Here is a 56,314-nt window from a genome sequence, read left to right on the forward strand (position 1 = left end):
CGACACCACGAGCACGGGGTTTGTTGTGCATATTTGGCATTGACTTTAAGCACGCTGTTGAGTTCTCAAGCTTCGGGCGCACACCACACGGACACTCACGTTTCCGTGTGGGGCAACTCGACTTACTTTAGTGAGGTCCGTGATTCGGTGTCAAAACCGGTCCCGATCCCCACTGTTGATTTGTCTTTACCCACACTGCTGTTCCCGAAACCTTGCCGCCCTGAAGAAGAGCGCAATGATCCGGGTCGATCATCGTGGGTGGTGTGCCCCCTTCTGGAGGCTTGGGCTACTCTACGCGCCCGACTCCGGAGGGTCAAGCTGTCTCGTACCCCTGCTCCCTCGAGGCTCCCGAGCCGGTCATCGCGGTGGGCCCGATCAAGGGCGCGCACCAACCGGATCTTCATCTCGGAGGAGTTCGGCCGGTGGCTCGCTTCGGTTTCCCTCCGCGTTCCGCCCCCCGGCTCGACATGTAGAAGATTACGAGGCTTCATCCGACAGGGTCAAATCGAGCGGCCGTGGCAGTCCTCACAGCGTGACACGCCCGAACCGGGTGGCCTGAGGTCACCGCCGGATGGTAACGGCGCCGACCGTCTTGCGGCCACGCCGCGCGATCACGTACTGCCCGTGCAGCAGTGCCGCAGCGGCGACCTTTGCGTCCGGGTCGGTGACCTTCTCGTTGTTCAGGTAGGCGCCGCCCTCGGCGATGGTGCGCCGGGCGGCGGACTTGCTCGCCACCACGCCGCTGGCCTCCAGGACGTCGACGACGCCCGGCAACTCCCCAGCCGGCGACGTCACCTCTCCCCCGCCGACCTCGGCGATCACCCCGGTCAGTGTCTCCTCGTCCAGGTCGGCCAGGGAGGCCCGGCCGAACAGCGCCGCGGCGGCGGCCTCGGCGGCTTCCCGCGCTCGGCGGGAGTGGACGAAGTCGGTCACGTCGTCGGCCAGGGCCCGTTGCGCCCGGCGCTCATGGGGACGTTCCTCGGTCGCCTTCGCCAGCTCGTCGATCTCCTCGGCCGAACGCGGCGAGAACACCTTGAGGTACTCGATCACCTTCGCGTCCTCCGCGTTCAGGAAGAACTGGTGGAACGCGTACGGGCTGGTCATCTGCGGATCGAGCCAGACGGTGCCCGATTCGGTCTTGCCGAACTTCGTGCCGTCCGCCTTCGTCAGCAACGGGGTGGCGAGAGCGTGCACCCGGTCGCCGGTCGACCGCCGGATCAGTTCGACGCCGGCGGTGATGTTGCCCCACTGGTCCGAGCCGCCGAACTGCAGCGTGCAGCCGTGCCGCCGGAACAGTTCCAGGTAGTCGAAGGACTGGAGCAGCACGTAGGAGAACTCCGTGTACGAGATCCCGGCCTCCAGCCGGTTCCGTACGACGTCCCGGGCCAGCATGCGGTTCACCGGGAAGTGCTTGCCGATGTCGCGGAGGAAGTCGAGCACCGGCACCGAACCGGTCCAGTCCAGGTTGTTCACCACCGTGGCGGCCGCGGGTCCCTCGAACTCGACGAACTTCGACACCTGGCTGCGGATCTTCTCCACCCAGCCGGCGACGACCTCCTTGGAGTTCAGCGTCCGTTCGCCGGAGTCCTTCGGGTCGCCGATCAGGCCGGTCGAGCCGCCGACCAGGATCAGCGGCCGATGGCCGGCCCGCTGCAGGTGGCCGGCGACGATCAGCTGGACCAGGTTGCCGAAGTGCAGGCTCGGCGCGGTCGGGTCGAACCCCACATAGAAGGTGACAGGCCCGGCGGCGAGGTGCTCGCGCAATGCGTCGCGATCGGTCGATTCGGCCACCAGGCCGCGCCAGCTGAGCTCATCGAGGATGTCAGTCACGCCGGTAAAACTAGTCCACGCCGATGGCGCTCGTGAGCCGGTCCACGGCCCGCATCTTGTTCGTCACGTCGAGGGCCGCGACCTTGTACGCCTCGGACAGGGTCGGGTAATTCAGCACCGTGTCCACCAGATAGTCGACCGTCCCGCCGCAGCCCATGATCGCCTGCCCGATGTGCACCAGCTCGGTGGCCGAAGTGCCGAAGACGTGCACCCCGAGGATGTGCCGGGTCTCGCTGTGCACGATCAGCTTGAGCATTCCGTACGGGTCGCCGACGATCTGGCCGCGGGCCAGCTCACGGTAGCGGGAGATGCCGACCTCGAACGGCACCGCCTCCGAGGTCAGGTCCTCCTCGGTCCGGCCGCAGTAGGACAGCTCCGGAATCGTGTAGATGCCGATCGGCTGCAGGTCGCGCAGTTCGTGCGCCGGTTCGCCGAACGCGTGCGAGGCGGCCAGCCGGCCCTGGTCCATCGACGTCGCGGCCAGCGCCGGGAAGCCGATCACGTCGCCGACGGCGTACACGTGCTCGACCGCGGTCCGGTAGTCCTCGTCGACCACGAGTCGGCCACGGTCGTCGGCCGTCAGACCGGCCTTCGGCAGGTCGAGCCGGGCCGTCGCGCCCTGCCGGCCGGCCGAGTACATGACCACCTCGGCGGCGATCTTCTTGCCCGACGCGAGCGTGGTGATGGTGCCGTGGCCGGAACTGGCCACCGACGCCACCTCCTCGCCGAACCGGAACGACATGCCCTGGTCGCGCAGGTGGAACTTGAGCGACTCGATCAGCTCCGGGTCGCAGAACTCGAGCATCCGCGGCCGCTTCTCGACCAGCGTGACCCGGGTGCCGAGGGCGGCGAAGATCGACGCGTACTCGACACCGATCACGCCGGCGCCGACCACCACCAGGGAGTCCGGTACGTGGTCCAGGGTGAGGATCTGGTCGGAGTCGAGGATCCGGGTGCCGTCGAACTCGATGTGCGGCGGCCGGGCCGGCGTGGTCCCGGTCGCGATGACGATCTTGGCCGCGGTCACGGTCCGGTGCTGCGTCCCGCCGTCGACCTCGATCGACAGGGTGTGCGGATCGGTGAAGGCCGCCATGCCGCCGATCAGTTCGATGTGGTTGCGCAGCAGCTGGGCCCGGACCACCTCGGTCTCCCGGCCGATCACGTGCTGCAGCCGGGCCAGCAGGTCGCCGATGGTGATGTCACTCTTGACCCGGTAGCTCGCCCCGTACAGGTCCCGCATCTGCATGCCGGTCAGGTAGACGACCGCCTCGCGCAGGGTCTTCGACGGGATGGTGCCGGTGTTGACGCAGACACCGCCGACCATGTGCAGCCGGTCGATCACGCAGACCCGATGGCCCAGCTTGGCGGCCATGATCGCCGCTTTCTGACCGCCCGGGCCGGAGCCGATCACCGCGAGGTCGAAGTCGTAGCCGTGGTCCATTTCCTCAGGGTGTCACGCAGAGATGACATCCGTAAGAGGTTCCGGAGTCTCACAAGCAGGCCAGGAGCTTAACGGTTCTCGGCCACAGCGCCACGTGCTCGGGGCTCCCGACATACGCACGCAGCCCGTCCGGCGAGAACCACAATCGATCACCGCCGAGGCGGAATCCCGAGTCGATCGCGTCGGCGGGTAGCGGCAGGTCCGCCCGGAAGGGCTCAGCGAAGTATTCGGCCAACTCCGGGATCGTGCCGGCCACATAGACCACGTCGCGGGACCCGTCCTGGTCGCGGTGGAGGAACGTCATCCCCTCCCAGCCACAGTGCTGGGGGCCGCGGACCGAATAGAGCTCCGTGGTCAGGACGCGTTCGCCCTTCGCGTCGGTCCAGATCTGCATGCCGGTCGGCCGGGTGATCGCGTCCGGGAACTCCGCCGGGTCGCACCGGGCGTCCGACTCGACGTACCAGCCGGTGTCGCCGCCGAGCGCGTCACCGAAGTGCGTCACCAGCGCGTGCTTCGCCACGCCGGCCGGTTCGTAGCGGTACAGGACTCGGTCGCCGGACTCGGCCGCCCTCCGGTACTCCGAGGGCTCACCCTTGAAGGCTCCGCTGCGCAGGGCGTCGCGAAGGGCGGCCTCGGGAGTCGGAAAGACCTCGCCGGCGTGCTCGGGGGTGAAGCGGTTGCGGCCGACCGGCTCACCGCGGCACTGCAACGCCAGTGCCGCGGCACCGCCCTGGTCCGGGTCGCCCTGGTCGGGCGGCACCGTCTGCTCGACCCGCAGCGGGCCGTGGTACGGCGTCGCAGCCGGGCTCGGCTCGCCACCCTGTTCGGCGCAGCCACCCGCCGCCAATACCGTCAGCAGCACTGCGGCGCCGACACCGGTCATCACGAAACTCCGGCCCATGATCATCTCGCCGCCCCTCGTCGCTCCCAGTATCCGTCCGCGGCGGCGAGTGCGTGGGTGTTACGAGTTCCGCAGATGTCGGTGCATGCCGCCGTACGGACTCGTCGGCGGCAGCAACGACTTGGCCAGCTTCAACGCCGAGCTGTAGTTCGCGTCGACCACGTTGGCGATCGGCGCCTTCGCCAGCTGCGACACGACCTGGTAGCCGTCCATCCGGTCCAGCCCGTACAGCTCACCGAGCCAGGTGATCATCTCGACCTGGGCGATCCGCCAGGCGTCCTCCAGCGGGCGACTTGAGCCGACGACGATCAGCCAGTCGTCCTGCTCGATCCGCGGCCAGAGCGGTGCGCCGCCCTTGATCAACTCGACGATCAGGGTCACGTTCATCGCACCCTCGACCGCGGTGCCGCAGGCCTCGCCCTCACCCTGGCGGTAGTGCCCGTCGCCGATCGAGAACAGGGCGCCCGGGACGTTCACGCCGAGGTAGCAGGTGGCGCCGGCCTTCAGCTCCGGGGTGTCCATGTTGCCGCCGAAGCGTTCCGGGACCAGCGAACTGCGCACCTCCCGGGCGGGCGGCGCGACGCCGACGGTGCCGAGCATCGGCTCGGCCGGCCAATCGACCCGGAAGTCGCTCCGGGCCGCCTCGAAGGTCACGGTCTGCCGGGCGCTGTCGTACTGGTAGATCCAGGTGATCTCCGGCAGCGCGTCCTGCAACAGCGCCGTACGATCCGTGCCGGTCAGGCCGCCGAAGAACGGGATCGTCGTCGAAACGCCCCAGTCGCGGGCGGGCTGCAGGTCGACGAAATGCAGCGCCAGCGTGTCTCCGGGCTCCGCACCCTCGACGTAGAACGGACCGGTCTGCGGATTCACCCGGTTGATGTCGATGCACTGGCTGGGCAGGTCGGCCGCCGACCGGAGCCGGCCGGAGTAGGCGTCCTCGCACCACAGCCGCATCAACGTCCCCGGCTTGACCTTCAGGATCGGCTCGACGCCCCCGAACGTCCAGGCGAGCTGCTCCGATGTCGGCGTGAACTCGACGGTGTCCATGCTCGCAAAGTCTCACCGCCGCGCCGGGCCGTCAACCGGTAGCGGCCGACCGGCTCAGCCGACGAACCGGGTGATCGCGTCGAAGGAGTCCAGCAGCTCGGTCAGCTGCCGCCGCACCTGCTCGGTCGCGGTGCCGCCGCGGCCGTTCCGGCTGTTCACCGAGCCTTCGACGGTGAGCACGGTCAGCACCTCAGGGGTCAGCCGGGGCGAGATCTCGGTCAGCTGGTCCGGGGTCAGGTCGGACAGTTCGATCCCCCGCTGCTCGCAATACCGCACGGCCGCGCCGGAGATCTCGTGCGCCTCGGCGAACGGCACCCGCTGCCGGACCAGCCAGTCGGCCACGTCGGTCGCCAGCGAGAAACCCCTCGGCGCCAGGGCCGCCATCCGCTCGGTGTCGAAGCGCAGCGTGCCGACCATCCCGGCCACCGCCGGCAGCAAGATCAACAACTGGTCGATCGAGTCGAAGATCGGCTCCTTGTCCTCCTGCAGATCCCGGTTGTACGCCAGCGGCAGGCCCTTCAGTGTGGCCAGCAGGCCGGACAGGTTGCCGATCAGCCGGCCGGCCTTGCCCCGGGCCAGTTCCGCGACGTCCGGGTTCTTCTTCTGCGGCATGATCGACGAGCCGGTCGACCAGGCGTCGTCGAGGATCGCGAAGCCGAACTCATGGGTGCACCAGATGATCACGTCCTCGCTCAGTCGGGACAGGTCGACCCCGAGCTGGGCACAGACGAAGGCCGCCTCGGCCGCAAGATCACGGGCGGCAGTGCCGTCGATGGAGTTCGGCACCGACGAGCCGAAGCCGAGGTCGCGGGCCACCGCCTCCGGGTCGAGGCCGAGCGAGGTGCCGGCCAGCGCCGCCGATCCGTACGGGCTGACGTCCAGCCGTCGATCAAGATCACGGATCCGTTCGGCGTCCCGGAGCAGCGGCCAGGCGTGCGCCAGCAGATGGTGCGAGAGCAGCACCGGTTGGGCCGACTGCAGGTGGGTCCGGCCGGGCATGATCGCGCCCAGGTGGGTCCTGGCCTGTTCGTGCAGCGCGCCGACCACCTGCTGGATCCCGACGGCGACCTCGCGCATCGCGTCGCGCAGGTAGAGCCGCAGCAGCGTCGCGATCTGGTCGTTCCGGGACCGGCCGGCCCGGAGCCGTCCGCCCAGCTCGGGCCCGGCGAGCTCGATCAGCCCCCGCTCCAAAGCGCCATGCACGTCCTCGTCGGTCGGCGCCGGCCGGAACTCACCGGCGCCGACCTGCTGGTCGAGCCGGTTCAGCGCGTCGACCAGGCCGGCGTGCTCGTCCTCGGTCAGCAGGCCGGCCGCGAGCAGCGCCGAGGCGTGGGCCCGGGAACCGGCGAGGTCGTACCGGGCCAGCCGCCAGTCGAACTGGGTCGACTGGCTCAGCGCGAACATGGCCTCGGCGGCGCCGCCGGCGAACCGGCCGCCCCAGAGCTGGCCCGAAGGGGTCGCGGGTGCGGTCATCAGTCCGTACCGGCTTCCAGGGCGGCCTCGTCCAGCGAGCTCTCCAGATCGCGACCGGCGGTCTCCTCGGCGGTCGCGATCCGGTCGAACCCGCCCTCCGGCAGCTCGCCGAAGAGCGTGCCGTGCTCGACCAGCACGGTGCCCTGCTCCAGCGGCTGGCCGGCGTAGGCCTCCAGCTTGGCCCGGGAGTCGGCGATGTCGAGGTTGCGCATGGTGAGCTGGCCGATCCGGTCGGTCGGGCCGAAGGCGGCGTTCTCGACCCGCTCCATCGACAGCCGGTCCGGGTGGTACGAGAAGCCCGGGCCGTCGGTGTCGAGGATCGTGTAGTCGTCGCCCCGCCGCAGCCGGAGCGTGACGGTGCCGGTCACCAGCGAGGCGATCCAGCGCTGGATCGACTCCCGGATCATCAGCGACTGCGGGTCCAGCCAGCGGCCCTCGTAGAGCAGCCGGCCGACCTTGCGGCCCTCGGCGTGGTAGTTGGCGACGGTGTCCTCGTTGTGGATCGCGTTGACCAGCCGCTCGTAGGCGATGAACAGCAACGCCATCCCGGGCGCCTCGTAGATGCCGCGCGACTTGGCCTCGATGATCCGGTTCTCGATCTGGTCCGACATGCCCAGCCCGTGCCGGCCGCCGATCGCGTTGGCCTGCTGGACCAGGGCGACCGGATCCGTGAACCGCTCACCGTTGATCGCCACCGGATAGCCGGACTCGAAGGTGACCGCGACGTCCTCGGACTCGATCGCGACCGCCGGATCCCAGAACTTCACGCCCATGATCGGGTCGATCGTCTCCAGCGACACGTCGAGGTGCTCCAGCGTCTTCGCCTCGTGGGTCGCGCCCCAGATGTTGGCGTCGGTGGAGTACGCCTTCTCCGCCGCGTCCCGGTAAGGCAGCCCGTGCGCCGTCAGCCAGCGGCTCATCTCCTGCCGGCCGCCCAGCTCGTGCACGAACTCCGCGTCCAGCCACGGCTTGTAGATCCGCAGTTCGGGGTTGGCCAGCAGCCCGTACCGGTAGAACCGCTCGATGTCGTTGCCCTTGAACGTCGAGCCGTCGCCCCAGATGTTGACGTCGTCGGACTGCATGGTCCGGACCAGCAGGGTTCCGGTGACGGCGCGGCCCAACGGCGTGGTGTTGAAGTACGTCCGCCCGCCGGACCGGATGTGGAACGCCCCGCAGGCCAGGGCCGCCAGCCCCTCCTGCACCAGCTGCGGCTTGATGTCGACGACGCGGGCGATCTCGGCGCCGTACTGTTTCGCGCGGCCGGGCACACCGGAGATGTCCTGCTCGTCGTACTGGCCGAGGTCGGCGGTGTAGGTGCACGGGATCCCGCCCTTGTCGCGCATCCAGGCGACCGCCACCGAGGTGTCGAGGCCGCCGGAGAAGGCGATGCCGATGCGCTCGCCCTTCGGGAGGGAGGTCAGGACCTTGCTCACGGGATGGATGCTCCTTCGTCAGAGTTCGCGCGGCCGGCCGCGGAGTTGTCGAGGCCCGCCGGTTTGCCGGTCCGGGCCATGATCAGAAACTGTTCGGCGATCGGGGCGCCGCCGTTCGGGTCGCGGGTGATCATCAGCACCGTGTCGTCGCCCGCGATGGTGCCGAGGATCGCCGACCAGCCGACGCGATCGATCGCCGAGGCGAAATACTGCGCCGCACCGGGCGGGGTGCGCAACACGACCAGGTTGGCCGACGCCTCGGCCGAGGTCAGCACCTCGTTGCAGAGCCGGGCCAGCCGGACCGCGAACGTCGCGTAGTCCGTCTGCGGGGTACGGTCGCCGCCGTCCGACGGCACCGCATAGATCAGGTGGCCGCCCTCGCCGCGGACCCGGAGCGCACCGATCTCCACCAGGTCCTTGGACAGCGTGCCCTGGGTGACGTTCACGCCCGCCCCCGCGAGCAGCTCGGCGAGCTCGGTCTGGGACCGCACCGGATGCTGCCCGAGCAGCTCGATGATCTTGGCCTGCCGGGCCGCCTTGCTGGGGGGTGCGGTGATCATCTCGAGGCCAACAGGTACGTGAGTAGGGCCTTCTGCGCGTGCCGCCGGTTCTCCGCCTGGTCCCAGACGACCGACTGTGGGCCGTCCAGCACGTCGGCGTCGATCTCCTTGCCCCGGTAGGCCGGCAGGCAGTGCAGCACGATGGCGTCCTGGGCCGCCCTGGCGAGGAGCGCACCGGTCAACCGGTACGGAGCGAAGATCGCCGGCCGGTCCAGGCCGTCGTTCTCCTGCCCCATCGAGACCCAGGTGTCGGTGGCCAGCACGTCGGCGTCGGCCGCCGCGCTCTCCGGGTCCTCGGTGATGATCACTTCGCCGCCGGTGGTCGCGGCGATCCCGCGGGCCCGGTCGACGATGTCGGTGCGCGGCTGGAAGCCGTCCGGGGAGGCGATGGTGATCTTCATCCCGGCCAGGGCGCCGCCGAGGACGTACGAGTGCGCCATGTTGTTCGCGCCGTCGCCCAGGTACGTCAGTGATTGCCCGGCCAGTGTGCCCCGGTGCTCGGCCACGGTCTGCAGATCGGCCAGGATCTGGCACGGGTGGTAGTCGTCGGTCAGCGCGTTGACCACCGGGACGCCGGCGTACTCGGCCATCTGGGCCAGATCGTCCTGGGCGAAGGTCCGCCAGACGATCGCCGAGCACTGCCGGCCGAGCACCCGGGCCACGTCCGGCACGGACTCGCGGGTGCCGATCCCGGCCAGCCGGCCGTCGACGATCATCGGGTTCCCGCCCAGCTCGGCGATGCCGGCGCTGAACGAGGACTGGGTCCGCAGCGTCGGCTTGTCGAACAGGACGGCGACGCTCTGCGGTCCGGCCAGCGGCCGCTCGGCGTACGGGTCGGCCTTGAGCTTCGCGGCCAGTGCCAGGACCTTGGCCTGGTCGTCCGGGGTCAGGTCGTCGTCGGCGAGGAAGTGGCGGGTCATGCGGCGGCCTCCAAGATCGCCGGCAGGGCACCGACGAAGCTGTCGAGTTGGTCGGCGGTGATGATCAACGGCGGGGCGATCCGGAGCACGTCCGGCCGCGGCGCGTTGATCACGAAGCCGGCCTCGAGGGCGGCGTCGGCGACCTGCTGCGCGACCGGCTCGGCGAGCAGGATCGCCTGCAGCAGTCCGCGACCCCGGGTGCCGGTGATCAGCGGATGATCAAGACCCTTGACAGCGGTGGCGAGGTGCTCCCCCATCGCGGTCGCGTTGGCCAGCAGGCCGTCCCGTTCGATCACCGCCATCACCGCGAGGCCGGCGATCGCCGCCACCGGATTGCCGCCGAAGGTGGAGCCGTGGCTGCCCGGGCCGAGCAGGGTCGCCGCGGCGCCGGTGGCCAGGCAGGCCCCGATCGGGAAGCCGTTGCCGAGGCCCTTGGCGACGGTGACGATGTCGGCCCGGACCCCCTGGTCGGTGTGCACCAGCCAGGAGCCGGTCCGGCCGATCCCGGTCTGCACCTCGTCGATCCAGAGCAGCGCACCGGTCGCGTCGCAGAGCTCGCGGGCCTTCGCCAGGTAGTCCGGCGGCGGCACCACGACCCCGTTCTCGCCCTGGATCGGCTCCAGGACGACGGCGGCCACGGTGTCGTCGATCGCCGCCGCGAGCGCGTCCGCGTCACCGTACGGGACGAAGATCACCTCACCGGGCAGCGGCTCGAACGGCTCCCGGTACTTCGGGCTGTGGGTCACCGCGAGCGCGCCGGTGGACCTTCCGTGGAACGCGCCCTCGGTGGAGATGATCTTGGTCCGGCCGGTCCGCCGGGTGATCTTGAAGGCGGCCTCGTTCGCTTCCGTACCGGAATTGGAGAAGAAGACCCTGGTCTCGACCTCACCGGGGATCAGCGCGGTCAGCCGCTCGGCCAGCGCGACCTGGGCCGGCGTGGCGAAGAAGTTCGACACGTGGCCGAGCGTGGACAGTTGGCTGGTGATCGCGGCCAGCACGGTCGGATGGGCGTGGCCGAGCGCGTTGACCGCCAGTCCGGACAGCAGGTCGAGGTGCTTGCGCCCCTCCACGTCCCAGACGTAGCAGCCTTCGCCACGGACGAACACCCGCTTCGGCGTACCGAACGTCGGCATCAGGGTCGCGGTGTAGCTCTCCAGCACGTCGGCACTCGTCCGCCCGTTCCCGCTGACCCGCGAGAGTCCCTGGGTGTCGATGGTGCTCACTGGTGATCCTTGCTGATCATGAATTCGCCGTTCTGCAGTTCGTGGTCCGGGATCGGCTGGCCGGCCGGGAAGACGCGGCTGCCCAGGCGGACCAGGCCGTCCTGGATGATCATGGTGCCGATCCCCTCGTTGGTGAAGATCTCCAGCAGCAGCGAGTGCGGGACCCGGCCGTCGGTGACCGTGGCGCGGGTCAGCCCGCCCTCGACGGCGCGCAAGCAGGCCTCCATCTTCGGCACCATCCCGGACTCCAGCGTCGGCATCAACTCTCGCAACTGGGAGGCGGAGATGTTGGTGACGACCTCGGTGCTGTTCGGCCAGTCGGCGTAGAGCCCTTCCACGTCGGTCAGGACGACGAGCCGTTCGGCCTGGAGCGCGACCGCGAGCGCCGCCGCGGCCGTGTCGGCGTTGACGTTGTGCACCACGCCGTTGACGTCCGGGGCGATGCTGGCCACCACCGGGATCCGACCGGCGCCGATCAGGCCCTCGATCGCCTCCGTATGGACGGCCGTCACGTCGCCGACCAGGCCGAGATCGACCTCCTCGCCGTCCACCGTGAGCGACTTGCGTTCGGCGGTGAACAGGCCGCCGTCCTCGCCCGACATGCCGACCGCGAGCGTGCTCTGCTGGTTGATCAGACCGACCAGGTCCCGGCCGACCTGGCCGACCAGGACCATCCGGACGACCTCCATCACCTCCGGGCTGGTCACCCGCAGGCCGTTCTTGAACTCGCTCGGGATGCCGAGTCGCTTCAGCATGGTGGAGATCTGCGGGCCGCCGCCGTGCACGACGACGGGGTGCACGCCGCACCGCTTCATGAACACGATGTCCGAGGCGAAGGCGCGCTTCAGGTCCTCGTCGATCATGGCGTTGCCGCCGTACTTGATCACAACCGTCTTGCCGGCGTACGTCTCCAGCCAGGGCAGCGCCTCGGTCAGGATCGACGCCTTCTCGATCAAGGTCAGCCGGTGCTCGTCCTTCGTGGTGTCCGTCATGACGAGTACTCCGCGTTCTCCTTGACGTAGTCGTACGTCAGGTCGTTGGTGAGGATCGTCGCCGTCTCCGCGCCGGCGTGCAGGTCGATCTCGACCCGGACCTTGCGGTCGGACAGGTCGACCAGTTCGCGGGGTTCACCGATGCCGCCGGCCCGGCAGACCTGGACGCCGTTGAACGAGACGTCGAGCTGGTCCGGCTCGAAGGTGGCGGAAGTGGTGCCGATCGCGGCGAGCACCCGGCCCCAGTTCGGATCGGCGCCGAAGATCGCGCACTTGAACAGGTTGTTCCGGGCCACCGACCGGCCGACCTCCACCGCCTCGGCCTCGGTCGCGGCGCCGGCCACGACGATCTCGATCTCGTGCGAGGCGCCCTCCGCGTCGGCGATCAGCTGCCCGGCCAGGTCGGCGCAGACCTCGGTCAGCGCGGCCTGGAACTCGGCGGCGTCGGGCATGATCCGGGAGGCGCCGTTGGCCAGCACGAACACGGTGTCGTTGGTGGACATGCAGCCGTCGCTGTCGGCCCGGTCGAAGGTGACCCGGCAGGCCTCGGCCAGTTGATCATGGAGCCGGTCGGCCGGGACGCTCGCATCGGTGGTGATCACGACGAGCATCGTGGCCAGACCGGGGGCGAGCATGCCGGCCCCCTTGGCCATGCCGCCGATGCTCCAACCGCCGCCCTGGTGGAGGGCCTGCTTGGACACCGTGTCCGTGGTCATGATCGCCTCGGCGGCTGCCGGACCGCCCTCGGCCGAGGCCTCCTCGACGAGCGTGGGCAGGGCGTCGATGATCTTGGCGACGTCGAGCTGGACGCCGATCAGGCCGGTCGAGCAGACGGCGACGTCGATCGCGCCGATGCCGAGTGCATCGGCGGTCCGCTCGGCGGTCCGGTGGGTGTTGCCGAAGCCCTCCGGCCCGGTGCAGGCGTTGGCGCCGCCGGAGTTCAGGATCACGGCCTTGATCGCGCCGTCCTTGATCACCTGCTGGGACCAGATCACCGGAGCGGCCTTGACGCGGTTGCTGGTGAAGACGCCGGCGGCCGCGTACTCGGGGCCGTTGTTGATCACCAGCGCGAGGTCGGCCTTGCCGGAGGCCTTGAGTCCGGCCGCGGTGCCCGCGGCCGTGAAGCCCTTGGGGTGGGTGACGCTCACGGTGCGACTCCTACGGTGCTCAGACCCGTCGTCTCGGCGAGGCCGAGGGCGAGGTTCATCGACTGGACCGCGCCACCGGCGGTGCCCTTGGTCAGGTTGTCGATCGCGGCGACCGCGACCAGCCGGCCGGCGGCCTGGTCGACCGTGACCTGGACGTGCGCGGCGTTGCTGCCGAGCACGGCCTGGGTCTGCGGCCACTGGCCCTCCGGCAGCAGGTGGACGAACGGCTCGTCCGCGTAGGCCTCCGCGTAGCTCGCGTACGCCTGCGCCGCGGTCGTCGCCGGATCGGCGAGCGGCGCGGTGCAGGTGGCCAGGATGCCGCGCGACATCGGGACCAGGACCGGGGTGAACGAGACCGTCGGGCCGGTTGCGCCACAGGCGGTGAAGTTCTGCAGCAGCTCCGGGGTGTGCCGGTGCACACCGCCGACCCCGTACGCGCTCGCGGAGCCGATCAGCTCCGAGCCGAGCAGGTGCGGCTTCAGCGACCGGCCGGCGCCGGACGGTCCGCTGGCGGCGACGATCACGACGTCCTGCGCGGTGATCAGTCCGGTCGCGATGGCCGGCAGCAGGGCGAGGGTGCCGGTCGTCGGATAGCAGCCAGGCACCGCGATCCGCTTCGCCCCGGCCAACTTGTCCCGCTGCCCGGGCAGTTCGGGCAGCCCGTACGGCCAGCTGCCGGCGTGTTCGCTGCCGTAGAACCGACGCCAGTCCTCCGGATCGGTGAGCCGGAAGTCGGCGCCACAGTCGACCACCAACCTGTCGGGACCGAGCTGCTCCGCGATCGGCGCGGACGTGCCGTGCGGCAGTGCGAGGAAGACGACGTCGTGCCCTGCGAGGGTCTCGGCGTCGGTGCTGCCGACCGTTCGATCCGCGAGCGGCACCAGGTGGGGCTGGTGGTCCCCCAGTCGCGACCCGGCGTTCCCGCCGGCCGTCACCGCTCCGATCTCGACCTGCGGGTGACCGAGCAGCAGCCGGAGCAACTCCCCGCCCGCGTACCCGGTAGCTCCCGCCACCGCCACACTCACCGTCATAGGAATAATCATGCCACAGGCGGAATACTCTTACCACTCGATCAGAGGCTCAGGCCGCGATGCGGAGGCGCTGTGCCGCCTGGTCATGGGTCCGCCGCAGCACCAAGCCGGCGTTCGGGGCCGCGAGCGAGGCCCGGTCGAACACGACGATCGTCCAGCCCCGGCGGCGCAGCCAGTCCCGGCGGCGCTCGTCGTACTTGCGCTGGGTGGCCGTGAAGTGGTGGTCCTGGCCGTCGTACTCCGCGGCGTACCTCGCGGCGGGGTCGGCCAGGTCGAGCCGATAGACCGGGAAGCCACGGTCGTCGCGGACCACGTACTGCGGCTGCGGCGTCGGCAGCCGGGCGTCGAGCCAGCGCAGCCTGAGGATCGACTCCTGCGGCGACTCGGCGCGCGGGTCGCACAACGGCACCAGGTAACGCAGTTGGACGATGCCGCGGTAGCCCTTGAACCGCGGCAACTCGGCCCGCAGATCGGCACGGGTGAACCGACCGAGGCGGAGCAGCCCGTCCAACGCGGCCAGGGCATGGCTGCGTTTCAGGAGGCGGCCGAGATCCAGCGCCGTGCGCAGCGGCGTGGTGACCCGGAGCCCATTGATCGTCTCGACGTCGCGGGCTTCGAGGGTGCGCAGCCCGCCGGTCGTGGCGGCTGTCCGTACCCGCGTCTTGTCGGGCACCTGGAACACCGAAACACGCGGCAGATCGTCACCCGACGGTTGGACCCGCGCCCCGTGCAGCCAAGCCGCCGAGAGGTCGGTGATCACACAGTCCGGATGGACAGCGAGGGCGACCGCCGCGGTGCGCAGCTCCGTGCTGTCGGGAGTAGAGGCGTCGACATAGACGGAGCGGAGCACGGCGCGGATCAGGCCCTGCTTGCGCAGCCGGGCGATGATGCTCCGGCTCACTCCGGCCGCCGCGGCCTGCTGCAGCGTGAACGGACGGTGCGTCGGCAACCGCGAGTCCGCGGTCGCCGGCGTCGGATCGAGAGTTGCCATGCCGAGATTCTGCGAGCCTCCGCACGCCCCGGCCCGGTTATCCACAGGCCAACTTTCCCGGCCCTCGCCGACCGGTCAGTTCTGCAGCGACACGCCGTCAGAACAGCTGCTTTTGTGACCGGTCGGCGGTTCTTCTGGGTCGGGTTCTCGGGTCGGGATCAGAGGGTGCGCTGGAGGGCGCCGAGGGACTCGGCTGCGGAGGCCACGGCGGCGTCGCGGGCCTCGGCGGACTCGGCGTCGGTCAGCGTTCGGTCGGGGGCGCGGAAACGGAGGGCGTACGCGAGCGACTTCTTGCCCTCGCCGATCTGCGGACCGGTGTAGCTGTCGAACAGCCGGACCGATTCGAGCAGGTCTCCGGCACCGGCGACCAGGGCCGCCTCGACCTCGGCCGAGGGTACGGCCTCGTCGACGATCAGGGCGACGTCCTCCTTGGCCACCGGGTGCGACGAGATCGCCGCCACCGTCCCGAGCTCCGGTGCCAGCTCGATCAGGGCGTCGCAGTCGAACTCGGCGGCGCAGGCGCGCTCGGGCAGGCCGGCGGCCTCGATCACCCGCGGGTGGAGTTCGCCCGCGTAGCCGATCACCCGGCCGGCGACGCTCAGCGCGGCGCACCGGCCCGGATGCCAGGGCGCCCGCTCGGCGGCCTTCACCTCGATCGTGGCCCCGACCGCCCGGGCGGCCGTCTCGGCGAACGCGATCGCGTGCCGCCAGTCGGCCGGAACCGCCGGACCGCTCCAGCCAGGCGGCTGCCAGTCCCCGGTCAGCAGGACGGCGGCGTGCCGCGGCTGGTGACCGATCGCGGCGTCCATCGCGGCCAGGTCCGCCGCGGAGGGGCGCTGCTCGACGCCGGGCCGGGGTGCCGGGACCGGCTGCTCCGGCGCGAAGAAGACGGAGCCGAGCTCGTACAGGGCAAGATCATCGAGACCGCGGCTGGTGTTGCGGTGCGCGGCCGCGATCAGGCCGGGCAGCACCGTGGTCCGGAGCAGCGGCTGGGTCTCCGACAGCGGGTTGGCGATCTCCATGGTGCGGCGCCGCTCGTCGTCGGCCCCGATCGCCAGCAGGTCGAGATCACCGGTGCCGAGGAACGGGAACGACAGCACCTCGACATAGCCGGCCTGGGCCAGCGCGGCGTTGATCAACCGGCGCGACCGCTGCGACCGGGTCAGACCGCGGCCGCTCGGCGCCGGCGGCAGCACCGGGGTGATCCGGTCGTAGCCGTACAGCCGGCCGACCTCCTCGACGAAGTCGTACGGATCCCGCAGGTCGGGCCGCCAGGTCGGCGGGGTCACGGCCAGCTCATGATCGTCGGCGGCCACCGTCACGCCGACCCGGCGCAGGTTGTCGGTCACCGTGTCCGGGCCGAGCTCGGCGCCCATGATCTTGCCGGGCAGGTCCACGCCCAGCCGCAGCGTCGGCACCTCCGGCACGGCGCCGGCGACCGTCTCGGCCGCGGCGACCTGGCCGCCGCCGTACTCGACCAGCAGGGCCGCCGCCCGGTGCGCCGCGGCGTACGTGGCGCCGGGGTCGACGCCGCGCTCGAACCTCCGGGACGCCTCGGAGGACAGCTTGTGCCGCCGCGACGTACGGGCGATCGAGATGGCCTCGAAGTGCGCCGCCTCGATCACCAGGGTCGCCGTGTCGGGACCGACCTCGGTCGTCTCGCCGCCCATCACGCCGGCGATGCCGATCGGGCCGGAGTCGTCGGTGATCACCAGGTCGTCGGTGTCCAGCGTCCGCTCGACGTCGTCGAGGGTGGTGATCGTCTCGCCCGCGGCTGCCTTGCGGACGACGATCGGGCCGGCCAGCTTGGCGCCGTCGTAGGCGTGCAACGGCTGGCCGGTCTCCAGCATCACGTAGTTGGTCACGTCGACCGCGAGCGAGATCGGCCGCATCCCGGCCTGCTGCAGCCGCGAGGTCAGCCAGCGCGGGCTCGGCGCTCCCGGATCGACCCCGGTCACCGTCACCGCGACGAACAGCGGGCAGCCGTCGCTCTCCAGCCGGACCGGGTGGCCGTCGCCGACCGTGGCCGGCACGGCGCGGTCCACCGGATCGGTGAACGGCACGTCGAACGCGTGCGCCGCCTCCCGGGCCAGGCCGCGGACCGACCAGGCGTAGCCGCGGTCCGGCGTCACGGCGATGTCCAGCACCTCCTCGCCGAGCCCGAGCACCGGCCGGGCATCGGCGCCGACCTGGAGGTCGTCGCCGGCGAGCACCATGATCCCGTCATGATCATCGCCGAGCTCGAGTTCCTGGGCGGAGCAGATCATGCCGTCGGAGATGTGCCCGTATGTCTTCCGGGCCGCGATCTGGAAGCCGCCGGGCAGCGTGGTGCCGGGCAGTGCGACGACGACAAGATCATCGACCGCGAAGTTCCGGGCGCCGCAGATGATCCCGCGCGAGGAGGTGTCGTCGCCGCCGGAATCCTTGGCGTAGGAGCCGTTGTTGTGCTCGCCGACGTCGACCCGGCACCAGCGGATGATCTTGCCGTTCTTCTGCTCGGCCTCGGTGAACTCGAGCACCCGGCCGATCACCAGCAGGCCGTCGATCTCGCCGCCGGCGGTGTCGACCGACTCGACCTCGAAGCCGATCTTGATCAACGCCTCCGACACGTCCCGGCCGGAGGTGCCCTCCGGCAGCGGCGCGTACTCCCGCAGCCAGGACAGCGGTGCCCTCATCGTGCTCCTCCCACCAGCGAACGGCTGAACCGCACGTCGCCCTCGATCATGTCCCGCATGTCCTCCGCGCCGTTGCGGAACATCAGCGTCCGGTCGATGCCCATGCCGAACGCGAAGCCCGAGTACTCGGACGAGTCGACGCCACCGGCCTCCAGCACCCGCGGGTTGACCACGCCGCAGCCGCCCCATTCGATCCAGCCCTCGCTGCGGCAGGTCCGGCACGGATGCTCGGGATCGCCGACCGAGGAGCCCTTGCAGACGAAGCAGAGCAGGTCGACCTCGGCCGACGGCTCGGTGAACGGGAAGTACGACGGCCGCCAGCGGAACTTCGTGTCGTCGCCGAACATGGCCCGGGCGAAATGCTCCAGGGTCCCCTTCAGGTGGCCGAACGAGATGCCCCGGTCGACCGCGAGCCCCTCGATCTGGTGGAACACCGGCAGGTGGGTCGCGTCGTACTCATCGGCCCGGTAGACCTTGCCCGGACAGACGACATAGACCGGCAGCTCGCGGTCCAGCAGGCTGCGCACCTGCACCGGCGAGGTGTGCGTCCGCAGCAGCAGGTTGTGTTCCGGCGGCGCGATGAACAGGGTGTCCTGCATCGTCCGGGCCGGGTGGTCCGGGATGAAGTTGAGCGCATCGAAGTTGAGCCACTCGGCCTCGAGCTCGGGGCCTTCGGCGATCTCCCAGCCCATCGCCAGGAAGACGTCGCTCATCTTCTCCATCAGCGCCGTCACCGGGTGGACCGCACCGAGCGGCCCGAGCTCGGTCGGCAGCGTGACGTCGACCCGCTCCTCGACCAGCCGGCGATCCAGTTCGGCCGCGCTGATCTCGGCGTCCCTCGCCTCGAGCGCCTGCTTGACCCGGTTCCGGGCCTGGCCGACCCGCGAGCCGGCCTCCTTGCGCTGCTCGGGCGGCAGGCCGCCGATCTGCCGGTTGGCCAGGGCCAGCGGCGACCGGTCGCCGGTGTGTGCCAGCCGGGCCTGCTTCAACGCGGCCACGCTGTCGGCGGCGGCGAACGCCTCGATCGCCGCCGTCACCAGGGCGTCGAGCTGTTCGGCGTCCAGAGCGTTGGCGGCCTCGGTCTGTGTCGGCCCGGGCATGAAGGGCTCCCTCGGATTCTGCGAATGGGGTCGTGAATGCCCGGACAGTCTAGGAACCGCTCGCGTACGGCTGCCACTCGGACACCCGGACCCGGCGTAGCGCGGCCGTCACCGGCTCCGTAAAATCGTTTCATCCCCATCCCGGAGCGCGGTCGAACCCGCCTCGAGGAAGCGAGTGACATGCCGAGCGACGATGCCGCGATTCGGACCGATGCCCTTCGACAGGCTCAGGGCACGGCTCAGGGCACGGGAGATGGCACGGCTCAGGTGACCGTCGCCGAGGCGCGGGCCGGGTTCGCGGAGCCGGATCCAGCGGCCCGGCCGATGATGCGGTGGTGGTGGTTCGGGCCCGACGTCGAGGACGCCGAGGTCGAGCGTGAGCTCACGGCGATGGCCGACGCCGGCTTCGGTGGCGCCGAGGTGGCGTTCGTCTATCCGCTGCGGCAGGTCCGGCACCCGTTCCTGTCCGACACATTCGGCGACCGGCTGCGACACGCCGCCGAGTTCGCCCGGTCGCTCGGACTGCGGTTCGACCTGACGATCGGCAGCGGTTGGTCGTACGGCGGCCCGCACATCGGGCCCGAGCACGCCGCCCGGCGGCTGCACTGGGAGACGCGGGAGCTGACCGCCGCCGCCCTCCAGGCTCCGGTCGTCGCGCCGTGGCCGGGCGACGAACTGGTGGCCGCGTTCCTGGCCGACGGCTCTCCGCGGGACGCGCCGTCGGGCTGGGCCCCGCTGCCGATCACGGACTCCATGATCACGATCGGTGCGGGCCGCGGTCCGCGCACGGTGCTGCTCGCCTGGTCCCGGCCGACCGGGCAGAACGTGAAGCGGGCGGCGGCCGGCGCCGAAGGACCGGTCCTTGATCATTATTCGGCGGCGGCGACCCGGAAACACCTGGCCGAGTTGGGAGATCGGCTGCTGGCCGCGGTGCCGGCGGAGCTGCTCGGTTCGGTGTTCTGCGACAGCCTGGAGGTGTACGCGGCGGACTGGACGCCGGACCTGCCGGCCGAGTTCGCCCGGCGCCGCGGCTACGACCCGCTGCCGCAGCTGCATCGGCTCACCGTGGAGGAGGCGGGGTCGGCCGAGTTCCGTACCGACTTCTACCGGACGTTGACCGAGCTGGCCGAGGACAACTTCATCGCCGTCTGCCGGGAGTGGGCCGCCGGGCACGGGGTGCCGTTCCGGCTGCAGGGGTACGGGGTGCCGCCGGTCACCGTGAGCAGCAACCGGCACGCGGACCTGATCGAGGGCGAGGGCTGGGGCTGGACCGAGCTGACCCAGACCCGGTGGGCGTCGTCCGCCGGGCACCTCTACGGCCGGCCGGTGATCTCGTCGGAGATCTGGACCTGGGTGCACTCCCCCTCCTTCCGGGCCACGCCGCTGGACCTCAAGGGCGAGGCGCACGAGCATTTCCTGCTCGGCATCAACCAGTTCGTCGGGCACGGGTGGCCGTACTCGCCGCCGGACGCGCCCGGACTCGGCTGGTACTTCTACGCCGCCGGGGCCCTGGACGACCGCAACCCGTGGTGGCCCGCGATGCCGGCCCTGAACGCGTACCTGACCAGGCTCGGCTGGCTGCTCCGGCAGGGCGAGCCGGCCGCCGACGTGAAGCTCTACCTGCCGGCGAGCGACCTCTATCCGGCGCTCGGCGGCGGGCTCGATCTCTGGAAGGAGACCCGGAGCCACGTCGGCCCGGAGTTGCCGCGGACGATCCGGTGCGCGGGCTACGACTACGACCTGATCGACGATCCGGCGCTGGCGTCGGTCGACCCGGCCTCGGTGCCGGTCGTCGTGCTGCCCAAGGTGACCACCCTGCCGCCGGCGGCGCGGGCCTGGCTCGATGCGGTACGGGAGGCGGGCGGCACCGTGCTGGCCGTCGACTCCACCGCCTATCCGGCAGGAGTTCCCGCGACCACCGCGACGTTCGAGGAGGCACTGCGCCGGGCCCTGCCGCCGGACACCGAGCTGTCCGGCGCGGGCGAGGAGATCGGCGTCGTCCACCGTCGCCTCGCGGACGGCGACCTCTACTTCGTGGCGAACACCGGGAACAGCGTGCGGACCTTCGAGCTGGCTCCGCGGACCGAGCGGGATCGCTTCGAGCGTTGGGATCCGGCGACCGGGACGGCCGAGGTGCTGGCCGGCTCCCGGTCGGTGATGCTGACCCTGCACCCGTACCAGGCGACGGTGATCGTCGGCATCGACGCGGCGGACGACGGCGGCCGGGCGGGCGAGCCGGTGGCCCGGTCCGGCTCGGCCGCGGAGTCGTCGCTGGCCGGCCCGTGGCGGTTCGGCCATCTCGACGCGAGCGGGTTCCGCGATGTCGTCCTGCCGCACCGCTGGGAGGACGAACGGCCCGGCTACTCCGGCGGCGCCTGGTACGAGCTCGAGCTCGACGCCCGGCCGGACTGGCTGGACCCGGCGACCGAACTGAGCCTGGACTTCGGGCCGGCCGAGCCGCTCGATGATCGAGATCCGGGCAGTGCGGAGCTCCGCGGCAACTCCTACCGGGCGCGGGTGGAGGCGCCGGTGCGCGAGGTCGCCGTGGTCTCGGTCAACGGCGCCGCCTGCGGGGTGGTCTGGGACGCGCCGTACCGGCTGGACCTGACCGGCCGCTTCCGCCCGGGCACCAACACGCTCCGGATCGAGGTCTACAACACCGCGGCGGCCGCGGCGGCGACCGATCCGGACGCGGCGGCGATCATCGAGGAGAGCCGCCGATTGTACGGGGTGCGGTTCCATCAACAGGACCTGGAGCTGGCCCTGGACGGGGTCGCCTCCGGCCTGCTCCGGGTGCCCTCGTTACGCTCCGCGCATGCCTGATCTTGATCTTGACCGGCTGCGGACCGAGCGGAATGCGTGGCTGTGCACGCTGCGCCGGGACGGTTCGCCGCATGTCACGCCGGTCTGGTACGTCCTCGTCGACGACGAGTTCTGGATCAGCAGCGGCGAGCGCAACGCCAAGGTGCGCAACGTGATCAACGATCCTCGGGTGAGCCTCGCCCTGGACGGCGGCGACCACCCGTACGTGGCGGAGGGCCGGGCCGTCGTGCACCGGGACCGGCTGCGCGAGGACGTCCTGGCCGCGCTGGCTGAGAAGTACGACGGCTGGCAGGCCGGGGTCGAGATCGAGCCGTACGGGAAGCGGGTGTTGATCAACGTGCCGGTCGACCGCTGGCTGCTCCGCGGTGCCGCCCAGTGATCACGTAGCGGCGTGGACGGCCGGGATCACCTGCCGGGCGAAGGTCTCGATCCCCCGCCGGGCCTGCTCGACGGTCAGGCCCGGCAGCCGGCCCCAGAAGGCGAAGTGATCGAACGGCACGGTCTCGTGCAGCGTGATCAGCCGCTCCGCGATCTCGTCCGGCCGGCCGACCAGGAAGTCCGCCGGGTCAAGATCATCGGCGGTGATCGGCCGGTCCTCGCCGCGGGCGATCCGGAGTTGATCTTCGAGATAGGCCAGGCACGGGCCGGCCTCGGCCCAGGCCCGGTCGGCCGACTCGGCGACATGGGCGACGCCCGTCCAGACGAACGGGAACGACTCCGCGGACCGGCCCGCGGCCGCGAGGGCCGACGCATAGGTCCGATAGCGCGGCGCGAGATCGCGCTCCGCGGTGACGTAGATCAGCAGCCCGTCGGCCAGCCGGACCGCCCGCTCCACCGCCGCCGGGGCGACCGCCCCGACGTAGATCGGAGCAGCGGCCGGCGGCTGCGGCGTGAACGGACCGTCGGGCAGCGTGTACCGCCGGCCCTGGTAGCCCGTACGCCCGTCCCGCCAGGCCCGCCGGATGATCCCGATCCCGTCCTCGAGCCGCGAACTCCGCTGGTCCAGCGGCGCCTGGAACAGCGCGAACTCGTCCTCGGCATAGCCGCGGCCGACGCCGAGGATCAGCCGCCCGTCCGACACCGCGTGCACGACGGCGCCGTCCTCCGCCACCCGGAGCGGGTGGTGCAGCGGCAGCAGCAGGATGTTGGTGCCGATCCGGATCCGGCTGGTCCGGGCGGCGATCGCGGCCGCTGCCACCAACGGGGACGGTGCGAAACCGTCGGCCCGGCCGTGGTGCTCGGACAGCCAGACGGCCTCGTACCCGAAGCGCTCGGCGTCGGTGATCAGGTCCAGGATCTCGGCGTAGTAGGCCGGCCACGGCACCGTGGCCGGCAGTTGCTGGGAGAAGTCGTGCAGGACACCGAAGGAAGGTTGGGGCACGCCCACCATCCTCCCCGCCGCCGGCACGTAGCGCACCGCAATTCCCGCCGGCCCGCTCCTCGCCGACCGGTCAGTTGTGCAGCGACACGCCGTCAGAACGCCTGCTTTTGTGACCGGTCGGCGGAGCTTTGTCAGGGGTTCTGGGCGGTGGCGCTGGCGTAGAGGCAGACGGCGGCGGCCGTGGAGAGGTTGAGGCTTTCGGCGGAGCCGAAGATCGGGACGGCGACGACGCGGTCGGCCAGCCGGGCCAGGTCGGCGGGCAGGCCGTGGGCCTCGTTGCCGAACAGCCAGAGGGTGGGCCGGGCCAGGTCGCCGGCCGTGGTCAGGGTGGCCAGGCTCTCCCCGGCGCCGTCCGCGGCGAGCACCTGCAGACCGGCGGCACGAGCGGCGGCGACCACGTCGGGCACCTCGGCGCCGACGCCGATCGGGAGGTGGAACAGGCTGCCGACGGTGGCCCGGACCGTCTTCGGGTTGTACGGGTCGACGGACTCGGCCGACAGCACGACGCCATCGGCGCCGAACGCGTCGGCGCAGCGGATCACAGTGCCGGCGTTGCCGGGATCGCTGACCCGGGCGCAGCAGACCAGCAGTCGCACGTCGTCGGTGATCAACTCCGGCACCGGCCGGAGCTCCATCCGGCAGACCGCGACCACGCCCTGCGGGGTGACGGCGTCGCTCAGCGTACGAAGATCGTCAGCGGTGATCAGCGCCGGCGCCGGGTGGGCTGCGGCCAACTCCGGATAGCGGTCCAGCCCGGCCTCGGTCAGGAACAGGTCATCGACCCGGCCCGGTGCGGCCAGCGCTTCCCGTACCGCCTGCGGGCCTTCGGCCAGGAAGGTGCCGGTCGCGTAGCGGTCCTTGCGCCGGAGCAAGCGTCGAGCCGACCGGATCCGCCCCCGCGATGCGGCAGGCAGTCCGATCGGCTCGTGCCCTTCGACAGGCTCAGGCCGCCGGGAATCAGGCAGCGGACTCGGTGACCCGGGTGGCCTTGGCCAGGTCGACCAGGGCGGTGAACGCCTTCGGGTCGGATACGGCCAGCTCGGCCAGGATCTTCCGGTCGACCTCGATGCCGGCCGCCTTCAGACCGGCGATGAACCGGTTGTAGGTCACGCCCTCGGCGCGGGCCGCAGCGTTGATCCGCTGGATCCACAGCTTGCGGAAGTCGCCCTTGCGGGCCCGGCGGTCACGGTAGGCGTAGACGAGCGAGTGGGTGACCTGCTCCTTGGCCTTGCGGTACAGCCGCGACCGCTGACCCCGGTAACCGGAGGCCTGCTCCAGAACCTCGCGACGCTTCTTCTGGGCGTTGACGGAACGCTTCACGCGTGCCATTGCACTACTCCTTGACTCGGTGGGGCGCGGCCTACTTGCCGAGCAGCTTCTTGATGGTGGACGCGTCGCCCTTCGACAGGACCACGGTCCCGGTCAGGCGCCGCTTCTGCTTGGTCGGCTTGTGTTCGTTGAGGTGCGCCTTGCCGGCCTGGCGGCGGACCAGCTTGCCCGAACCGGTCACCTTGAACCGTCGCTTGGCACCGGTGTGGGTCTTCATTTTCGGCATGATCGTGCCGCTCCTTGTTTCCTGTGTCTGATCCACGGGACCGGGGAGGCCCCGCCGGCTGGGTCAGCCGAGGTCGATGTCCGGGTCGAGGTTGTCGGCCGGACCACGCTTCTTCTTCACCGGCTCCGCTGCCGCCTTGGCTCGCCGATCGGCCAGCTCCGTCCGCTCGGCCTCGGCGTCGGCCTCCCGGGCGGCGGCCCGGCGGTCACGCTCGGCCTGGACGTCGGCCTTGGCCTCGGTCTTCTTCTTGTGCGGGCCGAGCACCATCAGCATGTTGCGCCCGTCCTGCTTCGGCGAGGACTCGACGAAGCCGAACTCGTCGACGTCGTCGGCCAGCCGCTTGAGCAGGTTGAAACCGAGCTCCGGCCGGGACTGCTCCCGCCCGCGGAACATGATCGTGATCTTGACCTTGTCCCCGGCCTTGAGGAACCGGACCACGTGACCCTTCTTGGTCTCGTAGTCGTGGTTGTCGATCTTCGGCCGGAGTTTCATCTCCTTGATCACGGTGTTGGTCTGGTTACGGCGGTTCTCCCGCGCCTTCTGCGCGTTCTCGTACTTGAACTTGCCGTAGTCCATCATCTTGACCACGGGCGGACGCGCCATCGGCGCGACCTCGACGAGGTCGAGCTCGGCATCCCGGGCCAGCCGCAGGGCATCCTCGATCTTGACGATGCCGGCCTGCTCCCCGGCCGGTCCGACCAACCGGACCTCCGGGACGCGAATGCGATCGTTGATTCGCGGTTCAGTGCTGATTGTTGATCCTCCTCAGTGGATTCCTCAGTGATCGGTACGGCCTCCGCGGCGGACCCGCCCGGAAACGAAGAAAGGGCCTTCGTCACCGACGAAGACCCTGATCAGGCGATGCGGCCTAGGCCGCAGTCGCGGACCGACCCGGCAACCTGTGACAGTCGCAGCGGGTGGGAGATCAGGTCTCCGCTTGCGGGTTCAACGGGCATGCTGAACCGGTCGGCGCCCACTGTAACACCCCGCGACCAGCGCTGTCAGATCGCGTGGACCTCAGCCTGCCACGACCGTGGTCCAGCCGAACTCCCCCGGCTCGACCTCGACCAGCCGGTGTCCCGCCGCCAGCTGCCGCAGCACCTCGTCCTCGATCACCAGCGAGGCCGGGCCGGCATGGTCGATCAGCAACGCGTCGGCGTGATCGGCGACCGCGGCCTCGGCGGCCTGGTCCAGGGTCACCGGGACCGGCCGGGCCGCCGGATCCCAGCCGGCGAGCGAGTCCGTTCCGGTGAAGGAGAGCATGGCCCGGCGGCCGTCCGGTGCCTGCAGCAACACCACCGACATCTCGGCCTCCTTGTCGGAGGCCAGCCCGTGGGCTCCGGTCCCGGTCGAGGTCGCCGTGGCCACCACCGGGACCAGCAGCCGGTCGCCGCAGAGGGCCGCCACCGCGCGGAGGTACGCGATCGGGTCCGACCCGCCGGTCTCGGCCCACGCGGCCAGCGCGGACCGGGTCGCCGGCGTCGCGCTGCCGTCGTCGCCGGGGAACGGGGACGGGCTCAAGCTCCGCTCGTGGTGCACCGGGTCACCCTAATCCGTCAGCGCCGGACGTCACCGCCACCGACCGGCCGTCCGATCGGCATCGAGTGGAGTTCGACCCCGATCCGGCGCGAGATCGAGGGTCGATGTGTCCACTCGATGGGGTGGGGCGGGTCGAGCGCACGCCGACCTCGGTCCAGAAGCGCACACGCTGTGGCCGAGCTCCGCAGGGTGCCGGTCGGCGGGTCGTGCGGTTGACGCAGTCGGGATGGGGGCTCGGTGCGGGCGGTCACCCATGCCCGGGGGTGGATCGCTGTGGCAGGGTTGAGGCATGCCTGCCTCGGATGCCGTACTCCTCCCGCTCTGCGCCGGAATCGCCCTGCTCGGCGTGATCATCACCGCGCTGGCCTGGCGCCGGGGCAACAAGGGCCGGGTGGTGCAGGGCGTCGGTGTCGTGCTGGCCCCGATCGCTCTCTATTTCGCCGGCCTGCTCACCCTGGTCTGGAACGCGATCGTCGCCGTGGTCGGGTGGGCCGCGCGGATCGTCTTCACGCCGCTGGTCTGGCTCGGCATCTCGATGCTCGGCCTGTGCATCGTGCTCTGGGTGGTCGGCGGCATCGTCGCCAACCGCACCGGCGGCGGCAAGGCGAAGGCGGACGAGGGAGCCAAGCCGGTCACCGGCGGTCAGCCGAAGGCCGTCGGTGGCGCCAAGCCCGCGCCCAAGCAGCAGAAGCAGGCCGCGCCGGCGAAGCAGGATCCGGTCGACGACGACCTGGCCGAGATCGAGGCGCTGCTCAAGAAGCGCGGCATCGAGTGATTCAGGCAACCGCGGCGCGGTAGCGGCGCAGGGCGTCCACCGCCTGCCGGGCCCGGTCCCCGTCGTGGCCCTGGATCCCCATCAGGGACAACCGTTCGGCGTCCAGGTCGGCCTCGAACGGGGTCCCGTCGGCCGGCACCAGCAGCGCGAAGGCCCACGGGTCGCCGTCCCGCAGGATGATCTTGTGCACCCGGTCCCAGTCGACCCGGTGCCGGCGTACCCCGTTGCGGACCGTGATCCCGGCCGGGTCGGCGGTCACCGAACTCGCGGTCGCGATGATGATCACCGCGATCATGGCCACCAGGATCGCGATCAACGTACCCAGCTGGAACGGCGTCACCAGGGCGCGAATCGTGGCCGGGAAGGCGAACCAGCCCACCACGGCGAAGATCACGAAGCCCACTGCCAGGGCCCGGCCGACGATGCGCAGCCAGAACGGGCGGAGCACCAGCCGGTCCGCACCGGGTTCGGTCGAGGGCATCGGACTACAGCCGGCAGGCGGCGATGTCGGTGACCAGGATCGCCCTGGCGCCGACCTCCCACAGCTCGTCCATCACCCGCTGCGCGTCCCGGCGCGGCACCATCGAACGGACGGCGTACCAGTTCTCCCGGGCCAGCGACGACACGGTCGGCGACTCCAGGCCGGGCGTGATCACCATGGCCTTGTCCAGGCCGTCGCCGGACACGTCGTAGTCCATCATCACGTAGTTGCGCGCGACCAGCACGCCGTTCAGCCGGCGCTGCAGTTGATCAAGGCCGAGCGGCGCCGGTCGTGCGGCGCTGGTGATCAGGACCGCTTCGGAGGTGAGGATCGGGTCGCCGAAGAGTTCCAGGCCGGCCTGCCGCAGCGTGGTCCCGGTCTCCACCACGTCGGCGATCGCGTCGGCGATCCCGAGCCGGATCGACGACTCCACCGCGCCGTCCAGTTCGATCAGCCGGGCGGTCACGTTGCGCTCGGCCAGATAGCCGGACACCAGATTCGGGTACGAGGTCGCCAGCCGCAGCCCGTCCAGCCCGGACACGTCGAGGCCGCTGCCCGCCGGCGCGGCGAACCGGAACCGGCTAGCGCCGAAGCCCAGCTGCATCACCTCGGTGGCGGCGGCACCCGACTCGACCACGATGTCGCGGCCGGTGATGCCGAGGTCGAGCACGCCCTCGCCGACGTAGACCGCCACGTCGCGCGGCCGCAGGTAGAAGAACTCGACGCCGTTGGCCTCGTCGTACAGCACGAGGTCCTTGCTGTTCGGCTGGCGCTGCGCGTAGCCCGCCTCCCGCAACATCTCGGCGGCCGGCCCGGACAGTCCGCCCTTGTTCGGTACGGCGATCCGGAGGGTCCCGTTCCGGGACTGGGTGTCGGTCACGGCGCTCATCGTAGTCGGCGGGTTCTCAGAGCTTGGCGTACACGTCGTCGAGGTCAAGGTCCAGCGCGAGCATCAGCACCTGCAGGTGGTAGAGCAGCTGGCTGATCTCCTCCGCGGCGGCCTCCCGCGACTCGTGCTCGGCCGCCATCCAGACCTCGGCCGCCTCCTCGATGATCTTCTTCCCGATCTCGTGGACGCCGGCCTCGAGCCGGGCCACGGTGCCGGAATTCGGGTCCCCACTGGCCGCCTTCGCGCTGAGTTCGGCGAACAGCGACTCGAACGTCTTCGGCGTACGGGCTTCGGGCGCGGTCACGCGGGTCAGCGTATCGGGAGGCCCACGGACCGCTCGGCGCAGTGCCATAATCCGGCCATGGCCCGACCCGTCCCACCGGCCGAGCCCTGGACCTGGCAGCTGCCGGGCGGCCCGGCCGGTCCGGGCCGAGGAGCCGCGGGCCCACCCCTCCCGACTCGGCGTCCCGGCGCGGCCGGCACCGTCGTCCGGGTCGTCGTGCCGCTGCTGCTGCTCGGCATCGTGTGGGCGCTGGCGTACCCGTTGACCAGACTGCCCGCAGCCGAACCGGGACTCGGCCGCTATCTGCCGGTCGGCGACCCGGTGACGACCCTGGTCGACGGCACCGACGGCCGGCCGTGGCAGGCGAACCAGGGGCTCCGTGAGCCGGGTGCCGGCCTGGCCGAGCTGGCCGCGCCGATCCGCCGGCTGATCGGCGAGCCCGGTGACGAACCCTGGCTGATGGTGGACGCGATCCGGCCCGACCAGCAGGGGCGGTTGCTCCGGCTCGCGTACCAGGTCGGCGACGTGATCACGCTGCGCGCCTACCAGGACTCGGCCGGTTGGGCCGTGTTCAGCCCGGGACTGCCGCTGCTGGCGGCCGACGCGGCGGCGGGCGGTTCGACCCGGTGGACCGGCACCGCGGCGATCAAGACGGTCGCGGAGGCGGATTCCGGCGACGATCCGGTGCCCGCGGCGGCCGAGGCGGTGATCACCACGCGCCCGCACCCGAGCCTGCCGTTCTGCCTGGCCAGCACGGTCGAACTGATCGTGGGCGGGGTGACCTCGCAGCTCGGGGCGACCTGGTGCGCCGGCGAGGCGGCCGGCTGGGCGGGGGCGCAGGCACCGGCGTACGTGCTCGAGCCGGCCGCCGGTCCCGTACCCGCTCCGGAGCCGCCGGCCGATCCGGCACCCGCCCTGCCCCGGCTCGACGCCGGGCAGGTCCGGCAGGTCCGGTTCCTGACCAGGCTCGCCGGGCGGTGGCAGGAGCAACCGACGATCCGGCCGTCCCGGCTGGCCGTGGCCGGCGCCACGCTGGTGATCGCGGACGTCGACGGCGGCGTCACCGGCTGGCAGCGGCTGCCGGAGGAACAACAGCAGGAGGCCTACTACGGGCAGCTGTGGCGGGTCCGGCCCGGCGGTTCGGTGCGCGGGCTGGCGACGATCGGCGGTCTCACGGTGGTCGGGACGACCGCTCGCACGATCACCGGGTACAGCAGCGACGGCTGGCAGCGCTGGCGGCAGACGATCGACGACGCCGTGGTCGACGTGGCCCGGCTCGGCACCGACGCCCTGGTCACCGACGCGTCCGGCCGACTGCGGCTGCTGGACGGCTCGACCGGGGCCGTCCGCTGGGAGGCTGACGGCGGCGACGTGCCCTGGGCACCCGTCGTCGACGACCGCTCGATCGCCTTCCTGGACGGCGACACGGTGCGCGTCCTCGACGCCGCGAGCGGCCGGGACCGCTGGAGCGCGGCGGCCGACCAGCGCACCACCGAGGTCGCCCTCGCCGGCGACCTGGTGGTGATCAAGGTCGGCAACTGGCTGGTGGCCCGCGGCGCCGCCGACGGCCGGCACCGCTGGACCCGGGCGGTGCCGGCCGGTGCGTTGCTGAGCGGCAGCGCCGACCAGGTGATGATCTTCGGCGACGAGAGCACCAGCGCGCTCGACCTCGCCGGCCGGGAGCGGTGGTCCGCCCCGGCCGCCGGCGGGGCGCGCGGGGTCGCCGACGGGATCGCGTTGATCATGCCGGACCGGGTCGAGGTCCGGCGGGCCGACGGCTCGGCCACGGCGCTCCCGTTCCCGGCCGGCTTCGGCGAGCCCGACCCGGCGCCGGTCGCCACCCCGAGCGGGCTGCTGGGACTGCAACGCGACCCGAAGGCGTCGGTCTGGTGGGAGTACCGGTGATCCCCCAGTACGCGCCGCCGCAGGGCTACCGCCGTCCGTCACCCCTCGCGGTCACCGGCCGGTTGATCAAGGAACTGTTCCTGCGGGTGCTGGTCGACCCGGTCCTGTCCGGTCGGTTGCGCGGCGACGGCTGGCCGCGCGGCGTGCGCCCGCTGGTCGGGATCGGGCTGGCCGTCTATCTGATCACGGTCGGTCTGGCTCTGGTCGCCGGCCCGTTGCGACGCGCGTTGCCGCCCGGCGACGCGGCGTTCGGTATCCCGCCCGGGCTGTTCGGGATCATGATCATGATCACGCTGGCCCTGCTGCCGTTGCTCTGTGCCGCCTCGCTGCACGCGCCGTGGTACCTGCGGCTGGTCGGCCTGCTGGCCCCGGTCGTGCTGGCCCTCGGCTTCGCCCGGATGGCCGAGCGGCCGGACCAGTTGCTCTGGCCCGGGCTCGCTCTGGCGGCCGTGATCATCTTCAGTTGCTGGCGCTGGTTCGGCCGCTGGGCCTGGTGGGAGTACGTCGTGCTGCTGGCCCTGGTCGGCGCCGGGACGATCTCGTCGCTCTGGCTGCTGGTCCGCCCCGCGCTGGCCCGGGGCACGGTGGATGTCAGCTTCGAGTCGGTGATGGTGCTGATGGCGGTCGGCGTGTTCGCACTGCCGTTCACGGTCGTGTCCGGCGCCGCGCTGGCCGAGGTCGCGCTGTCCAGTGCCAGCTGGCTCGTCGAGCTGATCAGTCGCCGGATCTCGCCGCGGGCGCTGATGGTGCTGGTCGCCCTGCTGGTGCCGGCCGCGCTGATCCTGGTCGCGGTCCGCTGGTCGACGTCGATCGTGCCGCCGCTGCCGAAGCTGATCGGGCTCAGCTTCGGCGGCGCCGTGGTCGGTCTGACCTGGTTCGGCTGGCTGCTCGTGGACCTGCTGATCGACCGGCGTGAACGGGCCGCCGGACGGGCCGTGGCCGGCGACACCCGGCTGGCCCAGCTGCCCGCCCCGTTCCGGACGCTGACCCTGGTGCTGGGTTCCGCCGTCGTCGCCCCGTTCATGATCAACTGGGTCTGGGCGCGCGCCGAGTACGGTCTCGCTCCCCTGCTCCGCGAGGCCGGGATCGCCTACCTGCCGGGCAATCTGACCGACCGGCTCGGCCTGCCGAACGTGACGCTGCCGGCCGGCTTCGCCCTCGCCGCCGCCGCCGGCCTGGTGCTCGCCGCCGTCGCCGTGCACCGCCGGCAACGGGGCCTGGCCGAACTCGCCGTGGTCGCCGCGCTGCTCTGCCTGGTCCGGCTGCTGACCACCGTCGAACTGCCGTTCCTCACCGTCACGCTGGACGACCTCGCCGCCGTCGTGATCGTGGTGACGGTGATCATCACGGCCGTCTGGGCGCTCCGGCGCCGGCTCAGCCCGGTCCGGGCGGAGGCGGTCGCCCTGGCCCTGGTGCTCGGCCTGGCGATCACCGTACGGGAGCTCATCGCCGACCCGCTGGGCTGGCTGCTCGGCGGCACCGGCGGAGCGTTGATGATCATCGGCCTGGTCTGGGGCCTGCTCACCGGAGCGGCGGAGGCCAACGAGGACTCCACGCGATTCCCGCGGCCGGCCCGGGCCCTGGCGCTGATCGGCTACTTCGCCACGGCGATGGCGATCACCGCGTTCGATCAGCTCGCGGTCACCTTCGCCGTCGACCTGAACCGGTTCGCCCTGGTCGGCTCCGACCTGCTCGGCACCGCCCTGCTGCTGACCGGGCTGTGGGCGGTGATCGCCGCGGCCCGACGGCGCGAGGAGATCCTCGAGCCGGCGGTTCCGCCGGTTCCGCCGGTCAGCGCAGCGCCCCCACCGTCATACCCGCGGTGATCTTGCGCTGGAAGATCAGGTAGACGAGCAGTACCGGGACGGTGGCGATGGTGAGGCCGGCGAACAGGCCGGAGAAGTCGCTGGCGTAGCCCTGGTTGACGGCGAGGTTGGCCAGGCCCTGGCCGATCACGTACTTCGACGGGTCGGTGACCAGCACGATCGGCAGCACGTACTGATTCCACATGCCCAGGAAGTCGAAGATGCCGATGCTGATCAGACCGGGCCGGGCCAACGGCAGCATTACGGTCCAGAACACCCGCCAGTGGCCGCAGCCGTCCAGCAGCGCCGCCTCGGCCAGCTCCATCGGCAGTGATCGGAAGAACGCGGTCAGGAAGAACACCGAGAACGACAGCGACTGGGTCGCGTAGACGATGATCAAGCCGGCGAATGTGTTCAGCAGGCCGAGATTCTTGACCACGAAGAACAACGGGACGAGGGCCAGGAAGCCCGGGAACGCCATCCCGCCGACGAACAGGTAATAGAGGAAGGTCCGGCCGGCGAAGCGGAACTGCGCCAGGACGTAGGCCACGACCGAGGACAGTGCCAGGGTCAGGATCAGGCCGAGGGTCACGACGATGATCGTGTTGAGGAAGTACGCGCCGATGTTGGACTGGTTCCAGGCGCGGACGAAGTTGTCCCAGCGCCAGGCCGCCGGCAGCGACCACGGGCTCTCGAAGATCTCCGGGTCGGACTTGAACGAGCTGACGAAGGACCACAGCATCGGGACGCAGACGATCACCGCCCAACAGAGCAGGATCAACTGCGCCGGGGCACCGAGCAGGGTCCGGCCGAGCCGCCGCATCAGACCTCCCGTCGGGTGAGCCGCAGCGTCACCGTGGTCAGCACCAGCGTGATCACCAGCAGGGTGACGCCGATCGCGGAGGCGTACCCGAAGTTGCTGGACTTGAATGCCGTGTCGTACATGTAGAGCGCCATCACGGTGCTGGAGTTGTCGGGCCCGCCGTTGGTCAGGATCTGGACCACCGCGAAGCCGTCCAGCGCGCCGATGATCAGGAAGATGATCGCGGTCTGCACCGGTGACCAGACCAGCGGCAGCACGATCCGCCAGAACGTCGCCCAGCGGTTGGCGCCGTCGATCAGCGCCGCCTCGATGATCTCGGTCGGGATCGAGGCCATCGCCGCCGTGAACAGGACGACGTAGAAGCCGGCCGAGACCCACACCATGACGGCGATCACGCTGGCCAGCGAGGTGCGTGGATCACCCAGCCAGACCTGCCGCAAGCCGTCCAGCCCGACCGCGGTGAGGAAGCCGTTGAGCAGGCCGTTGCGCGGTTCGAAGATCGCCTGCCACATCACCGCGATCACCGCGATCGACAGCACGCTCGGGAAGAAGTAGACGATCCGGTAGAACCCGGCGCCGCGGACCCCGGTCACCGCCCGGTTGCCGGACCGACCCGAGCCGCCGAACGTGATCATGGTGGCCAGGAACAGCCCGAGCAGGATGATCAACACCGGGCAGACCACGAGCATGATCACGTTGTGGCCGAGCGCCCGGAGGAAGTCCGGATCACGGAGCACCCGGACGAAGTTGTCCAGGCCGACGAAGTTCCAGGACGCCGAGTAGCCGCCCCAGTCCGTCATCGCGATCCAGACGGCCTGCCCGTACGGCGACACGACGAAGATCACGTACAGCGCGACCGGGACGACCAGCGCGGACAGGATGAAGCGCCACTTGTGGTGATGCATCGAGGCTCGGTCAGCGCGCTTCGCGGTGGTACTTGGTCACCGAGGAGTCGGCGGCGATCGTGTCGGCCTTCTTCTGGATCCTGGCCGCCCAGCCCTTCGCGTCGACAGCGCCGGTCAGCAGCGCACCGGTGGCGTTGTCGACCTCCTTCTGCAGCGCCTGGTACCAGGTGCCGAACATCCAGTAGCTCCCGACGTCGTCCCCGGCGGCTTCGATCATGGAACTCATCGACGTCATGGCGAACGAGATGTCGGCGCCCTCGGCGGCACCCTTGACGATGCCGAGCGAGCGGGTGACCTCGATCCGGCGGCGACTCGCCTCGACCGACAGCATCGCCCGCAGCAGTTCCATGCCGGCGCCGGGATTGGGCGCGTCGGCGGCCACCAGCAGGTCCCCGCCCGGCCCGCCGTTGCAGGCGACGAACGGCAGCGCGTCCCCGGCGCCGAGGCCGGGGGCCGGCTTGGCGGTCATCTCGAGATCCTTCGGCGCGATGGCGCCGAGCTCGTTCTCCAGCCAGGCGCCGCACGGGATGAAGACCGCCTTGCCCTGGGCCCAGTACGTCTGCGCCTGGGTGTGGGTCAGCCCGGCCGTGCCGTCCAGGATGTAGCCGCGGGCCTGCAGCTCGCCGTACCGGGCGGCCGACTCGACCAGCGCTTCCTGCTGCCAGGCGCCGGGTTCGAGATTGTCGACGGCGAGGCCGATCTCCCGGCCGCCGGCCTTCTCGGCCGTGCCCATGATCGGACCCCACATGTAGCCCGGGTACTTGCCCTGGTACGTCCAGGGCGCGAGCCCGGCCTGCTTGATCTCCGCGCACAGGGCGAGCATGGCGTCGAACGTCTCCGGGTATTCCCAGCCGTGCTGGGTCATCAGCTTGCCGGAGTACCAGACCGCGTTCAGGCCGTAGCCCGACGGCACCGAGTAGCGCTTGCCGTCGTAGACGCCGACCTCGGCCACACCCGGCAGCAGGGTCTCCGCCACGGTCTTGCCCTCGGTGTCGTACGCGGGAGCCTCGAGGACCGGACCGAGGTCGACCAACCGGCCCTGCTTGACCAGACCGGCCGTGTCCAGCCCGACGTTGCCGATCAGGTCCGGTGGCGTACCGTCGACGAACCGCGGCTGCAGCTCCTTGGGCAGGTCCTGGCTGCTCCTGTAGGTGACCTTCGAGTCCGGGAACCGGGCGTTGTAGAGACGGGTCGGCACGTCGAACCAGTCGTGGCCGTAGCCGCCCTCGAAGTTGAAGAACTCGACCGGCTGGTCGACGGTGACGCCGAACGGGTTGTCCGCGCTGGTCGGCCGCGGCGTGGTCGGGCCGCCGCTGCCGGGCCCGCCTCCCATGGCGCAGCCGCCGAGCGCGAGCGTGCCCAGGGCCGCCGTGCCGAGCATGGAGCGTCGCGACAGGCGACGCGGGACCGATCCGGACATGTCCGCTCCTCGACCGATCAGGCTGATGTTGATCATCAGTCGGTGCGCCGAACGGTATCTCCGCCGGACCCGCCGCGGAGCGGGCCGGAACCAGTGCCGCTAGACCTGCGGGCGCGAGTCGATGATCATGGTCCGATCGAGTGGACGAGCCGGAACCTCTTGTCCGGCGCACGTTTCCGCCGCGGCAGCGCGTGGCGCCGCTCGGGCGAGAAGCGCGAAGTGGTCTAGCGCTGTTGGGTCACCGGCTCCGGCTGGGACGCCGGCTCCGGGTTGCGCTCCAGCCGCCACCAGGCCACGAAGCCGGCCAGGCAGAAGCCGCCGTAGATCAGGTACATGATCGCGGACGGGTAGTAGCCGGCCGACAGCAGCAGCGGCACACCGACCGCGTCCACCGCGATCCAGATCAGCCAGAACTCGACCCAGCCGCGGGCCATCCCATAGGTGGCGAGAATCGAGCCGGTGAGGATCCAGGCATCGGCCGCCGGACCCCAGGAGCCGAGGGCGGACAGGGCGAAGTAGAAGGCGACCCACAAGATCACCGCGGCGATCGCCAGCTGCAGCCGGCCCCGCCAGCCGGCCCAGCGCGGCTGCACGCCGGCCTTCTCGTCGGCGTGCGCCTTGCGATAGCCGTACCAGCGGACCCAGCCGTAGACGCTCACCGCGAAGAAGAAGATCTGCCGACCGGCCTGGCCCCACAGGTCGAGGTCCTGGGGCGTGTGGAAGACGCCGCCGAGGAAGACCGTGAAGAGCAGGATGTTGCCGATGATCCCGATCGGCCAGGCGGCCACGCGGCGTTGCATGCCGAGGATCGCGCTGGCCAGCCCGAACCCGTTGCCGATGATCTCCCGCCACAGGATGCCGGGGCCGATGTCGAGCTTGGCGTTCAGGAAGCCAAGCAGCAGTTCCGAGAAACCCACTGACCTCTCCACTCTCCGGGCACGTGCAGGCCGGGGTGGACGGGGTCCATGGTCGCGCCGGGTCGGCGCGTGCCACGACCCCCGCGGTTCCTCCCATCCGGACTTTCACCGTCGGTCGTGGAGTTTCACCACATCAACCGGCCCTGAGGCCGGGTCGCGGACTGTCACCGCCGGTTCGGACTTGCACCGACCCCGGAACACGCGCGAGCTGTTCGACTCGTCAACCGGCATCCTCCCACCCTTATTCCCCACCCCCAACATTCCCGGTCTTGGCGGACGCGTGCCAGGAGTGACGTATCGCCGGGCCTGGACGAGACCGGGACCCGACCGGGCGAAGCAGGCGGAGCCGACCGGGCCGGGCGAAGCGGCGAAGGTGACCGAACCCGGCCGGACCGGGCGAAGCCGACCGGACCCGGCCGGACCGGGCCGGGATGGGAGCGGGATGGGCGAGATGGTCGAAGTCGGACCGGCGGATCCGGACGGGACGAGTCGAGGCCGAACCGACCGGGCCGCACCGGGCCGCACCGGGCGAAGAGGGCGGAACCGACCGAGCCGGACGAAATGGCGGGGCGGGCGCCTTCACACATTGGGGAACCTTCGGCCGCGAACTCCCGGCGCAAAGTTCCACGTTCCCGTGCTCCTCGTTCTCACGCGCCGAGGTCATGGCCGCGCTCCGCTCGGCGCGCTCACTCCGACCGGGGCCGCCCCGCGACCGACCTCCCGATCGACACGTCACTTCTGCAGCGACACGCCGCCAGAACGCCTGCTTTGGTGACCGGTCGGCGTTAGAGGGAGATGCCGAGGAGGGCGTCGGTGGCGGAGGCGATCAGGGACGGGGCTTCGGCGTCGTCGCCGTCGATGGTGAGGGAGGCGCCGGCCCAGGCGTCGATGGCGGCCAGGGCGGCCGGAGCGTCGAGGTCGTGGCGGAGGGCCTCGCGGACCTTGGCCAGGGTCTCGGTGGCGCCGACCCCGGCGTCGCGGCGGACCGCCTCGCGCCACTGGCCCAGTCGCTCGGTGGCCTCGGTGAGCAGGTCCGGGGTCCAGGACCAGTCGGCTCGGTAGTGCTGGGAGAGCAGGGCCAGCCGGATCGCCATCGGGTCGGCGCCGGCGGCGCGCAGCCGGGAGACCAGTTCGAGGTTGCCCTTCGACTTGGACATCTTCTCGCCGTTCAGGCCGACCATCCCGCTGTGCACGTACGCCTTCGCGAACTCACGCCCGGTCGCCACCCGGCCCTCGGCCGCACACATCTCGTGGTGCGGGAAGATCAGGTCCCGGCCGCCGCCCTGCACGTCGAACTCCGGGCCCAGGTAGCGCAGCGCGATCGCGGTGCACTCGATGTGCCAGCCGGGCCGGCCGGCGCCGAGCACGGTCTCCCAGCTCGGCTCGCCGTCGCGGGCCAGCCGCCAGACCAGGCAGTCGAGCGGATCCTTCTTGCCGGCCCGGTCCGGGTCGCCGCCGTTCTCGCCGAAGATCGTCACCGCCTCGGCGCCGAGCTTGGACAGGCTGCCGAAGCGGCCGTCGGCGGCCCGGGCGAAGTAGAGGTCCGGATACTCGGGATCGGCGACCGGGTAGATCGCGCCGTCGATCTCGCGCAGCTTCTCGATCAGGGCGACGACCTCGTCGATCGACTCGACGGCGCCGACCAGGTGGTCCGGCGGCAGTACGTTGAGCGCGGCCAGATCGGTCCGGAACAGCTCGATCTGCTCCTCGGCCAAGGCGGCCCAGTCGACCCCGGTCTGCTCGGCCCGCTCGAGCAGCGGGTCGTCGACGTCGGTGACGTTCTGGACGTAGGCGACCTCGAGCCCGGCGTCACGCCAGGACCGGTTCAGCAGGTCGAACGCCACGTAGGTGTTCGCGTGCCCGAGGTGCGTCGCGTCGTACGGCGTGATGCCGCAGACGTACATCCGGGCCGTCCCGGAGGTCGGGCCGACGGGGACGACGGCCCCGCTGGAGGTGTCGTACACCGAGACCGTTCCGTCCGATCCCGGCAGGCGGGAGATCCCCGGAGCGCGCCATGCCTGCATGAGCCAACCCTAATCAGCCGGGCCGCTTGCCACGAGACCAGCCCAGAGTTAGCTTAGGCACGCCTCACTCTGAGGCAGTCGGAGGGCATCATGGTGGCGAACTTCCTGATCGGCCTGCGCGAAGGCCTCGAGGCGGCGCTGGTGGTCAGCATCCTGGTCGCCTACCTGGTCAAGAGCGACCGGCGGCACCTGCTGCCGCGGATCTGGGCCGGGGTTGGGCTGGCGATCGCGCTGTCGCTGCTGTTCGGGGCGGTGCTGACGTTCGGACCGAAGGGTCTGACCTTCGAGGCGCAGGAACTGATCGGCGGCTCCCTGTCGATCATCGCGGTCGGCTTCGTCACCTGGATGATCTTCTGGATGGTACGGGCCGCGAAGGGCCTGGCCGGAGAGCTGCGGACCAAGATCGACGCAGCGGCCGACGCCGGCCGCTGGTCCTTGATCATCGTCGCCCTGCTGGCCGTCGGCCGGGAGGGCCTGGAGACCGCCCTGTTCCTCTGGGCGGCGACCCAGACCGCGCTCCGCTCCGGCGGCAGCACCGCGGTCCCGCTGGTCGGCGCTCTGCTCGGCATCCTGGTCGCCGCGGCCTTGGGCTATCTGATCTACCGTGGCGCGATCAAGATCAATCTGACCCGGTTCTTCACCTGGACCGGAGCGTTCCTGATCATCGTCGCGGCCGGCGTGCTGTCGTACGGCGTGCACGACCTGCAGGAGGCGAGATTCCTGCCCGGGTTGCATGATCTGGCGTTCGACGTGTCCGCGGCGATCCCGCCGACCTCCTGGTACGGCACGCTGCTCAAGGGCGTGTTCAACTTCTCCCCCGCCACCACCCGGCTGGAGCTGATCGCCTGGCTCTGCTATGCCGTCCCCACCATGATCATCTTCCTGACCATGATCAACCGTCGCAACCGCCCGATGCCGGCGGTGACCGCGGCGCCCCGTACCGAAGGAGCAGCATGAAGCGCCTCCCCACCCTGATCCTCGCCGCACTGGCCCTCACGCTGGCCGGCTGCACCGACAACGCGGCACCGGTCGGCCCGGCCGGCAACCCGCAGGCGCTGACGGTCAAGGCCAGCGACACCGCGTGCGCGGTCTCGGCCGCGGAGGCCCCCTCGGGCAACCTCACCTTCAGCGTGACCAACGAGGGCAGCCAGGTGACCGAGTTCTATCTGCTCGGTGCCGACGGGCTGCGGATCATCGGCGAGGTGGAGAACATCGGTCCGGGTCTGTCCCGCGATCTGGTGCTCACCGCGCCGCCCGGCGGCTATTTCACCGCCTGCAAGCCGGGCATGGTCGGCGACGGTATCCGGGCCGCCTTCACCGTGACCGACTCCGGTGCCGACCTGGCCCCGGCCGGCGACGACGCCGCGCTGGTCGAGCAGGCGAACAAGCTCTACGGCTCCTACGTCAAGGACCAGACCGAGCAGTTGCTCGCCGCGACCGAGAAGTTCGCCGACCTCTACACGGGCGGGAAGGACGACGAGGCGCGGGCCCTCTACCCGAAGGCCCGCGAGCACTGGGAGCGGATCGAGACCGTCGCCGAGTCGTTCGGTGATCTTGATCCGAAGATGGACCTGCGCGAGGCCGACCTGGCCGAGGGTCAGGAGTGGACCGGCTGGCACCGGATCGAGAAGGACCTCTGGCCGGCCCGGGCCGAGGGCTACACCGAACTGGACGACGCCGGCCGGAAGAAGTACGCCGACGACCTGGTCGCCAACACGCGGGAGCTCTACGACCGGACCCGTGACCTGACCTTCACCGCCGACCAGATCGGCAACGGGGCGAAGGGCCTGCTGGACGAGGTGGCGACCGGCAAGGTGACCGGCGAGGAGGAGTACTGGTCGCGCACCGACCTGTGGGACTTCCAGGCCAACGTGGACGGCGCCCGGGTCGGCTACGAGGGGCTGAAACCCCTGCTGCAGAAGCGGGACCCGGATCTCGACGGCAAGATCGGCCAGCGCTTCGAAGAGCTCCAGCAGCTGCTCGACCGGCACCGGAAGGGCGACGGCTTCGCTCTCTACGACGAGCTGACCAAGGACCAGGTCAAGCAGCTGTCGGACGCGGTGAACGCGCTCTCGGAGCCGCTCTCGTCGATGACCGCGGCGGTCGTCTGATCATGGCCGAACCGGAGCGCGAACCGGCCGCCGTCGGGTTGTCCCGGCGGCGGTTGTTCGGCACCGCCGGGGCCGGTGCGGCCCTGCTCGGTGCCGGCGTCGCCGCCGGGGTGATCGGCGACCGGGCCCTTCATGATCACGGAACCGGACCGGGGGCGGTGCCGGCGGCGGACCGCCGCTACCCCTTCCACGACCAGCATCAGGCGGGGATCGCGACCCCGGTCCAGGATCGGCTGCACTTCGCCGCGTTCGACGTCACGTCCGGCGACCGGGACGAGCTGGTCGACCTGCTCCGGCGCTGGACCGCGGCCGCCGCGCGGCTCACCCAGGGCCTCGGCGCCGGCGAGCTCGGCCCCACCTCGGGTCCGTACGACGCACCGCCGGACGACACCGGCGAGGCGATCGGGTTGCCGCCGGCCGGGCTCACCCTGACCTTCGGATTCGGGCCGTCCCTGTTCCGCGATGATCATGGCCGGGACCGGTTCGGGCTGGCCGGCCGGCAGCCCGCAGCGCTGCGCCGGCTGCCGCACTTCCCCGCCGACAAGCTCGACCCGGCCCGCAGCGACGGCGACCTCTGCGTCCAGGCTTGTGCCGACGACCCGCAGGTTGCGGTGCACGCGATCCGCAACCTGGCCCGGATCGCGTTCGGGACCGCCGCGGTGCGCTGGTCGGAGCTCGGCTTCGGCCGTACCTCGTCGACGTCGACCGGGCAGCAGACGCCGCGCAACCTGTTCGGCTTCAAGGACGGCACCGCGAACCTGAAGGCCGAGGAGCCCGGGCTGCTCGATGATCATGTCTGGGTGCCGGCCGGGGCCGACCCGCGGGCGGAATGGCTGGCCGGCGGCACGTACCTGGTCGCCCGCCGGATCAGCATGGCGATCGAGCCCTGGGACCGGACCTCGCTGCGCGAGCAGGAGGCGCTGATCGGCCGGACCAAGGCGACCGGCGCCCCGCTGTCCGGCGGTTCGGAGTTCACCCAGCCGGACTTCCGGCTGGCCGGACGCGGCGGCGAGCCGTTGATCGCCGCCGACGCTCACGTACGGCTGGCCCACCCCGACGCCAACGACGGGGTACGGATGCTGCGCCGAGGCTTCAACTTCGTCGACGGCACGACCGGGCTCGGCCGACTGGACGCCGGACTGTTCTTCATCGCCTTCGTCCGCGACCCGCGAACCCACTACATCCCCATGCAGACCAGGCTTTCCGCGACCGACGGGCTGATGGAATACCTGCAGCACACCGGTTCGGGCCTCTGGGCGGTGCCGCCCGGCGTCGCCGAGGGCTCCTACGTCGGCGAGGCCCTCTTCTCCTGACCGGGATGATCAGAAGGGCGGCCAGGGTACGGTGCGATGATCATCGGCGCGCGGCCGCGGGAAGCGGCGGCTGCCGAGCAGCCGGGATGCGCGGTGCAGGAACGCCTCCACCTCGTCCTCGGCCAGCAGCTTGCGCAGCACCGGCGGCGCCGCCGTCGCGGCCCGGTCGACGCAGGCCAGCTCGGCCTCGGTGAGCTCCTGACCGGCCCAGCCCCAGAGCAGCGTGCGCAGCTTCGGCTCGCTGTGGAAGCTGATCCCGTGATCGACGCCGAACACGCCGTCGCGGCTGTTCAGGATGTGGCCGCCCTTCCGGTCTGCGTTGTTGATCAAGGCGTCCAGGACGGCCATCAGCCGGAGTCGATCATGGTCGGCGTGGATCACCGCTACCGGCGTCTCGTCGGCGCCGTACCCCTCGACGCAGGTGAACCAGCCGTCCCGCGGCATGGTCTTGGCCGGCACCAGGTCGATCAGCTCCTCGGCGTCGTCCTCGACGTCCACCCAGGCCTGCAGGGATCCCGGCCCCAGCGGCCCGTCGACCAGGACGGTGACCGGGACCAGGTCGAAGCCGCCGGCCCGGGACACCTCGTACGCGGCGACCTCGCGCAGTGCCAGCGTGCCGTCCGGGAAGTCCCAGAGCGGACGCTCGCCCTTGATCGGCTTGTAGACGCAGTCGATCCCGAGCTTCGTCTCGGGGTCGGTCAGCGTCGCCAGCAGCGTGACGTTGGAGGCCTGCAGCAGTCGCCCGGTGATCTCCAGCTCGCCGGTGTCCAGGCGAGCTTCCAGGGCAGGGTGCACCGGCGTCAGTTGAACAGCGGACGCCGGTAGCCGTTCGCCCGCGGGCACACGTGGCCCTCGGGATCGATCGGCTGCAGACAGAACGGGCAGGCCGGACGCCCGGCGTTGACCAGCGCCTGGGACCGGGCCACGAACTCGCGAGCGTACGCGGCCGTGATCCGGACCACGAAGACCTCGTCGGACTCCTCCTCCGGCGACAGCTCCTGCTCCGGCTCGGCCGGGGTCTCCTCCTCGCTGTCCTCGGCGGTCTCGACGTTGGAGAACATCTCGATGACGATCCGGTCGATGTTCGGGTCCCAGGCGATCGTCATGGTGCCGACCCGGAACTCCTCGGTGATCGGCGCGTCGAGCGGCTGGGTGTCCCGGGGTGCCGGAGCCGGCGGCGGCACGTCGATCTCGCCGCCGCTGCGCCGGACGACCTCGTTGAGGATCTTGTCCAGGTGCTCGGCCAGCACCGACACCTGCTGCTTCTCACACACCACGCTGGTGATCCGGTTGCCCTCCCGGGCCTGCAGGAAGAAGGTTCGCTCCCCTGGCTGCCCGACGGTGCCGGCGACGAACCTGTCCGGCGCGTCGAAGCGGTGAACCAATATCGCCATGATGCCCAGCCTAGTGCGGTCCGCCGGCGGCGCCGAGCCCGCCGCCGACCGGTGCGTCGGCCGCCGCTTTCCTGGACCGCTTCTTCGGTGCCGGCGGAGGCTTCAGCAGGTCGCCCAGGTCGGCCGTGGTCGAGTTCATCGTGACCAGGTACGGACGCGTCGCGGTATAGCGGATGATCGAGATCGAGGCCGGATCGACCAGCAGCCGCTGGAACTGATCCAGGTGCAGCCCGAGCGCGTCGGCCAGGATCGCCTTGATCACGTCACCGTGCGACACCGCCGCCCAGACCGCGTGGTCACCGTGCTCGGCGGCTTGCTTCGCGTCCCAGGCCCGAACGGCGCCGACCGCGCGGGCGGACATCTCGGTCATAGACTCGCCGTTCGGGAAGCGCACCGCGGACGGCTGCTGCTGCACCGTCGGCCAGAGCTTCTCCTTGGCCAACTCCCGCAGCGGCCTGCCGGTCCAGTCGCCGTAGCCGCACTCGGTCAGGGCGTTCTCGACCGTCGCCTGCTGTCCGTCCCGGACCGAGAGGATCGCCTGGGCGGTCTGCCGGCAGCGGCGCAACGGCGAGGTGATCACGGTGGTCAGCGGCACCCGGAGGAGCCGTTCGGCGACCGCGGCGGCCTGCCCCCGGCCCACCTCGTCGAGCTCGACGCCGGGCGAACGGCCGGCCAGGATCCCGGCGGTGTTGGCCGCGGTGCGGCCGTGCCGGATCAGCAACAGTGTCGTCATTTGCCGTCAACGGTAACAAGGCGGTCCAGCACGCGTTCCGCACCGCCGACTGCCCACTGACACATCCATGTGCCGGATCCTCGCCTGGGGCGCCGACAACGACGAGCAGGCCGACGACTGGTCCGAGAGCAAGCGCGCCATGGCGGACGAGTTGACCGCCAAGTACTCGTGATCACCCCGCGCGTCCTGCTCGACACCGCCGTCTTCGTGTACGCGCTGGGTGGCGAGCACGCCGAGCGAGAGCCCTGCCGCCGCGTCATCGGCGCGGCCCGTGATCAGCTGATCGAACCGCACGCCAGCTGGCAACTCGTTCAGGAGTTGGTGTTCCACCGCCTCAGGCACACCTCGCGGGCAACGGCGGTCGAACAGGCGCGCACCGCGGCCGACATGCTTCACCTGCACGAGGTCGACTCATCGGTCGTCCTCCGCTCACTGGACTTGATCATGACGACCGACACGATCCGGGGCCGCGACGCCCTCCATGCGGCGACGGCGCTCGAGCTCGGGATCAGTGTGATCGTCACCCCGGACCCGGACTTCGATCAGGTGCCGGGGCTGACCCGGGTCGCCCCGTCCGACATCGAGAGCATCGCGCGCGCGGCCGGATAGCTTCGGTCAGGGAGCGACGGTTCCGTAGCGGCCGCGCAGGTGGGCCAGGGCGTCGGCGGTCGGGTCGGCGAGTTCGACTCGTTCGATCGTGGCGCGGACCAGCAGGGCCCAGCCGGCCCGGGTTGTCCGGTCCACGACGCGGGCGCCGAGCCAGGCGGTGGTGCCGGCGAGCACCGGGCCCCAGTCGGTGTCGGTCCACTCGGCGAGCCGGAATGGCCCGCCCGGCGCCGGGGTCTGTCCGGCGAAGGCGTCCGCGAGCCGTTGGTCGGCGCGCCCCAGCAGGCTCACGGCGACGGCGTCGTGGTCGGCGAAGGCGTCGGCCAGGTCGGAGTCGGGATCGATCAGGCCGATCAGCTCGGCGGGGTCCCCGTCGGCGATCAGCAGCGACGACACGGTCAGTCCGACCCGGGCCGGACTCGTCCACAGGGTGACCGGCGCGGGCAGCCGGCCGCGGAACCGGCGGACCGGCGACCGGTCCCGTTCCGGCGGCAGGAACGGGTGGTCCGAGTGGATCGTCACGCCTCCAGTTCTACCGGTGACCGGAATCCAGCGCACTTCGGCCGGATCGCGGTCTCAACCGTCGATCCCGGCGAAGTGTGCTCGATCCCGGTCGGGCCGGTGGTCGCACCCGACACGGTCTCGAATGGGACCGGGGTGCGACGAGCCCGTACCGGCTGGGGTCTAGTGTCTTCCGGGGCCCGGGTGTGGGCCGATGCCGACGAACGGGAGACACGAGCGACGTGGGATGGCTTGAAGCGCTGATCTTGGGCCTGGTACAGGGATTGACCGAGTTTCTGCCGATCTCCTCCAGTGCGCACATCTCGATCGTGGGCCGGCTGATCAGCGGCAAGGATCCGGGGGCGGCGTTCACCGCGATCACCCAGATCGGCACCGAGCTCGCCGTCGTCCTCTACTTCGCCCGGGACATCGGCCGGATCATCTCGTCCTGGTTCAAGGCCTTGTTCCGTTGGGAACTGCAGGACGACCCGGACGTTCGGATGGGCTGGCTGGTGATCATCGGCTCGATCCCGATCGTGGTGCTCGGGTTGCTGTTCCAGGACCAGATCGAGTCGGTCTTCCGCAACCTGTGGCTGACCGTGGCGATGCTCGCCGGCTTCGGCCTGATCATCGGCGTCGTCGACCGGTTCGCGAGGACCGAGCGCACGCTGGAACAGATCACCTGGAAGCACGGCATCCTGTTCGGCCTGGCCCAGTCGCTGGCGCTGATCCCCGGTGTCTCCCGGTCCGGTGCGACGATCGCGGCCGGCCTGGCGATGGGTTACAAGCGTGAAGCGGCGGCCCGGTACGGCTTCCTGCTCGCGATCCCGGCCGTGCTCGGCTCCGGGTTCTACCAACTGTTCGGCCTGATCAAGGACGAGGGCGTCCCGTCCGACATCGGCCCGATCGTCCTGGCCACCGTGATCGCGTTCGGCGTCGGCCTGGCCGTGATCCACTGGCTGCTGCGCTACATCAGCACCCACAACTTCCTGCCGTTCGTGATCTACCGGCTGGCCCTGGCCGCGGTGCTCGCGGTGCTGTTGATCACCGGACTGGTCCCGCCGGTCTCCCCCTAGGGTTCGGGGTAGGCCTCGCGGACCGCGGTGATCATCGCGATCTTGTCCTCGACGGTCCGGCCGAACGGCAGCAGCGCCGCGCTGGTCACCCCCGATGCGGCGAGCACGCCCAGCCGCTCGGCGATCCGGCCGGGCGGGCCGACCAGCGAGGTCCGATCGATGAACTCGTACGGGATCGCCGCGGCGGCGTCGCGGTGCCGGCCGGACAGGAACAGGTCCTGCACCTCGGCGGCGGCGTCGGCGAACCCCATCCGGACCGCGAGAGCGTTGTAGAAGTTCTGTTTCCGGCTGCCCATCCCGCCCACGTACAGCGCGGCGTAGGGCCGGATCAGGTCGGCGCAGCGCCGCGCGTCGTCGCCGACCACCACCGGAACCGTCGGCACGACGGCGAACTCCCGGTCCGGCTGCCCGGACCGTTCCCGCCCGCGCCGGATCGCGGCGAGTTGATCATCGGCGTGCTCGGGCGCGTGGAACACCGCCAGCCAACCGTCGGCGATCTCCCCGGCCAGCTCGAGGTTGCGCGGGCCGACCGCGGCGAGCAGCAGCGGGATCCGTTCGCTGGGCGGCACGATGGTCAGCTTCAGCGCCTTGCCCGGGCCGTCCGGCAACGGCAGCCGGTAATGATCACCGTCGTGGCTGACCGTCTCCCGGGCCAGCGCCGACCGGACGATCGCGACGTACTCCCTGGTCCGGCCCAGCGGGTGGTCGAACCGGACCCCGTGCCAGCCCTCGGAGACCTGCGGTCCCGAGACGCCGAGCCCGAGCCGGAACCGGCCACCGGTCAGCAGGTCGAGCGAGGCGGCCGTCATCGCGGTCATCGTCGGCGTCCGGCCGGGGATCTGCAGCACGGCCGAGCCGATCCCGATCGTGGAGGTCTGGCCGGCCAGCCAGGCCAGCACGGAGACGGCGTCGGACCCGTACGCCTCGGCCGCCCAGACCGTGTCGAAGCCCAGTTCCTCGGCCCGCCGGACCAGCCGCAGCTGGCCGGCCGGGTCCTCGGAGCCGACCAGGTATCCAAGATTCAGGCCAAGTCGCATGCCGGTCACCGTAATCGATCCGATTAGAGTGGCGCGCTATGGAAACGCGCCAGGTCGGCAGCACCGGACTGCGGGTGTCGCGACTGGGTCTCGGAACGCTGACCTGGGGACGCGATACGACGGCCGAGCAGGCCAGGTCGCTGCTGCAGACGTACTGCGAGGCGGGCGGCAACCTGCTCGACACCGCCGCCGCGTACGGCTCCGGAGAGACCGAACGACTGATCGGCCGGCTGCTCGGCGACGTGGTGCCGCGCGACGACGTGATCATCGCCACCAAGGCCGGCTTCGCGATCAGGTCCGGGCAACGGGTGGTCGACACGTCCCGCGGCGCCCTGCTGCGTGATCTTGAAGGATCGCTGCGCCGGCTCGGCACCGACTACGTCGACCTGTGGCAGCTGCACACCTGGGGCGACGCGCCGCTGGAGGAGTCCTTGTCGGCACTGGACCTGGCAGTCGCCCAGGGCAAGGCGCGCTATGTCGGGGTGTCCAACTTCGTCGGCTGGCAGACCGCGCAGGCGGCCACCTGGCAGCGGGCGATGCCGGGCCGGACGCCGATCGCCAGCGCGCAGGTGGAGTATTCGCTGCTGGCCCGGCGGGCCGAGGTGGAGGTGCTGCCGGCGGTCCGTTCGCTCGGGATCGGGTTCTTCCCCTGGTCGCCGCTCGGCCGCGGCGTGCTGACCGGGCAGTACCGCAACAGCACCCCGCGCGGCTCGCGCGCGGCCAGTGATCATTTCTCGTGGTTCGTCGAGCCCTACCTGGAGCAGCGGTCGCGGGCCGTCGTCGAGGCGGTCGCGCGGGCCGCGGACGGGCTCGGGCTGACTCCGCTGCAGGTGGCGCTGCTCTGGGTCCGCGACTCCCCCGGCGTGACCGCGCCGCTGCTCGGAGCCCGTACCTCCGGACAGCTGATGCCGGCGCTGGCGGTCGAGGACCAGGAACTGCCGGCCCAGATCGCCTCGGCCCTGGACGACGTGTCGGGCGGTCCGATGGCCGCTCGCGCCGACGAGCGGGTCGCGACGGGCTAGGACCCTTCTAGAGCTCCAGGGTCGGGACGGCCGGGATGATCTTGCGGCGGATCCAGATCTCGCGGCTGCCGTCCCAGTAGCGGCGCAGCCGGGTCAACTCCCAGCCGCCGTACTCGGCGTGGTCGGTGAGGAGCTTCCGTACGGCATTCTTGGAGACCGTGCGATCCAGCCGGACCCGCTGGACCTGGTACTCCACCTGACGTTTACTCATCAACCACCAGAGTATTCGGATTGTTCAGGCGCTGGCCAGGAACCGGTCCAACACCCGGGCGCCGAATTCCAGCGCGTCCGTCGGGACCCGCTCGTCGACCCCGTGGAACATGCCGACGAAGTCGAGGTCCGCGGGCAGCCGGAGCGGCGCGAAGCCGAAGCAGCGGATCCCGATCCGGTCCCAGGCCTTGGCGTCGGTCCCCCCGCTCATCAGGTACGGCACCGCGCGGGCGCCCGGGTCCTCGGCGGACAGACTCTGCTGCATCGCCGCCACCAGTGCCCCGGAGAACTCGGTCTCCACCGACGGCTGCAGGGTGTCCGTCTCGATCGTGATCTTGTCGCCGACGAGTTCCTTGATCGTCGCCAGGAACTCCTCCCGGCCGCCCGGCACGAACCGCCCGTCGATCGCGGCCTCGGCCCGGCCCGGGATCACGTTGTGCTTGTAGCCGGCGGTGAGCATGGTCGGGTTGGTGGTGTTCGACATCGTCGCGCCGATCATCCGGGAGATGCTGCCCAGCTTGGCCAGCGTCTCCTGAGCCCGGTCCGGATCGAGCTCCACCTCGAGTGCCTCGGAGACCGCGTCGAGGAACGCCCGCTGCGCCTCGGTGATCTTGTGCGGCCACTCATAGGCACCGATCCGGGCCACCGCGGCGGCCAGTTCGGTGACCGCGTTGTCGTCGTTGCGCATCGAGCCGTGGCCGGCCGTACCGTCAGCGATCAGGCGCAGCCAGGCGATGCCCTTCTCGGCGGTCTGGATCAGGTAGAGCCGAAGATCATCGCGTACGGTGAGCGAGAAGCCACCGACCTCGCCGATGGCCTCCGTGCAGCCGTCCAGCTGGTCCCGGTGATGATCGACCAGCCAGTGCGCGCCGTAGTGGCTGCCGGCCTCCTCGTCGGCGGTGAAGACAAGCTTGACCGGCCGTCGCGGAGCCACGCCGGCCCGGGCGCGGGCCCGGATGACGCTGAGCACCATGGCGTCGAAGTCCTTCATGTCGACCGCCCCGCGGCCCCAGACACAGCCGTCCGCGATCTCACCGGCGAACGGATGATGGGTCCAGTCGTCGGCGTTCGCCGGCACCACATCGAGATGCCCGTGGATCAGCAGCGGCGTCGCCGAGGTGTCGACGCCCTCCGGTGCCCAGTCCGCGATCAGCGAGGCACGTTTCGGCCCGGCCTCGTAGATCTGGGAGGAGATGCCGACCTCGTCGAGCAGGCCGGCGACGTGCTCCGCGGCCTCCCGCTCCCCCGGCCCCGGTTGGGGGCCGAAGTTGGTGGTGTCGATCCTGATCAGGTCGCGGCAGATCTCGACGACCTCGGCATCCGGTCGGTGGTCCATGGCCGCCATCCTGCCACTCGGCCCTGCGGTGGGCTCAGGCGCCGCCGACGAGCCGTCCGACGACGTACGTGATGATCATGGCCAGCACGCCGCCGAGGACGTTCCTGATCACCGCCCGCGAGGTCGCCGCGCCGCCGAGCCGGGAACTGATCACGCCGGTCAGGCCGAGCGCGACGACGACCGCCCCGAAGGTGATCGGGACGCGGACCGCCTCCGGCGACAGCAAGATCGCCAGCAGCGGCAGCAGGGCGCCGACGCTGAACGAGATCGCCGAGGCGATCGCGGCCGTCCACGGGTTGGCCACGTCGTCGGCGTCCAGGTTGAGCTCGACGTCAAGGTGGGCCTTGAGCGCGTCCTTCTCGGTGAGCTCGACCGCGACCTGACGGGCCAGGTCCGGCGACAGGCCCTTGTCCCGGTAGAGCTGGGTCAGCTCCTCGAGCTCCTGTTCCGGCATGGTCCGCAGCTCGTCGCGCTCCTTGGCGATCAAGGCCCGCTCGGTGTCGCGCTGGGTGCTGACGGAGACGTACTCGCCGGCGGCCATCGACAGCGCGCCCGCGATCAGCCCCGCCAGGCCGGCGATCGCGATCGCGCCGCGGTCCGTCGTCGCACCGGCCACGCCGACGACCAGCGCAGCCGTCGAGACGATGCCGTCGTTGGCTCCCAGGACGCCTGCGCGGAGCCAGTTGAGCTTCTGCTGGAGCCCCTGACCGTGCGGTTCATCGTGGTCGGCGACGTCCTTCGGCACGGTCGAATCGGTCATGGTCAGCACCGTAACCGGTTTTCTTGAACCATTCCAGAAAGGTAGGCCTGGCTCACCCGGACCACGAATTGTCGTTCCGGGGCTCTCGGTTGCTATAGTTCAGGCGCTGTTCACACCAGCCTGGTCCGGGTGGCGGAATTGGTAGACGCGCTAGCTTGAGGTGCTAGTGCCCGTTATAGGGCGTAGGGGTTCAAGTCCCCTCTCGGACACAGTACGACTCATCGTCGGATCTCCAGCACGTTGTTGAACGGCGTCTGCGCGGCGATCCGAAATCTCCCGAAACCGGCTGCCGCCACGATGTCGTTGATCTTGGCCGGGCCGGCCTGGGTGCCGATCGCCAGCCCGACCTCCTGCGCCAGCGAGGCCGGTGTGCAGAGCAGCGTCGAGAATCCGTAGTAGGCCCGGCCGACCGGGTTGAGGTTGTCCTCGACCCGATCCCCCGCCGCCGGCTCGACGACCATCCAGGTCCCGTCCGTGGCGAGCGCATCGGCAACCCGCCGCGCGGCGCCGACCGGGTCACCCATGTCGTGCAGCGCGTCGAAAGTGGTCACCAGGTCGTAGCCGGTGCCGGAGAAGCCGGTGGCCGGCTCGACCAGGAACGTGATCCGGTCCGCGACACCGGCCTGCTCGGCGCGTCGGCGTGCGGTCTCGATCGAGCCGGCGTGGGCATCGAAGCCGACGAAGGACGAGTGCGGGAAGGCCTGCGCCATCAAGATCGTGGAGGAACCGTGGCCGCAGCCGAGATCGGCGACCTTCGCGCCGGCCTCGAGCTTCGCGATCACGCCGTCCAGGGCGGGCAGCCAGGCGGCGACGAGGTTCGCGGCATAGCCGGGCCGGAAGAAGCGCTCGCACCCGTCGTGGACATCGGTGTTGTGATCACCCCAGCCGAGCCCGTCGCCGTCCCGGGCCAACTCGAAGATGCGGTCGGCATCTCGTACGGTCCCGAAGGCGATCTGGAACATGCCGGGCAGGAACACCGGCGACGATGCGTCGGTCAGGGCGACCGCGTGCTCCGGCGGCAGCGTGTAGCGGCCCGCCGCGGGGTCGTAGCCGACGAACCCGCCGGCGGCCTGGGCGTTCAGCCACTCCCGGGCGTACTTCTCGCCGGTGCCGGTGATCCGGGCCAGCTCGGGAGCGTCCAGCGGACCGTGCTCGGCGAGGGCCCGGTAGTAGCCGAGACGATCACCCATGACGACGAGCGCACAGTTCAGCGTCGCACCGACCTCGTCGACCGCGCGGAAGACGAAGCCCATCAGCTTCTCCTCGTCCAGGGCGGCTCGGGCTGCGGTAGCGGTCATGATCATTTCTCCTGTCGATCGCGGGTCCGGCCGGTCCGGGCCCGGATCGAGCGTCGGCCGCGACCTCACCCGCTCGCATCAGGGCGGCCACCTAGGAATGACGATCTTGCTCCGCGAAGCCGCGGCGATCCCTAGACTCGAAGTCCATGCTGATAGGTCGGGGGGCCGAACGACGCGCCGTCGACGCGCTGCTCTCCGACGCTGCGGTGAGCCGCGGCGGAGCCCTGCTGATCACCGGCGAGGCCGGCATCGGCAAGACCCGACTGCTCGAGTACGCGAGCGACCGCGCCGCCGCCTTCCGGCTGCTGCGGGTGACCGGCAGCGAGACCGAGCAGGATCTGCCCTTCGCCGGGCTGGCCGCGTTGTTGCGCCCGCTGCTCGACCGGATCGACCGGTTGCCGGAACCGCAGGCCGAGGCCCTCGGCATCGCCCTGTCGCTGCGCCACGGCGGCACCGTGGACCGGTTCGCGGTCTGCGCCGGCGTACTCACCCTGGTGACCCAGGCCGCCGAAGCCGGACCGGTCGGCCTCGTCGTCGACGACGGCCACTGGGTCGACCGGGCCTCGGCGGAGGCGATCGCCTTCACCGGGCGCCGGCTGCTCGCCGACCCGGTCTTCGTCCTCGTGGCGAGCCGGACCGCCGACGCACCACCGTGGTCGGCGGGTGCCGTGCCGCGGCTGCAGCTGTCCGGGCTGGACGACCCCGCCGCGGCGGAGCTGGCCGAGGCGACCGCCCCGGCACCGTTGACCGCGACGCGCCGCGATCGCGTGCTGCGGCTCGCGGGCGGGAACCCGCTGGCGATCCGGGAACTGGCCCGCGACCCGGCCTGGGCCGACGACCAGCCGGACGGGATCCCGCTGCCGGTGCCGGCAGTTGTCGCCGAGACGTTCGGCCGCCGGCTGTCCGAACTGACACCGGACGACCGGGCGGTCCTGCTGCTGGCCGCCGTGGCCGACGGTGACGTGACCGTGGTGGCCCGGGTCTGCTCCGGCGCGGGCCTGGACCTCGGCGCGCTGGAGCGGGCGGAGGCGGCCGGGCTGGTCCGGGTGACCGAGGCCGGGATCGCGTTCCGGCACTCGCTGATGCGGTCGGCCGTCTATGCCGCGGCCACCGGCGCCGAACGCCGGCGGGCGCACCGGCTGGTCGCGGATGCGTTGCCGACCGGCGACCTGGACCGCCGGGCCTGGCAGCTGAGCGCCGCCACACTGGGCACGGCCGAACCGGTGGCGGCGGGGTTGGCCGCCGTCGGCCGCCGGGCCGCCGATCGGGGCGCGTACGCCGTCGCCGCGGGGGCCCTGGCCCGGGCCGCCCGGCTGTCGCCGCGGGACGCGGACCGGGCCGAACGGTTCCTGCAGGCGGCCGAGGCGGCCTGGTTCGCCGGCGACGACCGGCTGACCGTCGAGCTGGCCGAGCGGGCGGTCCAGTACGACCCGTCGGCGCCGGTACGAGCACGAGCCCTCGGCCTGTCCGGCCTGGCGAGCGCCCGTGGCGGCTCCCTGCGCCAGGCTCGCGATCTGCTGTTCGGAGCCGCCGACGCGGTTCGTGATCAAGCGCCGAACGATGCGCTGGTGCTCTATGCCGACACCGTGGATCTGTCGTTCATGCTGCTCGACATCGGCGGCGCCCGTGCCGCGGCGGACCGGCTCGAACAGCTGCTGGCCGAGCAGGACCGCGGAGGTCGCGACGGGACCGACGGCGACCGGGCGGCGGCGGTGGCGTCGATGGCCGTCGGGATGGCGCGGATCGTCGCCGGCGAGCCCGGGGCCGCCATGGTCAGGGAGGGCGTCGACCGGCTCGCCGTCCTCGACGGAGCGGACGACGCCCGGCTGGCCTGGGAGGTGCTCGGGCCGCTGTTCCTGCGGGAGAGCGACGGCGGTCGGGAGCTGGTCGCGCAGGCCGTGGAGCAGCGGCGCCGGGCGTCCGCGATCGGAGCCCTGCCCCACCTGCTCTGGCACCTGGCCCGGGATGACGCGACCACCGACCGCTGGACCAGGGCGGAGGCGGGCTACGGGGAGGCGGTCGCGCTGGCCCGCGAGCTCGGCCAGGACACCGAGCTCGGAGCCGCCCTGGCCGGCCTCGGCTGGCTGACGGCCCGGCTCGGCAGGATCGAGGAGAGCGAGGGCCACCGCGCGGAGGCCCTCCGCCTGGCCGAGACCCATGACCTGCACATGGCGACGGCCTGGTCCCGGTTCGCCGCTGCCGAGCTCGAGCTGTCACTCGGCCGTACCGAAGCCGCGGTCGCCGCGTTCCGCGACCTCGAAGGCTGGCTCCGGGAGCGTGGCGTGCTGGACGTCGACCTGTCGCCGGTACCGGAGCTGGTCGAGGGCCTGACCCGGAGCGGCCGGACCGCGGAGGCCCGTTCCCTCGCGCCGGGCTATCTGGCCGCGGTGGAGCGGAAGGGTCAGCCCTGGTCGCAGGCCCGGGCCGTCCGGGTCCGCGCCCTGCTCGCCGAGCCGACCGAGCTGACCGCTCTGCTGGCCCGGGCCCTGGCACTGCACGGCCGGACCCTGGATCGGTTCGAGGAGGCCCGCACCCGGCTCGTCGTCGGGCAGCTGTTGCGGAGGAACCGGCGCCGAGTGGCCGCGCGGGAACAACTCCGCCTCGCGCTGACGACCTTCGAGCGGCTCGGCGCGGCGGTCTGGGCCGAGGCCGCGTTGACCGAGCTCAACGCGACCGGCGTCACCGCCCACCGCCGCAGCCTGGGGCCGGTGCTGGAACTGACCGCGCGTGAGCTGCAGATCGCCCTGCTGCTGGCCGACGGCCGAACCACCCGGGAGGCGGCCGCGGCTCTGTTCCTCAGCCCGAAGACCGTGGAGTACCACCTTCGGCACGTGTACACGAAGCTCGGCATCGCCTCCCGCGTCGAGCTCCGTGATCAGCTCCGGCTCCGGACGACCTGAGCCCGGCGGGAGGACGTACCCGGAACTCCCGGCTCCCCCGTGCGGGTCATCTCACCGACCCGAGTTCACCCGGACAGCGGAGGCGGCCGCCCGGCTTCGAGCGGTGCACTGTGATCATGATCAGTACCCGCACTCTGCTGCCGGTCCGCCGTTACCGGATCGCCGGCCTGCTCGGCTTCGTCCTCGGCGCCGGCTACGCGATCTTCGTCCGGTTCTACCAGGCCGCCGGCGGCACCATCGGGCTGCCGGACTCGCCGCCGCCCGGCCTGGCCTGGGCCAGCTACACCGCCGGGCTGCTCATCCTGGTCGGCGCCGCGGCCTGTCTCGTCCTGACCCAGCCGAGCCTGCGCACCGTACCGGACTGGTCACCGGTGCTGGCCGGCCGCAGCCTGCCGCGGTGGTTCATGATCACCTGCTGCGCGGTGCCGACCATGATCGCCGCGGTGATCGCGATCGGGCACGGCGCGGGCGGCGGGTTCGCCAAGGCGCTGGAAGCGGCCGGGGTCGGCGTGGCGTCGATCCGGGCCGACGACCCGCGCGGCTCGGCGGCCGAGCTCGCCTGGGAGATCGCGTTCTACCAGCCCTGGTTCCTCGCGTTCGGGATCTGCCTGGCCGTCGCGGCGATCGGCTACCTGCGGGAGTCGGGGCTGGCGGAACGCACCGTCCGTCGGGTGGCGTCCACCGTGATCACGCTGTCCTTGATCAACTCGCTCTACTTCGTCCTGGCGATGATGCTGCACTGGGACGTCACGCTCTGACGACGACCGGCCGTCAGAAGGTGGCGATCGGGTTGACCGGGCTGCCGGAGGTCCCGGCGTAGCGGACCGGCGCGACGGCAAGCTGGAAGTCCCATTGGCCCAGCTCGGTCGCCGTCCTGGCGCACTCCTCCAGGTCGCAGTTGTCCAGCAGCCACAGGCCCATCGCCACCAGGCTCACCGCATGGACGGGCATCAACACCGCGTCGTAGCCCGACGGCTGCACGTCCTGCGGGGTGTCGGCGCCGATCAGCGCCACCTCGCGTTCCTGCAGCCAGGGCAGACAGGCCGCGTGCCAGCCGGCCTGGGTCATGCCGCCGGTGTCGCCGACCTCGTGCCGGACCCGGCCGTAGCCGGTGCGCAGGAGCAGCGCGTCGCCGGTGCGCACCCGTACCCCCTGGCGGCGCTCGGCCTCCTCGAGATCCTCGGGAAACACGCCCTCCCCCGGCTCCAGCCAGTCCACCCCGCGCGCGGCCGCGACGTCCAGCAGCACACCCCGAGTGACCATGCCGTTCGGCGCCGCCGTGACCGCCGCCCAGCCCGATCCCGTGTCGGCGCTGACCAGTTCGTGCGAGCGCCCGTTGTACATCCGGCCGTCCCAGTAGAGGTGGCAGGGCGAGTCGACGTGCGTGATCGTGTTGCCGTGGAACAGGATGCCGAGCCGCTCGTTCGAGAAGCCCCACCGGCGGTCCTGATGGAAGGCGGGCGGCATGTGCTCGGCGCCCGGCATCTCGACGGCGCACGGGCATGAGTTCGTCGCCCGCTCCATCTCCGCCGGCACCGTGATCTCCCAGCCGCAGGACACGGCCCGGCCGTGCCGGACCGCCCGCGCCCCGGCCAGCCGGACCTCATCGGTGATGTGGTTCAAGGTGCCGATCTCGTCGTCGTCGCCCCAGCGCCCCCAGTTCGACAGCGTGTCGAAATAGCCGAGCACCTCGTCCTGCGTGGGCAGTGATCGTTCCGCGGTCATCC

General features: G+C 71.1%; 52 protein-coding genes, 1 tRNA gene and 1 riboswitch. Of the genes, 14 read left to right on the forward strand and 39 right to left on the reverse strand.

What is annotated here, in order from left to right; genetic code table 11:
* Positions 1-561: 561 nt before the first annotated feature.
* The 15 genes from tyrS to pheS all read right to left on the reverse strand — a co-directional run bounded on the left by tyrS (position 562) and on the right by pheS (position 18,765).
* Positions 562-1,830, reverse strand: coding sequence for a tyrosine--tRNA ligase (tyrS, locus tag AC6CCG_RS27535; RefSeq protein WP_496657966.1), 1,269 nt, complete (start codon positions 1,828-1,830; stop codon positions 562-564).
* A gap of 10 nt (positions 1,831-1,840) precedes the next feature.
* Positions 1,841-3,271, reverse strand: coding sequence for a Si-specific NAD(P)(+) transhydrogenase (sthA, locus tag AC6CCG_RS27540; protein WP_496657967.1), 1,431 nt, complete (start codon positions 3,269-3,271; stop codon positions 1,841-1,843).
* A gap of 49 nt (positions 3,272-3,320) precedes the next feature.
* Positions 3,321-4,178, reverse strand: a complete 858-nt coding sequence (locus AC6CCG_RS27545) for a hypothetical protein (RefSeq protein WP_496657968.1) — start codon at positions 4,176-4,178, stop codon at positions 3,321-3,323.
* A gap of 54 nt (positions 4,179-4,232) precedes the next feature.
* Positions 4,233-5,219: an acetamidase/formamidase family protein gene (locus AC6CCG_RS27550; RefSeq protein WP_496657969.1), complete on the reverse strand. Its 987-nt coding sequence runs from the start codon at positions 5,217-5,219 to the stop codon at positions 4,233-4,235.
* A 54-nt stretch (positions 5,220-5,273) separates the two neighbouring features.
* On the reverse strand, positions 5,274-6,692 hold the full coding sequence (argH, locus tag AC6CCG_RS27555; protein WP_496657970.1) for an argininosuccinate lyase: 1,419 nt from the start codon (positions 6,690-6,692) through the stop codon (positions 5,274-5,276).
* On the reverse strand, positions 6,692-8,125 hold the full coding sequence (argG, locus tag AC6CCG_RS27560; protein ID WP_496657971.1) for an argininosuccinate synthase: 1,434 nt from the start codon (positions 8,123-8,125) through the stop codon (positions 6,692-6,694). Before argG ends, argH begins: the two co-directional genes overlap by 1 nt.
* Positions 8,122-8,685, reverse strand: a complete 564-nt coding sequence (locus AC6CCG_RS27565) for an arginine repressor (protein ID WP_496657972.1) — start codon at positions 8,683-8,685, stop codon at positions 8,122-8,124. Before AC6CCG_RS27565 ends, argG begins: the two co-directional genes overlap by 4 nt.
* The gene (gene argF / locus AC6CCG_RS27570) at positions 8,682-9,605 is read right to left on the reverse strand and encodes an ornithine carbamoyltransferase (RefSeq protein ID WP_496657973.1); all 924 of its coding nucleotides are present in this window, start codon (positions 9,603-9,605) and stop codon (positions 8,682-8,684) included. Before argF ends, AC6CCG_RS27565 begins: the two co-directional genes overlap by 4 nt.
* Positions 9,602-10,819, reverse strand: a complete 1,218-nt coding sequence (locus AC6CCG_RS27575; protein WP_496658164.1) for an acetylornithine transaminase — start codon at positions 10,817-10,819, stop codon at positions 9,602-9,604. The genes argF and AC6CCG_RS27575 overlap by 4 nt, the downstream gene beginning before the upstream one ends.
* Positions 10,820-10,824: 5 nt before the next feature.
* Positions 10,825-11,820, reverse strand: a complete 996-nt coding sequence (gene argB, locus AC6CCG_RS27580) for an acetylglutamate kinase (protein WP_496657974.1) — start codon at positions 11,818-11,820, stop codon at positions 10,825-10,827.
* Complete coding sequence (gene argJ / locus AC6CCG_RS27585; protein ID WP_496657975.1) at positions 11,817-12,968, reverse strand: bifunctional glutamate N-acetyltransferase/amino-acid acetyltransferase ArgJ; 1,152 nt, start codon at positions 12,966-12,968, stop codon at positions 11,817-11,819. Before argJ ends, argB begins: the two co-directional genes overlap by 4 nt.
* Complete coding sequence (gene argC, locus AC6CCG_RS27590) at positions 12,965-13,999, reverse strand: N-acetyl-gamma-glutamyl-phosphate reductase (protein WP_496657976.1); 1,035 nt, start codon at positions 13,997-13,999, stop codon at positions 12,965-12,967. The genes argJ and argC overlap by 4 nt, the downstream gene beginning before the upstream one ends.
* 49 nt (positions 14,000-14,048) lie before the next feature.
* On the reverse strand, positions 14,049-14,990 hold the full coding sequence (locus AC6CCG_RS27595; RefSeq protein ID WP_496657977.1) for a type IV toxin-antitoxin system AbiEi family antitoxin: 942 nt from the start codon (positions 14,988-14,990) through the stop codon (positions 14,049-14,051).
* 158 nt (positions 14,991-15,148) lie between these two features.
* Positions 15,149-17,665: a phenylalanine--tRNA ligase subunit beta gene (gene pheT / locus AC6CCG_RS27600; protein WP_496657978.1), complete on the reverse strand. Its 2,517-nt coding sequence runs from the start codon at positions 17,663-17,665 to the stop codon at positions 15,149-15,151.
* Positions 17,662-18,765 carry a phenylalanine--tRNA ligase subunit alpha gene (pheS, locus tag AC6CCG_RS27605; protein ID WP_496657979.1) on the reverse strand — a complete coding sequence of 368 codons (1,104 nt, stop codon included), beginning with the start codon at positions 18,763-18,765 and terminating at the stop codon, positions 17,662-17,664. The genes pheT and pheS overlap by 4 nt, the downstream gene beginning before the upstream one ends.
* A gap of 180 nt (positions 18,766-18,945) precedes the next feature.
* On the opposite strand from pheS, the gene AC6CCG_RS27610 reads away from it, so the two are divergent.
* Entirely contained in the window at positions 18,946-21,588 is a 2,643-nt protein-coding gene (locus AC6CCG_RS27610; protein WP_496657980.1) for a glycosyl hydrolase, read from the forward strand.
* Positions 21,581-21,967, forward strand: a complete 387-nt coding sequence (locus tag AC6CCG_RS27615) for a TIGR03618 family F420-dependent PPOX class oxidoreductase (RefSeq protein WP_496657981.1) — start codon at positions 21,581-21,583, stop codon at positions 21,965-21,967. The genes AC6CCG_RS27610 and AC6CCG_RS27615 overlap by 8 nt, the downstream gene beginning before the upstream one ends.
* Here the strand turns inward: AC6CCG_RS27615 and AC6CCG_RS27620 are convergent, their stop codons facing one another.
* The 6 genes from AC6CCG_RS27620 to AC6CCG_RS27645 form a co-directional block, all read right to left on the reverse strand.
* A complete protein-coding gene (locus AC6CCG_RS27620) occupies positions 21,968-22,969 on the reverse strand; it encodes an LLM class flavin-dependent oxidoreductase (protein ID WP_496657982.1) in 1,002 nt (333 codons plus the stop codon).
* 131 nt (positions 22,970-23,100) lie between these two features.
* The gene (locus AC6CCG_RS27625; RefSeq protein ID WP_496658165.1) at positions 23,101-23,889 is read right to left on the reverse strand and encodes a TrmH family RNA methyltransferase; all 789 of its coding nucleotides are present in this window, start codon (positions 23,887-23,889) and stop codon (positions 23,101-23,103) included.
* A 37-nt stretch (positions 23,890-23,926) separates the two neighbouring features.
* Positions 23,927-24,298, reverse strand: a complete 372-nt coding sequence (gene rplT, locus AC6CCG_RS27630; RefSeq protein ID WP_496657983.1) for a 50S ribosomal protein L20 — start codon at positions 24,296-24,298, stop codon at positions 23,927-23,929.
* A gap of 31 nt (positions 24,299-24,329) precedes the next feature.
* Positions 24,330-24,524, reverse strand: coding sequence for a 50S ribosomal protein L35 (rpmI, locus tag AC6CCG_RS27635; RefSeq protein WP_496657984.1), 195 nt, complete (start codon positions 24,522-24,524; stop codon positions 24,330-24,332).
* Between the two features lie 63 nt (positions 24,525-24,587).
* A complete protein-coding gene (gene infC / locus AC6CCG_RS27640) occupies positions 24,588-25,277 on the reverse strand; it encodes a translation initiation factor IF-3 (RefSeq protein ID WP_496658166.1) in 690 nt (229 codons plus the stop codon).
* Between the two features lie 264 nt (positions 25,278-25,541).
* Positions 25,542-26,063 (reverse strand): SseB family protein, encoded by a 522-nt coding sequence (locus AC6CCG_RS27645; RefSeq protein ID WP_496657985.1) that lies wholly within the window; start codon positions 26,061-26,063, stop codon positions 25,542-25,544.
* A 289-nt stretch (positions 26,064-26,352) separates the two neighbouring features.
* On the opposite strand from AC6CCG_RS27645, the gene AC6CCG_RS27650 reads away from it, so the two are divergent.
* Positions 26,353-26,838, forward strand: a complete 486-nt coding sequence (locus AC6CCG_RS27650; RefSeq protein ID WP_496657986.1) for a hypothetical protein — start codon at positions 26,353-26,355, stop codon at positions 26,836-26,838.
* Position 26,839: 1 nt separating this feature from the next.
* Here AC6CCG_RS27650 and AC6CCG_RS27655 read toward each other — a convergent pair whose 3' ends face one another.
* Genes AC6CCG_RS27655 through AC6CCG_RS27665 form a run of 3 tightly spaced genes read right to left on the reverse strand, consistent with a single transcriptional unit; the run spans position 26,840 to position 28,512 of the window.
* Positions 26,840-27,319, reverse strand: a complete 480-nt coding sequence (locus AC6CCG_RS27655; protein WP_496657987.1) for a PH domain-containing protein — start codon at positions 27,317-27,319, stop codon at positions 26,840-26,842.
* A 4-nt stretch (positions 27,320-27,323) separates the two neighbouring features.
* Positions 27,324-28,199 carry an ATP phosphoribosyltransferase gene (gene hisG / locus AC6CCG_RS27660; RefSeq protein ID WP_496657988.1) on the reverse strand — a complete coding sequence of 292 codons (876 nt, stop codon included), beginning with the start codon at positions 28,197-28,199 and terminating at the stop codon, positions 27,324-27,326.
* A gap of 25 nt (positions 28,200-28,224) precedes the next feature.
* A complete protein-coding gene (locus AC6CCG_RS27665) occupies positions 28,225-28,512 on the reverse strand; it encodes a phosphoribosyl-ATP diphosphatase (RefSeq protein WP_179748592.1) in 288 nt (95 codons plus the stop codon).
* A gap of 57 nt (positions 28,513-28,569) precedes the next feature.
* Here AC6CCG_RS27665 and AC6CCG_RS27670 point away from each other — a divergent pair, with 57 nt between their 5' ends.
* Together AC6CCG_RS27670 and AC6CCG_RS27675 are read left to right on the forward strand one after the other, a co-directional pair.
* Positions 28,570-30,396 carry an outer membrane protein assembly factor BamB family protein gene (locus AC6CCG_RS27670; RefSeq protein ID WP_496657989.1) on the forward strand — a complete coding sequence of 609 codons (1,827 nt, stop codon included), beginning with the start codon at positions 28,570-28,572 and terminating at the stop codon, positions 30,394-30,396.
* Positions 30,393-32,222 carry a hypothetical protein gene (locus AC6CCG_RS27675; RefSeq protein WP_496657990.1) on the forward strand — a complete coding sequence of 610 codons (1,830 nt, stop codon included), beginning with the start codon at positions 30,393-30,395 and terminating at the stop codon, positions 32,220-32,222. The genes AC6CCG_RS27670 and AC6CCG_RS27675 overlap by 4 nt, the downstream gene beginning before the upstream one ends.
* Here the strand turns inward: AC6CCG_RS27675 and AC6CCG_RS27680 are convergent.
* From AC6CCG_RS27680 to mshC, 5 genes are all read right to left on the reverse strand, one after another.
* Positions 32,188-33,024: a carbohydrate ABC transporter permease gene (locus tag AC6CCG_RS27680; RefSeq protein ID WP_496657991.1), complete on the reverse strand. Its 837-nt coding sequence runs from the start codon at positions 33,022-33,024 to the stop codon at positions 32,188-32,190. The two genes, AC6CCG_RS27675 and AC6CCG_RS27680, sit on opposite strands and share 35 nt — an antisense overlap.
* Entirely contained in the window at positions 33,024-33,929 is a 906-nt protein-coding gene (locus AC6CCG_RS27685; protein WP_496657992.1) for a carbohydrate ABC transporter permease, read from the reverse strand. Before AC6CCG_RS27685 ends, AC6CCG_RS27680 begins: the two co-directional genes overlap by 1 nt.
* A gap of 10 nt (positions 33,930-33,939) precedes the next feature.
* Positions 33,940-35,349 (reverse strand): N-acetylglucosamine/diacetylchitobiose ABC transporter substrate-binding protein, encoded by a 1,410-nt coding sequence (ngcE, locus tag AC6CCG_RS27690; protein WP_496657993.1) that lies wholly within the window; start codon positions 35,347-35,349, stop codon positions 33,940-33,942.
* Between the two features lie 224 nt (positions 35,350-35,573).
* Positions 35,574-36,266, reverse strand: a complete 693-nt coding sequence (gene pnuC / locus AC6CCG_RS27695) for a nicotinamide riboside transporter PnuC (protein WP_496657994.1) — start codon at positions 36,264-36,266, stop codon at positions 35,574-35,576.
* 81 nt (positions 36,267-36,347) lie between these two features.
* A riboswitch (FMN riboswitch) is annotated at positions 36,348-36,471 on the reverse strand.
* 580 nt (positions 36,472-37,051) lie between these two features.
* Positions 37,052-38,290, reverse strand: a complete 1,239-nt coding sequence (mshC, locus tag AC6CCG_RS27700) for a cysteine--1-D-myo-inosityl 2-amino-2-deoxy-alpha-D-glucopyranoside ligase (RefSeq protein WP_496657995.1) — start codon at positions 38,288-38,290, stop codon at positions 37,052-37,054.
* Positions 38,291-38,380: 90 nt separating this feature from the next.
* On the opposite strand from mshC, the gene efeU reads away from it, so the two are divergent.
* The 3 genes from efeU to efeB are packed head-to-tail and all read left to right on the forward strand — an operon-like array spanning position 38,381 to position 41,714.
* The gene (gene efeU, locus AC6CCG_RS27705) at positions 38,381-39,247 is read left to right on the forward strand and encodes an iron uptake transporter permease EfeU (RefSeq protein ID WP_496657996.1); all 867 of its coding nucleotides are present in this window, start codon (positions 38,381-38,383) and stop codon (positions 39,245-39,247) included.
* The gene (efeO, locus tag AC6CCG_RS27710; protein WP_496657997.1) at positions 39,244-40,401 is read left to right on the forward strand and encodes an iron uptake system protein EfeO; all 1,158 of its coding nucleotides are present in this window, start codon (positions 39,244-39,246) and stop codon (positions 40,399-40,401) included. Before efeU ends, efeO begins: the two co-directional genes overlap by 4 nt.
* Before the next feature lie 2 nt (positions 40,402-40,403).
* Positions 40,404-41,714: an iron uptake transporter deferrochelatase/peroxidase subunit gene (efeB, locus tag AC6CCG_RS27715; protein WP_496657998.1), complete on the forward strand. Its 1,311-nt coding sequence runs from the start codon at positions 40,404-40,406 to the stop codon at positions 41,712-41,714.
* 9 nt (positions 41,715-41,723) lie between these two features.
* Here efeB and AC6CCG_RS27720 read toward each other — a convergent pair whose 3' ends face one another.
* The 3 genes from AC6CCG_RS27720 to AC6CCG_RS27730 are packed head-to-tail and all read right to left on the reverse strand — an operon-like array spanning position 41,724 to position 43,841.
* Positions 41,724-42,509, reverse strand: coding sequence for an SCO1664 family protein (locus tag AC6CCG_RS27720; RefSeq protein WP_496657999.1), 786 nt, complete (start codon positions 42,507-42,509; stop codon positions 41,724-41,726).
* A 5-nt stretch (positions 42,510-42,514) separates the two neighbouring features.
* Positions 42,515-43,108, reverse strand: coding sequence for a DUF3090 domain-containing protein (locus AC6CCG_RS27725; protein WP_496658000.1), 594 nt, complete (start codon positions 43,106-43,108; stop codon positions 42,515-42,517).
* A 10-nt stretch (positions 43,109-43,118) separates the two neighbouring features.
* Positions 43,119-43,841, reverse strand: coding sequence for a histidine phosphatase family protein (locus tag AC6CCG_RS27730; protein WP_496658001.1), 723 nt, complete (start codon positions 43,839-43,841; stop codon positions 43,119-43,121).
* 168 nt (positions 43,842-44,009) lie between these two features.
* On the opposite strand from AC6CCG_RS27730, the gene AC6CCG_RS27735 reads away from it, so the two are divergent.
* Positions 44,010-44,450: a type II toxin-antitoxin system VapC family toxin gene (locus AC6CCG_RS27735; RefSeq protein ID WP_496658002.1), complete on the forward strand. Its 441-nt coding sequence runs from the start codon at positions 44,010-44,012 to the stop codon at positions 44,448-44,450.
* 6 nt (positions 44,451-44,456) lie between these two features.
* On the opposite strand, the gene AC6CCG_RS27740 is transcribed toward AC6CCG_RS27735, so the two are convergent.
* Positions 44,457-44,969 (reverse strand): flavin reductase family protein, encoded by a 513-nt coding sequence (locus AC6CCG_RS27740; RefSeq protein WP_496658003.1) that lies wholly within the window; start codon positions 44,967-44,969, stop codon positions 44,457-44,459.
* 221 nt (positions 44,970-45,190) lie between these two features.
* Here AC6CCG_RS27740 and AC6CCG_RS27745 point away from each other — a divergent pair, with 221 nt between their 5' ends.
* Positions 45,191-46,024, forward strand: a complete 834-nt coding sequence (locus tag AC6CCG_RS27745) for an undecaprenyl-diphosphate phosphatase (RefSeq protein WP_496658004.1) — start codon at positions 45,191-45,193, stop codon at positions 46,022-46,024.
* Here AC6CCG_RS27745 and AC6CCG_RS27750 read toward each other — a convergent pair.
* The gene (locus AC6CCG_RS27750; RefSeq protein WP_496658005.1) at positions 46,021-47,061 is read right to left on the reverse strand and encodes an LLM class F420-dependent oxidoreductase; all 1,041 of its coding nucleotides are present in this window, start codon (positions 47,059-47,061) and stop codon (positions 46,021-46,023) included. The two genes, AC6CCG_RS27745 and AC6CCG_RS27750, sit on opposite strands and share 4 nt — an antisense overlap.
* Positions 47,062-47,099: 38 nt before the next feature.
* Between AC6CCG_RS27750 and AC6CCG_RS27755 the strand changes: the two genes are divergently transcribed.
* A complete protein-coding gene (locus tag AC6CCG_RS27755) occupies positions 47,100-48,083 on the forward strand; it encodes an aldo/keto reductase (protein WP_496658006.1) in 984 nt (327 codons plus the stop codon).
* A gap of 7 nt (positions 48,084-48,090) precedes the next feature.
* On the opposite strand, the gene AC6CCG_RS27760 is transcribed toward AC6CCG_RS27755, so the two are convergent.
* From AC6CCG_RS27760 to AC6CCG_RS27770, 3 genes are read right to left on the reverse strand one after another with little or no spacing between them, the layout of a single operon-like run.
* Complete coding sequence (locus AC6CCG_RS27760) at positions 48,091-48,294, reverse strand: DUF5703 family protein (protein ID WP_496658007.1); 204 nt, start codon at positions 48,292-48,294, stop codon at positions 48,091-48,093.
* 24 nt (positions 48,295-48,318) lie between these two features.
* Positions 48,319-49,629 carry a M20/M25/M40 family metallo-hydrolase gene (locus AC6CCG_RS27765; RefSeq protein ID WP_496658008.1) on the reverse strand — a complete coding sequence of 437 codons (1,311 nt, stop codon included), beginning with the start codon at positions 49,627-49,629 and terminating at the stop codon, positions 48,319-48,321.
* 34 nt (positions 49,630-49,663) lie between these two features.
* A complete protein-coding gene (locus AC6CCG_RS27770; protein ID WP_496658009.1) occupies positions 49,664-50,389 on the reverse strand; it encodes a VIT1/CCC1 transporter family protein in 726 nt (241 codons plus the stop codon).
* Positions 50,390-50,512: 123 nt separating this feature from the next.
* On the opposite strand from AC6CCG_RS27770, the gene AC6CCG_RS27775 reads away from it, so the two are divergent.
* Positions 50,513-50,598 (forward strand) — tRNA-Leu (locus tag AC6CCG_RS27775).
* A gap of 9 nt (positions 50,599-50,607) precedes the next feature.
* Here AC6CCG_RS27775 and AC6CCG_RS27780 read toward each other — a convergent pair.
* Complete coding sequence (locus AC6CCG_RS27780; RefSeq protein ID WP_496658010.1) at positions 50,608-51,687, reverse strand: class I SAM-dependent methyltransferase; 1,080 nt, start codon at positions 51,685-51,687, stop codon at positions 50,608-50,610.
* A 146-nt stretch (positions 51,688-51,833) separates the two neighbouring features.
* On the opposite strand from AC6CCG_RS27780, the gene AC6CCG_RS27785 reads away from it, so the two are divergent.
* Entirely contained in the window at positions 51,834-54,587 is a 2,754-nt protein-coding gene (locus tag AC6CCG_RS27785; protein ID WP_496658011.1) for an ATP-binding protein, read from the forward strand.
* Between the two features lie 116 nt (positions 54,588-54,703).
* On the forward strand, positions 54,704-55,345 hold the full coding sequence (locus AC6CCG_RS27790) for a hypothetical protein (protein WP_496658012.1): 642 nt from the start codon (positions 54,704-54,706) through the stop codon (positions 55,343-55,345).
* 13 nt (positions 55,346-55,358) lie between these two features.
* Here AC6CCG_RS27790 and AC6CCG_RS27795 read toward each other — a convergent pair whose 3' ends face one another.
* Complete coding sequence (locus AC6CCG_RS27795; protein WP_496658013.1) at positions 55,359-56,312, reverse strand: cyclase family protein; 954 nt, start codon at positions 56,310-56,312, stop codon at positions 55,359-55,361.
* Positions 56,313-56,314 lie beyond the last annotated feature (2 nt).

This window comes from Microlunatus sp. YIM B11417 (genome assembly GCF_059617205.1).

Excerpts from the sequence above, each read along its gene's own strand:
- AC6CCG_RS27790 (WP_496658012.1), top strand. The coding sequence starts at position 54,704 with ATGATCAGTACCCGCACTCTGCTGCCGGTCCGCCGTTACCGGATCGCC.
- ngcE (WP_496657993.1), bottom strand. The coding sequence starts at position 35,349 with ATGTCCGGATCGGTCCCGCGTCGCCTGTCGCGACGCTCCATGCTCGGC.
- rpmI (WP_496657984.1), bottom strand. The coding sequence starts at position 24,524 with ATGCCGAAAATGAAGACCCACACCGGTGCCAAGCGACGGTTCAAGGTG.
- AC6CCG_RS27545 (WP_496657968.1), bottom strand. The coding sequence starts at position 4,178 with ATGATCATGGGCCGGAGTTTCGTGATGACCGGTGTCGGCGCCGCAGTG.
- AC6CCG_RS27785 (WP_496658011.1), top strand. The coding sequence starts at position 51,834 with ATGCTGATAGGTCGGGGGGCCGAACGACGCGCCGTCGACGCGCTGCTC.
- efeO (WP_496657997.1), top strand. The coding sequence starts at position 39,244 with ATGAAGCGCCTCCCCACCCTGATCCTCGCCGCACTGGCCCTCACGCTG.
- pheT (WP_496657978.1), bottom strand. The coding sequence starts at position 17,665 with ATGAGGGCACCGCTGTCCTGGCTGCGGGAGTACGCGCCGCTGCCGGAG.
- rplT (WP_496657983.1), bottom strand. The coding sequence starts at position 24,298 with ATGGCACGCGTGAAGCGTTCCGTCAACGCCCAGAAGAAGCGTCGCGAG.
- AC6CCG_RS27610 (WP_496657980.1), top strand. The coding sequence starts at position 18,946 with ATGCCGAGCGACGATGCCGCGATTCGGACCGATGCCCTTCGACAGGCT.
- argB (WP_496657974.1), bottom strand. The coding sequence starts at position 11,820 with ATGACGGACACCACGAAGGACGAGCACCGGCTGACCTTGATCGAGAAG.
- mshC (WP_496657995.1), bottom strand. The coding sequence starts at position 38,290 with ATGCAGGCATGGCGCGCTCCGGGGATCTCCCGCCTGCCGGGATCGGAC.
- AC6CCG_RS27760 (WP_496658007.1), bottom strand. The coding sequence starts at position 48,294 with ATGAGTAAACGTCAGGTGGAGTACCAGGTCCAGCGGGTCCGGCTGGAT.
- AC6CCG_RS27725 (WP_496658000.1), bottom strand. The coding sequence starts at position 43,108 with ATGGCGATATTGGTTCACCGCTTCGACGCGCCGGACAGGTTCGTCGCC.
- AC6CCG_RS27550 (WP_496657969.1), bottom strand. The coding sequence starts at position 5,219 with ATGGACACCGTCGAGTTCACGCCGACATCGGAGCAGCTCGCCTGGACG.
- AC6CCG_RS27615 (WP_496657981.1), top strand. The coding sequence starts at position 21,581 with ATGCCTGATCTTGATCTTGACCGGCTGCGGACCGAGCGGAATGCGTGG.
- AC6CCG_RS27755 (WP_496658006.1), top strand. The coding sequence starts at position 47,100 with ATGGAAACGCGCCAGGTCGGCAGCACCGGACTGCGGGTGTCGCGACTG.
- AC6CCG_RS27595 (WP_496657977.1), bottom strand. The coding sequence starts at position 14,990 with ATGGCAACTCTCGATCCGACGCCGGCGACCGCGGACTCGCGGTTGCCG.
- AC6CCG_RS27650 (WP_496657986.1), top strand. The coding sequence starts at position 26,353 with ATGCCTGCCTCGGATGCCGTACTCCTCCCGCTCTGCGCCGGAATCGCC.
- argF (WP_496657973.1), bottom strand. The coding sequence starts at position 9,605 with ATGACCCGCCACTTCCTCGCCGACGACGACCTGACCCCGGACGACCAG.
- AC6CCG_RS27680 (WP_496657991.1), bottom strand. The coding sequence starts at position 33,024 with ATGCGGCGGCTCGGCCGGACCCTGCTCGGTGCCCCGGCGCAGTTGATC.
- AC6CCG_RS27685 (WP_496657992.1), bottom strand. The coding sequence starts at position 33,929 with ATGCATCACCACAAGTGGCGCTTCATCCTGTCCGCGCTGGTCGTCCCG.
- AC6CCG_RS27750 (WP_496658005.1), bottom strand. The coding sequence starts at position 47,061 with ATGCGACTTGGCCTGAATCTTGGATACCTGGTCGGCTCCGAGGACCCG.
- AC6CCG_RS27780 (WP_496658010.1), bottom strand. The coding sequence starts at position 51,687 with ATGACCGCTACCGCAGCCCGAGCCGCCCTGGACGAGGAGAAGCTGATG.
- AC6CCG_RS27765 (WP_496658008.1), bottom strand. The coding sequence starts at position 49,629 with ATGGACCACCGACCGGATGCCGAGGTCGTCGAGATCTGCCGCGACCTG.
- AC6CCG_RS27795 (WP_496658013.1), bottom strand. The coding sequence starts at position 56,312 with ATGACCGCGGAACGATCACTGCCCACGCAGGACGAGGTGCTCGGCTAT.
- pheS (WP_496657979.1), bottom strand. The coding sequence starts at position 18,765 with ATGCCCGGGCCGACACAGACCGAGGCCGCCAACGCTCTGGACGCCGAA.
- AC6CCG_RS27730 (WP_496658001.1), bottom strand. The coding sequence starts at position 43,841 with ATGACGACACTGTTGCTGATCCGGCACGGCCGCACCGCGGCCAACACC.
- AC6CCG_RS27655 (WP_496657987.1), bottom strand. The coding sequence starts at position 27,319 with ATGCCCTCGACCGAACCCGGTGCGGACCGGCTGGTGCTCCGCCCGTTC.
- argC (WP_496657976.1), bottom strand. The coding sequence starts at position 13,999 with ATGACGGTGAGTGTGGCGGTGGCGGGAGCTACCGGGTACGCGGGCGGG.
- AC6CCG_RS27670 (WP_496657989.1), top strand. The coding sequence starts at position 28,570 with ATGGCCCGACCCGTCCCACCGGCCGAGCCCTGGACCTGGCAGCTGCCG.
- efeU (WP_496657996.1), top strand. The coding sequence starts at position 38,381 with ATGGTGGCGAACTTCCTGATCGGCCTGCGCGAAGGCCTCGAGGCGGCG.
- AC6CCG_RS27565 (WP_496657972.1), bottom strand. The coding sequence starts at position 8,685 with ATGATCACCGCACCCCCCAGCAAGGCGGCCCGGCAGGCCAAGATCATC.
- sthA (WP_496657967.1), bottom strand. The coding sequence starts at position 3,271 with ATGGACCACGGCTACGACTTCGACCTCGCGGTGATCGGCTCCGGCCCG.
- argH (WP_496657970.1), bottom strand. The coding sequence starts at position 6,692 with ATGACCGCACCCGCGACCCCTTCGGGCCAGCTCTGGGGCGGCCGGTTC.
- AC6CCG_RS27770 (WP_496658009.1), bottom strand. The coding sequence starts at position 50,389 with ATGACCGATTCGACCGTGCCGAAGGACGTCGCCGACCACGATGAACCG.
- efeB (WP_496657998.1), top strand. The coding sequence starts at position 40,404 with ATGGCCGAACCGGAGCGCGAACCGGCCGCCGTCGGGTTGTCCCGGCGG.